46 protein-coding genes and 8 pseudogenes are annotated in these 50,595 nt (G+C 58.1%); 23 read left to right on the top strand and 31 right to left on the bottom strand.

Going from position 1 to position 50,595, the window contains the following annotated elements; translation table 11 throughout:
• Positions 1 to 98: 98 nt before the first annotated feature.
• From istB to AGR2A_RS15105, 4 genes and pseudogenes are all read right to left on the bottom strand, one after another.
• Complete coding sequence (istB, locus tag AGR2A_RS15120) at positions 99 to 1,004, bottom strand: IS21-like element helper ATPase IstB (protein WP_244667955.1); 906 nt, start codon at positions 1,002 to 1,004, stop codon at positions 99 to 101.
• A 1-nt stretch (position 1,005) separates the two neighbouring features.
• A pseudogene (locus AGR2A_RS15115) lies at positions 1,006 to 1,839 on the bottom strand (Mu transposase domain-containing protein); the annotation flags it as partial.
• An 84-nt stretch (positions 1,840 to 1,923) separates the two neighbouring features.
• Positions 1,924 to 3,432 carry a DDE-type integrase/transposase/recombinase gene (locus AGR2A_RS15110; protein WP_080823106.1) on the bottom strand — a complete coding sequence of 503 codons (1,509 nt, stop codon included), beginning with the start codon at positions 3,430 to 3,432 and terminating at the stop codon, positions 1,924 to 1,926.
• A 306-nt stretch (positions 3,433 to 3,738) separates the two neighbouring features.
• Positions 3,739 to 4,674, bottom strand: coding sequence for an NmrA family NAD(P)-binding protein (locus tag AGR2A_RS15105; protein ID WP_072493459.1), 936 nt, complete (start codon positions 4,672 to 4,674; stop codon positions 3,739 to 3,741).
• A 73-nt stretch (positions 4,675 to 4,747) separates the two neighbouring features.
• Between AGR2A_RS15105 and AGR2A_RS15100 the strand changes: the two genes are divergently transcribed.
• The gene (locus AGR2A_RS15100) at positions 4,748 to 5,572 is read left to right on the top strand and encodes an AraC family transcriptional regulator (protein ID WP_072493460.1); all 825 of its coding nucleotides are present in this window, start codon (positions 4,748 to 4,750) and stop codon (positions 5,570 to 5,572) included.
• Positions 5,573 to 5,714: 142 nt separating this feature from the next.
• Here the strand turns inward: AGR2A_RS15100 and AGR2A_RS15095 are convergent, their stop codons facing one another.
• Entirely contained in the window at positions 5,715 to 6,314 is a 600-nt protein-coding gene (locus AGR2A_RS15095; protein WP_072493461.1) for a TetR/AcrR family transcriptional regulator, read from the bottom strand.
• 90 nt (positions 6,315 to 6,404) lie between these two features.
• Between AGR2A_RS15095 and AGR2A_RS15090 the strand changes: the two genes are divergently transcribed.
• On the top strand, positions 6,405 to 7,415 hold the full coding sequence (locus tag AGR2A_RS15090; RefSeq protein WP_072493462.1) for an NADP-dependent oxidoreductase: 1,011 nt from the start codon (positions 6,405 to 6,407) through the stop codon (positions 7,413 to 7,415).
• A 63-nt stretch (positions 7,416 to 7,478) separates the two neighbouring features.
• Positions 7,479 to 8,239, top strand: a protein-coding gene (locus AGR2A_RS15085; protein ID WP_139786386.1) for an IS5 family transposase whose coding sequence is annotated in 2 segments (ribosomal slippage) — positions 7,479 to 7,803 and positions 7,803 to 8,239 — 762 coding nt in all. Because the reading frame shifts where the segments join, the coding sequence is not laid out codon by codon here.
• A gap of 479 nt (positions 8,240 to 8,718) precedes the next feature.
• Here AGR2A_RS15085 and AGR2A_RS15080 read toward each other — a convergent pair.
• Entirely contained in the window at positions 8,719 to 10,608 is a 1,890-nt protein-coding gene (locus AGR2A_RS15080; protein ID WP_072493463.1) for an FUSC family protein, read from the bottom strand.
• Positions 10,609 to 10,795: 187 nt separating this feature from the next.
• Here AGR2A_RS15080 and AGR2A_RS15075 point away from each other — a divergent pair, with 187 nt between their 5' ends.
• The 5 genes from AGR2A_RS15075 to AGR2A_RS15055 all read left to right on the top strand — a co-directional run bounded on the left by AGR2A_RS15075 (position 10,796) and on the right by AGR2A_RS15055 (position 15,794).
• The gene (locus AGR2A_RS15075; RefSeq protein WP_072493464.1) at positions 10,796 to 11,590 is read left to right on the top strand and encodes an FCD domain-containing protein; all 795 of its coding nucleotides are present in this window, start codon (positions 10,796 to 10,798) and stop codon (positions 11,588 to 11,590) included.
• On the top strand, positions 11,587 to 12,744 hold the full coding sequence (gene lldD, locus AGR2A_RS15070) for an FMN-dependent L-lactate dehydrogenase LldD (RefSeq protein WP_072493465.1): 1,158 nt from the start codon (positions 11,587 to 11,589) through the stop codon (positions 12,742 to 12,744). The genes AGR2A_RS15075 and lldD overlap by 4 nt, the downstream gene beginning before the upstream one ends.
• A gap of 1 nt (position 12,745) precedes the next feature.
• Positions 12,746 to 14,470 (top strand): ubiquinone-dependent pyruvate dehydrogenase, encoded by a 1,725-nt coding sequence (poxB, locus tag AGR2A_RS15065; protein WP_072493466.1) that lies wholly within the window; start codon positions 12,746 to 12,748, stop codon positions 14,468 to 14,470.
• A 2-nt stretch (positions 14,471 to 14,472) separates the two neighbouring features.
• A complete protein-coding gene (locus tag AGR2A_RS15060) occupies positions 14,473 to 14,700 on the top strand; it encodes an FUSC family protein (protein ID WP_072493467.1) in 228 nt (75 codons plus the stop codon).
• 80 nt (positions 14,701 to 14,780) lie between these two features.
• Positions 14,781 to 15,794, top strand: coding sequence for an IS110 family transposase (locus AGR2A_RS15055; protein WP_072528585.1), 1,014 nt, complete (start codon positions 14,781 to 14,783; stop codon positions 15,792 to 15,794).
• A 745-nt stretch (positions 15,795 to 16,539) separates the two neighbouring features.
• Here the strand turns inward: AGR2A_RS15055 and AGR2A_RS15040 are convergent.
• The 5 genes and pseudogenes from AGR2A_RS15040 to AGR2A_RS15020 all read right to left on the bottom strand — a co-directional run bounded on the left by AGR2A_RS15040 (position 16,540) and on the right by AGR2A_RS15020 (position 21,524).
• Positions 16,540 to 17,514: a DMT family transporter gene (locus AGR2A_RS15040; protein WP_072493468.1), complete on the bottom strand. Its 975-nt coding sequence runs from the start codon at positions 17,512 to 17,514 to the stop codon at positions 16,540 to 16,542.
• 62 nt (positions 17,515 to 17,576) lie between these two features.
• Positions 17,577 to 19,238 carry an acetolactate synthase large subunit gene (locus tag AGR2A_RS15035; RefSeq protein ID WP_072493469.1) on the bottom strand — a complete coding sequence of 554 codons (1,662 nt, stop codon included), beginning with the start codon at positions 19,236 to 19,238 and terminating at the stop codon, positions 17,577 to 17,579.
• 28 nt (positions 19,239 to 19,266) lie between these two features.
• Positions 19,267 to 20,226 (bottom strand): AEC family transporter, encoded by a 960-nt coding sequence (locus AGR2A_RS15030; RefSeq protein ID WP_072493470.1) that lies wholly within the window; start codon positions 20,224 to 20,226, stop codon positions 19,267 to 19,269.
• A gap of 216 nt (positions 20,227 to 20,442) precedes the next feature.
• Positions 20,443 to 21,133, bottom strand: a pseudogene (locus tag AGR2A_RS15025) (LrgB family protein).
• On the bottom strand, positions 21,126 to 21,524 hold the full coding sequence (locus AGR2A_RS15020) for a CidA/LrgA family protein (RefSeq protein WP_072493473.1): 399 nt from the start codon (positions 21,522 to 21,524) through the stop codon (positions 21,126 to 21,128). The pseudogene AGR2A_RS15025 and the gene AGR2A_RS15020 overlap by 8 nt, the downstream one beginning before the upstream one ends.
• Before the next feature lie 89 nt (positions 21,525 to 21,613).
• Between AGR2A_RS15020 and AGR2A_RS15015 the strand changes: the two are divergent.
• From AGR2A_RS15015 to AGR2A_RS30340, 3 genes and pseudogenes are all read left to right on the top strand, one after another.
• A pseudogene (locus AGR2A_RS15015) lies at positions 21,614 to 22,521 on the top strand (LysR family transcriptional regulator).
• 187 nt (positions 22,522 to 22,708) lie between these two features.
• A complete protein-coding gene (locus AGR2A_RS15010) occupies positions 22,709 to 23,218 on the top strand; it encodes a VIT1/CCC1 transporter family protein (RefSeq protein ID WP_072493471.1) in 510 nt (169 codons plus the stop codon).
• A gap of 9 nt (positions 23,219 to 23,227) precedes the next feature.
• Positions 23,228 to 23,509, top strand: a complete 282-nt coding sequence (locus tag AGR2A_RS30340) for an aldo/keto reductase (protein WP_348529868.1) — start codon at positions 23,228 to 23,230, stop codon at positions 23,507 to 23,509.
• Here the strand turns inward: AGR2A_RS30340 and AGR2A_RS15000 are convergent.
• From AGR2A_RS15000 to traA, 3 genes and pseudogenes are all read right to left on the bottom strand, one after another.
• A pseudogene (locus AGR2A_RS15000) lies at positions 23,502 to 24,413 on the bottom strand (IS256 family transposase); the annotation flags it as partial. The gene AGR2A_RS30340 and the pseudogene AGR2A_RS15000 sit on opposite strands and share 8 nt — an antisense overlap.
• Positions 24,414 to 24,461: 48 nt before the next feature.
• Positions 24,462 to 24,767, bottom strand: a complete 306-nt coding sequence (locus AGR2A_RS30335; protein ID WP_353615849.1) for a DUF6538 domain-containing protein — start codon at positions 24,765 to 24,767, stop codon at positions 24,462 to 24,464.
• Between the two features lie 385 nt (positions 24,768 to 25,152).
• Positions 25,153 to 28,935 (bottom strand): Ti-type conjugative transfer relaxase TraA, encoded by a 3,783-nt coding sequence (gene traA, locus AGR2A_RS14995; RefSeq protein ID WP_080823105.1) that lies wholly within the window; start codon positions 28,933 to 28,935, stop codon positions 25,153 to 25,155.
• Between the two features lie 343 nt (positions 28,936 to 29,278).
• On the opposite strand from traA, the gene AGR2A_RS29600 reads away from it, so the two are divergent.
• From AGR2A_RS29600 to AGR2A_RS14980, 4 genes and pseudogenes are all read left to right on the top strand, one after another.
• Positions 29,279 to 29,488, top strand: a complete 210-nt coding sequence (locus AGR2A_RS29600) for a hypothetical protein (RefSeq protein ID WP_167378213.1) — start codon at positions 29,279 to 29,281, stop codon at positions 29,486 to 29,488.
• 114 nt (positions 29,489 to 29,602) lie between these two features.
• The gene (locus AGR2A_RS14990; RefSeq protein ID WP_072495407.1) at positions 29,603 to 29,911 is read left to right on the top strand and encodes a mobilization protein; all 309 of its coding nucleotides are present in this window, start codon (positions 29,603 to 29,605) and stop codon (positions 29,909 to 29,911) included.
• A gap of 158 nt (positions 29,912 to 30,069) precedes the next feature.
• A pseudogene (locus AGR2A_RS14985) lies at positions 30,070 to 30,390 on the top strand (type IV secretory system conjugative DNA transfer family protein); the annotation flags it as partial.
• A 607-nt stretch (positions 30,391 to 30,997) separates the two neighbouring features.
• Positions 30,998 to 31,951: a nucleotidyltransferase and HEPN domain-containing protein gene (locus AGR2A_RS14980; protein WP_072495406.1), complete on the top strand. Its 954-nt coding sequence runs from the start codon at positions 30,998 to 31,000 to the stop codon at positions 31,949 to 31,951.
• 131 nt (positions 31,952 to 32,082) lie between these two features.
• On the opposite strand, the gene AGR2A_RS14975 is transcribed toward AGR2A_RS14980, so the two are convergent.
• The 6 genes from AGR2A_RS14975 to AGR2A_RS14950 all read right to left on the bottom strand — a co-directional run bounded on the left by AGR2A_RS14975 (position 32,083) and on the right by AGR2A_RS14950 (position 38,944).
• Positions 32,083 to 33,315, bottom strand: coding sequence for a type II toxin-antitoxin system HipA family toxin (locus tag AGR2A_RS14975; RefSeq protein WP_072495405.1), 1,233 nt, complete (start codon positions 33,313 to 33,315; stop codon positions 32,083 to 32,085).
• A 61-nt stretch (positions 33,316 to 33,376) separates the two neighbouring features.
• On the bottom strand, positions 33,377 to 33,904 hold the full coding sequence (locus tag AGR2A_RS14970) for a helix-turn-helix domain-containing protein (RefSeq protein ID WP_080823103.1): 528 nt from the start codon (positions 33,902 to 33,904) through the stop codon (positions 33,377 to 33,379).
• 596 nt (positions 33,905 to 34,500) lie between these two features.
• Positions 34,501 to 35,160 (bottom strand): outer membrane protein, encoded by a 660-nt coding sequence (locus AGR2A_RS14965; protein WP_072495404.1) that lies wholly within the window; start codon positions 35,158 to 35,160, stop codon positions 34,501 to 34,503.
• A gap of 435 nt (positions 35,161 to 35,595) precedes the next feature.
• Positions 35,596 to 36,384: a formate/nitrite transporter family protein gene (locus AGR2A_RS14960; protein ID WP_072495403.1), complete on the bottom strand. Its 789-nt coding sequence runs from the start codon at positions 36,382 to 36,384 to the stop codon at positions 35,596 to 35,598.
• The gene (locus AGR2A_RS14955; protein ID WP_072495402.1) at positions 36,381 to 38,663 is read right to left on the bottom strand and encodes an FdhF/YdeP family oxidoreductase; all 2,283 of its coding nucleotides are present in this window, start codon (positions 38,661 to 38,663) and stop codon (positions 36,381 to 36,383) included. Before AGR2A_RS14955 ends, AGR2A_RS14960 begins: the two co-directional genes overlap by 4 nt.
• Positions 38,664 to 38,686: 23 nt before the next feature.
• Positions 38,687 to 38,944, bottom strand: a complete 258-nt coding sequence (locus tag AGR2A_RS14950) for a hypothetical protein (RefSeq protein WP_072495401.1) — start codon at positions 38,942 to 38,944, stop codon at positions 38,687 to 38,689.
• Between the two features lie 147 nt (positions 38,945 to 39,091).
• Here AGR2A_RS14950 and AGR2A_RS30095 point away from each other — a divergent pair.
• Positions 39,092 to 39,533 (top strand): annotated as a pseudogene (locus AGR2A_RS30095) (plasmid maintenance toxin (PemK-like)).
• Between the two features lie 170 nt (positions 39,534 to 39,703).
• Here the strand turns inward: AGR2A_RS30095 and AGR2A_RS14940 are convergent.
• From AGR2A_RS14940 to AGR2A_RS30090, 4 genes are all read right to left on the bottom strand, one after another.
• A complete protein-coding gene (locus AGR2A_RS14940; RefSeq protein WP_072495409.1) occupies positions 39,704 to 40,087 on the bottom strand; it encodes an ester cyclase in 384 nt (127 codons plus the stop codon).
• Between the two features lie 66 nt (positions 40,088 to 40,153).
• Positions 40,154 to 40,747: a histidine phosphatase family protein gene (locus tag AGR2A_RS14935; protein WP_435653673.1), complete on the bottom strand. Its 594-nt coding sequence runs from the start codon at positions 40,745 to 40,747 to the stop codon at positions 40,154 to 40,156.
• Entirely contained in the window at positions 40,737 to 41,309 is a 573-nt protein-coding gene (locus tag AGR2A_RS14930) for an AAA family ATPase (RefSeq protein ID WP_072495399.1), read from the bottom strand. The genes AGR2A_RS14935 and AGR2A_RS14930 overlap by 11 nt, the downstream gene beginning before the upstream one ends.
• Positions 41,310 to 41,423: 114 nt before the next feature.
• Complete coding sequence (locus AGR2A_RS30090) at positions 41,424 to 41,552, bottom strand: hypothetical protein (RefSeq protein ID WP_267900252.1); 129 nt, start codon at positions 41,550 to 41,552, stop codon at positions 41,424 to 41,426.
• 183 nt (positions 41,553 to 41,735) lie between these two features.
• Between AGR2A_RS30090 and AGR2A_RS14925 the strand changes: the two genes are divergently transcribed.
• Entirely contained in the window at positions 41,736 to 41,969 is a 234-nt protein-coding gene (locus AGR2A_RS14925) for an AbrB/MazE/SpoVT family DNA-binding domain-containing protein (RefSeq protein ID WP_006700634.1), read from the top strand.
• A complete protein-coding gene (locus AGR2A_RS14920; RefSeq protein WP_072495398.1) occupies positions 41,966 to 42,370 on the top strand; it encodes a type II toxin-antitoxin system VapC family toxin in 405 nt (134 codons plus the stop codon). The genes AGR2A_RS14925 and AGR2A_RS14920 overlap by 4 nt, the downstream gene beginning before the upstream one ends.
• A 90-nt stretch (positions 42,371 to 42,460) precedes the next feature.
• On the opposite strand, the gene AGR2A_RS29120 is transcribed toward AGR2A_RS14920, so the two are convergent.
• Positions 42,461 to 42,781 (bottom strand): hypothetical protein, encoded by a 321-nt coding sequence (locus AGR2A_RS29120; RefSeq protein ID WP_072495397.1) that lies wholly within the window; start codon positions 42,779 to 42,781, stop codon positions 42,461 to 42,463.
• Positions 42,782 to 43,067: 286 nt separating this feature from the next.
• On the opposite strand from AGR2A_RS29120, the pseudogene AGR2A_RS14910 reads away from it, so the two are divergent.
• The 4 genes and pseudogenes from AGR2A_RS14910 to AGR2A_RS30075 all read left to right on the top strand — a co-directional run.
• Positions 43,068 to 43,341, top strand: a pseudogene (locus AGR2A_RS14910) (helix-turn-helix domain-containing protein).
• The gene (locus AGR2A_RS30085; RefSeq protein WP_022563974.1) at positions 43,338 to 43,541 is read left to right on the top strand and encodes a HipA N-terminal domain-containing protein; all 204 of its coding nucleotides are present in this window, start codon (positions 43,338 to 43,340) and stop codon (positions 43,539 to 43,541) included. The pseudogene AGR2A_RS14910 and the gene AGR2A_RS30085 overlap by 4 nt, the downstream one beginning before the upstream one ends.
• 201 nt (positions 43,542 to 43,742) lie before the next feature.
• Positions 43,743 to 44,048, top strand: a complete 306-nt coding sequence (locus AGR2A_RS30080; RefSeq protein ID WP_139786383.1) for a HipA domain-containing protein — start codon at positions 43,743 to 43,745, stop codon at positions 44,046 to 44,048.
• Between the two features lie 32 nt (positions 44,049 to 44,080).
• Positions 44,081 to 44,398, top strand: a pseudogene (locus AGR2A_RS30075) (HipA domain-containing protein); the annotation flags it as partial.
• Between the two features lie 1,587 nt (positions 44,399 to 45,985).
• Here AGR2A_RS30075 and AGR2A_RS14900 read toward each other — a convergent pair.
• The 3 genes from AGR2A_RS14900 to AGR2A_RS14890 all read right to left on the bottom strand — a co-directional run bounded on the left by AGR2A_RS14900 (position 45,986) and on the right by AGR2A_RS14890 (position 47,542).
• A complete protein-coding gene (locus tag AGR2A_RS14900; RefSeq protein WP_072495396.1) occupies positions 45,986 to 46,228 on the bottom strand; it encodes a hypothetical protein in 243 nt (80 codons plus the stop codon).
• A 349-nt stretch (positions 46,229 to 46,577) separates the two neighbouring features.
• Positions 46,578 to 46,829, bottom strand: coding sequence for a hypothetical protein (locus AGR2A_RS14895; RefSeq protein ID WP_072495395.1), 252 nt, complete (start codon positions 46,827 to 46,829; stop codon positions 46,578 to 46,580).
• Positions 46,830 to 47,086: 257 nt separating this feature from the next.
• Positions 47,087 to 47,542, bottom strand: coding sequence for a pyridoxamine 5'-phosphate oxidase family protein (locus AGR2A_RS14890; RefSeq protein WP_072495394.1), 456 nt, complete (start codon positions 47,540 to 47,542; stop codon positions 47,087 to 47,089).
• Positions 47,543 to 47,809: 267 nt separating this feature from the next.
• Between AGR2A_RS14890 and AGR2A_RS29090 the strand changes: the two genes are divergently transcribed.
• Positions 47,810 to 48,064 (top strand): transposase, encoded by a 255-nt coding sequence (locus tag AGR2A_RS29090; protein WP_107327451.1) that lies wholly within the window; start codon positions 47,810 to 47,812, stop codon positions 48,062 to 48,064.
• Positions 48,065 to 48,835: 771 nt separating this feature from the next.
• Here the strand turns inward: AGR2A_RS29090 and AGR2A_RS14875 are convergent.
• The 3 genes from AGR2A_RS14875 to AGR2A_RS30070 form a co-directional block, all read right to left on the bottom strand.
• Entirely contained in the window at positions 48,836 to 49,333 is a 498-nt protein-coding gene (locus tag AGR2A_RS14875; RefSeq protein ID WP_072495390.1) for an RES family NAD+ phosphorylase, read from the bottom strand.
• A gap of 6 nt (positions 49,334 to 49,339) precedes the next feature.
• Positions 49,340 to 49,690, bottom strand: a complete 351-nt coding sequence (locus tag AGR2A_RS14870) for an MbcA/ParS/Xre antitoxin family protein (RefSeq protein WP_022563984.1) — start codon at positions 49,688 to 49,690, stop codon at positions 49,340 to 49,342.
• 189 nt (positions 49,691 to 49,879) lie between these two features.
• Positions 49,880 to 50,137: an AAA family ATPase gene (locus tag AGR2A_RS30070; protein WP_234797455.1), complete on the bottom strand. Its 258-nt coding sequence runs from the start codon at positions 50,135 to 50,137 to the stop codon at positions 49,880 to 49,882.
• Positions 50,138 to 50,595 lie beyond the last annotated feature (458 nt).

Below are 50,595 nucleotides of genomic sequence, written 5' to 3'. Positions count from 1 at the left end.
GCCTGATCACTCCTGGCGGATCCAGGTGAGCGAACCGCCTCGAAGTCGGGCTTCAAATGCCGCGCTTTAGATTGGTCCCGTTCTCCTGAGCCTTGCCGCTACGCAAGCGGGATAATGGTGCTGCCGGACAAAACGGCGACCGTATGTGAGTTTGAACCGGTGAAGGAAACGTGCCGCGTCAAGCAAGGTGGCTCAGACCATGGGTTCGATACGAAATCGAAGGGGCACGCTATGAAACGATGATTGCTCTTGACGACGAAATCCTCATGTGAGCTTTGAGAGCGGTTCTTGAAGCGCCAGGACTCGTTTCCGGTTTCCACGATCTCACAGTGATGGGTCAGGCGGTCTGGGAGAGCCGTCGTCATCTTTGCATCGCCGAACACCGACGGCCATTCTCCGAAAGCGAGGTTGGTGGTGACGATGATCGAGGTGCGCTCGTAGAGCCTGCTGATCAGGTGGAAGAGGAGCTGGCCGCCGGCCTGAGCGAATGGGAGGTAGCCGAGTTCGTCCATGATGACGAAGTCGAGCCTGGTGATGAAGTCGGCCAGCCGCCCCTGCTTTCCGCTACGTGCCTCCGTCTCAAGCCGATTGACGAGGTCGACGACGTTGAAGAAGCGGCCGCGTGCTCCGTTGCGGATCAGAGCACGAGCAAGGACGATGGACAAGTGGGACTTCCCCGTGCCGGTTCCGCCGACCAGAACGATATTGTGCTGCTCGGCGAGGAAGGCTCCTGTCGCAAGCTGGCGCACGAGCCCTTCGTTGACCGGCGTGTCGGTGAAGTCGAAGTCGTCGATGTCCTTTTCCAGCGGCAGCTTGGCGACGGTGATCTGGTATTTGATGGAGCGTGCTTGCTTCTCGGCGATCTCCGACTGTAGCAGGTCACCCACGATGCGCGGCGGTTCGTGCTGCCGCTTGATGCCGGAGGCCATGATCTCGTCATAAGCGCTGCGCATGCCGAACAGCTTCAGCGTGCCCATCATGTCGAGGATTTGGGATCGTTCCATATCAGCTTGCCCTCCTGAGGCTGTCGTAACGCGCGCAATCGGCCAGAGGCTCGTGGGTCAGGCGAAGCGCATCGGGAATGGAAAGGACGGCGGCCGGCTGCGGATCACGCTTGCGGGCCAGGATGTTGATGATGACGGCAGCCGAGAACACGCCCTGATCGAGCGCCTCCTGGCAGGCCGCTTCGACGGCGGGGAGCCCGTCCAGGCCCACACATTCGAGGATCGACACCATCTGCCGGTCGCCGTCATGCATGGACTTCAGCCGGCGGCGCACCTTCTCCATGGCGGCGGGCAAAACCCAGTCGTGGAATGGCGCACCGTTGCGCAGTGCTCCCGGCTTGCGGGTCAGGACCGGCACGTAATGCCAGGGATTATAGATCGTCTCGCCACGGCCGAAGCAGCGATCGTGTTGGCCGATCTCCACGCCATCCTGCCGGATGACGATGCGATCTGCATAGGCATGTATATCGGCCGGGCGGCCGACTGCCGTGGATAGCACCGAGTATTTGTTGTTGTCGAAACGCACGAGGCAGGTCTTGCCGATCGAGGCCTGCACCGCGTGGAAGCCGTCGAACTTGCCGGGATAGCCGACCAGGTGCGGCCGTTCCCCATCGAACACCTCCCAGATCGTGCGCTCCGTTTGATCGACATGCTTATGGGCGCGGGCATAGCTGATGCACTTGTCCAGCAACCAGCCATTCAGTTCATCGTAGGACTTGAAGCGCAGCCGTGGCGTGAAGAAGCGTTCCCGCACCAGGTTGACCTGGTTCTCGACCTGGCCCTTCTCCCACCCCGACGCCGGCGTGCAGGCCACCGGCTCGATCAGGTAATGTGCATAGCGGCAATCAAGGTGAGATTCGTATTGCCTCATCGAAGAATGCTCCCGAACGGATAGCATATTGCCTCACCAGAATGCTCCCTATGCCCTGCTGAGCTCTGGTTGTTGTTCATCTTCGCCAGGCTCGTTTCCGAATATCATTCTATGCGCGCGATCGCGACGCCAACCTTTCACCCGTCGTTGCACCGTACGGATTAGTCCATCAGGATACTCGCCGGGATAAATGCTTTGAAGTCGCTCTAGTAGCTCGCGGCCGGTTCTCCATGGCTCTGCTTCAAACCAACTGTAAAGATCATTCGTGACGTTAACCAGCGGGTCAGGCCGCCGTCGCTCGCGTTTTAGTTTTGGCTTTGCTTTCGCGGTCGGACGAACTTCGCCCTCCGTCCACGCGATACGCAGGCTTCGTAAAAAGCTCTCGATATCAGGAACTTCGCTTAAGGGTGTTCCCTGATGCACAATGTCGGCAAGCCGCTGTTGTCCTGCACGAATGTTTCGGAGAAGCGTTACAGGATCGAGTTGTTCGCTCATGCGCACCAAGCGGTCGCGTACCTCCAGTCCCGTCCTTGCATCCGACAAAATCCGTTGATGTGGCGTCGCGGGAGAAGAGTAGAGCTTCTTGACCATCGCTCCGTTTCGCTGCTTTTCGAGCAACTTAAACGACGGCTGAAAGAAGTTCACGAACAAGCGCACCGAACGATAAAGCTCTGCAAGTGTTGCCGCAGCTTCAACTCCCTCATACCGATGATAGCCAACAATGCGGCGGACGACCGATCCGTTTTTCTGCTCCACATAAGCCTGATCATTTTTACGATATGGCCTACAGCGAGTGAATTCTATATCTGAATCAATACAGTAGTCCCTGATTGTCTCGTTGATGAATACGCTATCATTGTCCGTATCAAAGCCAAGCAACGGGAAGGGCATTACGCGGCGAAGCTCGGTCAAAACTTCCGTCAAAAGCTTCTGTTCGCGAACAAGCAGAGGGGCGCATTCGGTCCAACCGGTCGCAATATCTGTAAGGACAAGAGTTTGAATAAAGCTGCCGCGTGCGTTGGGACCGGAGTGCGACACCAGATCGGCCTCGATGAAGCCAGGTGCGGGATCACCCCAGTCGGAGAATTTTCGAATTGGGATACTCCGCTTCAATGCTGATGAAGCAACGGAACGTCGGCGTCGACGGCCGCCTGCTGTTTCTCGCACGCTTTTCAATGCACGGTCGATGGTAGCCGCACTCATCTGTAGCAGAAGTGTGCGGACCTGATCGTCTAACCTCAAATGGCTATGTTGTTCCATCGATGAGATCAAAATTGGCAGCAAGGGCTTCAATCGCTTGCCACAGATGCGGTCGGAGGCTTCCCACAAAACAATAAGAGCCTGTCGGGTCGCCTCGTCATAAATCTGCGCCCGCGTTCGCGATTGCGGTTGCTTATCCGCCCCCCGCAATAAACGCATCGCGTGTTTGCGATGCATCCCACTAATCGAAACGAACTGATCGAGGATCCGCGATTTTTCCTCCCGCTTTCCGGCCGCATAGCGCTTTGCCAGAGCAGCAACCAATTCCTTCTTCGTCGTCACGCTGATCAGCCTCATCTGATTTGCTCCGCACCCACAAATGCTGGGAGCAAATCAGATGAGGCAACGGCCAACAATCAGGGACATTTCTAGTGAGGCAATGCGGCGTCTCATCCTAATCGCCGCGCTATAGGTCGCGCTTCTCTGCGTCCTCGCCTACAATCTCGCCGTCTATACGGGCCGCAGGATGTGAGAGGCGGCCGTTAAGCCGCCTCCTGCATCTGTTGCTGACGGAAGGCTCGCAGGTAGTCGGCAGCCTCGGCCGCCTGGGCTCGCGGCGATGACGAACGCCTTTCACATTCGCCATTCCTGAGCTGCTGCATTTTATCTTTGCGAACTCCACGTCAGGAAGGTCTCTGGTTTTACGCCATCCGTCCGGGCCTTCTCGATCAGCGGCTTGAGGGTGTCTCTGGTGAAAGCGTCAATTGTCGTGGGGAGTGCCGGACGATCATCGCGAAATTTGACCCTCCCATCGTTAAGAGCCGCTGCGGTGTTCTTGTCATAGACCCACCGATCGAGCGTTCCGAACCTCTCCCGGAATACCGTTTCGACCTCGCGATCGCGCATGTCGACGAAGCGATAGTCTACCTCTCGTCCGACTGCCCGGCCGATGATCGCGGCGATTTCGGCCATCGTGTAATCGATGCCCAGTTGCTTCACCGACCGGTGCTCGCCCGTTGGCGCGTCGAACTCGTTCGCCGCGAAATCCGCGATGTCCTGAATGGAAACCCAAGGCGCTTTGACGTCCGGCGCAAGCGTCCAGCCGATCCTATTGTGCCGCACGATAGCGTCGCTCCGCCTCGCCAGGTCCTGCATGAACCATCCGCCCTGCAGATGCACCAGATTGATGTCGCGTAACCGGTTGAGGATCTGATCCAGCATATGGAAACCCTGGAAATGGCCGGTGTTTCCGCTGAGCTCGGACCCCATTGCGGTCAGGCTCACGGCCAGTTTCACCGGAGAGTCCCGAAGAGCGTCGAAGAACCGAAGCGCGACCGCAGGGTAGTGCCCATGAAAGTCCTCCGCCGCCCAAAGAGTTTTGACCATCAGGAACGCAGCGTCAGCGTCGTCGAAGAACCTGCCGAGCTCACCATCCCCTGTGTCAAAGCTGCCAAAGAATGGTTCTGCGCCTTTTGCGACAAGTGCATTGAGGGCAGGCCCTCCTCTTGAAAGAGCTTTGACGGAATGGCCTTTGGCCAAGAGGTTCTCGGTCAGTCTGGCGCCGATCCTGCCGGTCGCACCAACCACGGCGATACGCATGGCTCATCTCCTACAGTTTGCTGAGCCGATTCTTAATGGATTGCTTGATGGGCGAAAGTGGAGATAATGCCATATGATCTCGAAATCAGGCCAACCTTTGATGAAGCCAGCCTGCAGCACCGCCATAGATCTTAGCTTCTCGCATGGGCCGGCGATGGCGTTCAAAGTGGACTTCGCTGACTATGAAGCCGAGCGGCACCAGCATCAGCACCCGCAGGGTCAACTGATCCTCGCGCTCCACGGCGCGGTGACGTGCACCGCGGAAAGCGGGGTCTGGATCGTTCCGCCGGACTGCGGACTCTGGGTTCCCGGCGGCGTTCTTCACAGCAATCAGGTCACGCCCAATGCTCGTCTGACATACCTGTTTGTTGAGCCCGGCGCGGCTGAGCTTCCGGCTGAATGCTGCACGCTTTCGGTATCGCCGATGCTTCGGGAGATGATCCATCGGTTAGCGGACCTACCAGAACGGGATGGGCGCGACGCTCATGTTGGTCGCCTCATGCGGGTCATGCTCGATGAGCTCGCGCTGATGCCGCGTGAAAGGCTGGAGCTGCCAGTCTCTGATCATCCAAAGATCGCCGTGATTGCTGCGGCTCTTTTGGCAGACCCAAGCGACCGGCGTACTCTCGGCCAATGGGCTGAGCATGTAGCAGTCAGTGAACGAACATTGAAGAGGCTTATGATCCAGGAGACCGGATTGAGTTTCGGTCGTTGGCGACGCCAGCTCCATCTCGTCATCGCGTTGCGGGAACTTGCCGGCGGTGCGACGGTCCAACAGGTGGCAGGCGACTTAGGGTATGAATCCACGACCGCCTTCATCGTCATGTTCAGGAAAGCGCTTGGCACCACGCCATCACGCTACTTTGCCGATCGGCTGTTGAGGGCTGGGCAGGCGTGAGACATCGCCATCCGAGGTGTCAGCGGCAGACAATCCTAAGGCTGCCCGAAACCTGAAGACGCCACCCGGTAGAATGTCAGCAACGGCTTGCGGCTGTCGCCAATAGGCGTTGACCGAAGCGGAAGCTGACATTGAGCACTAGCTAGCCATCTACTGGACTCGACGGCTCGGACGGCATGACACCTGGGTTTCGGAGGTCCCGCATCAAGATTGCTTCAACGATGATACCCGCCAGACGGTCGGTACGCGGCGCAAGCGCGGGTTGGTCCGCGAGCCACGCCAGCGCGCCCACAAACGCGAACAGGTCGGTCCCGTCGATATCGTTCCGTGCCAATCCCGCGGCTTGCGCCTGTGCGAGTAGCCGGGCGCCAGCACTGCGCATCGCAACGCAAGATCCATGCAGTGCCGACCTGGGGTCTTCGATGGCGGCGATCATGGACGCCGTAACGCCGCGATAGGCGTGGGCCGCTGCAATCGTCTCGCGCAGCCAGGTCACGAGCGCCTCATCGGGCGCGCTAGATGCCTCCAAATCATCCGCCCGTGCCGCCATGGCATCAAACCCGGTGCGAAGCAGAGCCTCCAGCAAAGCCTCGCGGGTTGGAAAATGGCGGTACATGGTCCCGAAACCGACACCCGCCTGACGGGCGATGTCGCGCATCGACGCGCCTGCCCCATCGCGGGCCACGATCTCGCGCGCGGCGGCGAGAAGCTGATCGTAGTTCTTCCGAGCGTCAGCTCGCATACATCTGCCTTGCTAAACGGGGTGGTGCTCCATATAATCGGAGCGTCAACCCGCTTATAGTAGCGTATCTAGCCCTGAGGAGATAGCGCAATGTCGACCGCGATGATGAAGGCAATTCGACTGCACGAGTTCGGCGGCCCCGATGTGCTGCGATACGAGGATGCGCCGAAGCCTACGCCCAAGGCCGGCGAGGTGCTTATCCGGGTGCATGCGGTTGGCATCAATCCGCCCGACTGGTACCTGCGAGACGGAATGGAGGCTCTTCCTGCGGAGTGGCGGCCTTCCATTCCGCTGCCCGCCATCCCTGGAACCGACGTATCAGGCGTGGTGGAGGCGGTTGGCCCTAGCGAGGAGCCCTTCGCTGTCGGCGACGAAGTCTACAGCATGGTTCGCTTCCCGAGCTTCGGGGAGAGCGCCGCTTATGCCCAATACGTGACCGCACCTGCATCAGAGGTCGCGCGCAAGCCTGTTCGCCTCGATCATGTGCAGGCTGCGGCGGTTCCCATGTCAGCGCTTACTGCGTGGCAGTTCCTGATCGATCGCGGTCACGACGAGCCTAATCCCCTTCAGCCCGAACTTCACCGTCCCGTTCCGCTCCGGGACAAGAAGGTGCTCGTCAATGGCGCTGCCGGCGGGGTCGGGCACTTCGCCGTACAACTGGCCAAGTGGAAGGGGGCATATGTGATCGCGGTCGCTTCGAGCAGGCACGAGGCGTTCGTGCGTGGACTCGGGGCCGATGAGTTTATCGACTACACCAGGACGCCTGCGGAAGAGGTCGTTCGGGATCTCGATCTCGTCGTCGATACACTTGGTGGCCCGTCAACGGGCCGGTTCCTGCGCACCCTGAAGCGCGGTGGTGCGCTGTTTCCAGTGTTTCTGGGCTTCTCGGATCACGAAGAGGCGGCAAGGCTCGGTGTCACCGTATCGACCACCCAAGTCCGCTCCAACGGCGCACAGCTTGCCGAACTGGCACGGCTGTTCGATGCCGGGTCACTTCGCGTCGGGATCGACAGTACGTTTCCACTTCAAGATGCGAGCAAGGCCCACTCCCGGGCTGCGGAGGGGCACATTCAAGGCAAGATCGTCCTGACGGTAAGCTAGGGTCAGGACCCATTGATTTGAATTGACGGCTATGATTCAGACGGGCGGATAGGAGCCCGACTGATGAGTAATTTGTTCTGGCTGACGGAGGAGCAAATGGCCCGTCTTCAGCCCTATTTCCCCAAGAGCCATGGCCGCCAGCGTGTCGATGATCGGCGTGTCCTGAGCGGCATCATTTTCGTCAATCGCAACGGCCTCCGGTGGTGTGATGCGCCGAGGGAATATGGTCCGGCGAAGACCTTGTATAACCGCTGGAAACGCTGGAGCGACAAGGGCATCTTTATCCAGATGATGGAGGGCCTGGCTGTGCCTGAAGCTGCAGAGCGCATGAACATCATGATCGATGCGACCTATCTCAAGGCCCACCGCACAGCTTCCAGCCTGCGGGTAAAAAAGGGGGTGCGGGCCGCCTGATTGGACGCACGAAAGGCGGCATGAACACCAAGCTTCATGCCGTCACGGATGCGAATGGTCGCCCGGTCAGCTTCTTCATTACGGCCGGTCAGATCAGCGATTACACCGGTGCTGCCGCCTTGCTTGATGAACTTCCCAAGGCCAAATGGCTACTGGCCGACCGTGGCTATGATGCCGACTGGTATCGTGACGCTTTACAGGCGAAGGGGATCACCCCCTGCATTCCGGGGCGGAAGTCCCGCAACAAAACCATCAAATACGACAAACGCCGCTACAAACGGCGCAACCGGATCGAGATCATGTTCGGGCGTCTCAAAGACTGGCGGCGTGTCGCTACGCGCTACGACAGATGCCCAATGGTCTTCCTCTCCGCCATCGCTCTCGCTGCAACCGTTATCTTCTGGCTCTGATCAATGAGTCCTGACCCTAGAGACATCCCTATCGTCTATATGAGGTGCAAGCAGTAACGCAATTTCCGTTATCTAAACGTTCAAACTCATTGTGAGCATATAGTTTCCACAGCTTGATAACTTTTCTAATTTCAAGCAAGCCTCTTTGTTTCCACGCAGAACTGAGCCGGTTCGGCCCGATACCAATTCGCCGTCAAGCTACAGCGGCGAAGCGAGCCGGTAGATGGGGGCCACTGGCGTGGCTGCATGCCCAGTATCACGCCCTCAGCTCTGGAGGTAAACGGCACAAGGCGGCAGAGAACCGCAGGAAGGCTTCCGCCTCCTGCCGTTTTTGTTTTCCCAGCGCTGGACCGCGCTTTACCGACACTTCACGCCGCGACAACGCCAGAGGCGAAGCCTATCGGCTATTATTGTGCCGATTAGATGGGCGAGACCCGCGGTTATCCGGCTGAAGCCAGTGCGCCATCGCGGGCGCTGGATCAAGAGCATGACCGATCCTCGTTCAAGCAGACGCAGCCTGGTTCGCAGACCTTCTTTTCTTCTCTTATTGCGATGTGGCGATGCCAGGCGATAGCAGCCTGCCCAGCAACGTTTCGCATCTGGCGTAGGTCCGACGTATACACGTCAACAAACCAAATGCGACGCATAATACCGCCCAGATCGTGCAAAGCCGCTTCGGCCTCGACGCTCGATATACCGGCCTGCCGCCGCGCCGCCTCGATCTCCATAAAAGGTTTGCCGGCTTGCACCGCATCGAAATAGGCGCGATTGGCCTCGATCCCCTGAAGGACACGCTGCTTCACGGAGGCTCCAAAATCGGGCCAGAGCAGAAAGACAGCCAGTAGCGCTGCCGTGCTTCCGACGACATTGTCGAGCATGCGCGCCGAAGCGATGCCGACGCCGGGTTGGAGCATTTCGGTCACGATGACGAACAGCATGGTCAGGAAGACTACGAAAACTGTATAGTTGACCGAGCGTAAGGCGATGGCAACGGCTGCAAGCGCTATGGCTATGCCAGAGAGCGCGAGAGGATTGCTGATGGCGTAAAAAAGGGCGAGCGCGAGCGTTCCGCCAACAAGGCTGCCGAGGATGCGCTCCAGACAACGCGTCCAGGTGACGCGCGCACCGCCTTGCAAAACGACAACCACCGCCATAGCCGCCCAATATGGATAGCCAAGATGAAACACCACTGCCGCGTAATAGACCGCGATCAGGCCCGCCGCCTGGCGCAAAGCTTGCCGCAGCGCAAGTACTGGCAGCCGATGCGGCTGTCTTGCGGATTTTACCTGCGAAACAGCAGCATCCTCGAGTGGCGTCGACACGTCCTTTAGCGCCGCGCGCAGAACAATGGCGCAGCCGACGAAAACGTCGTCCGTCACGCTCTCCTGCAATCGCTGGGATCGTTTCATCGACCGTTTGATTGCGTCCATGCTTCCAGAGCGCAAGGCGGAATTCCACGAAACCAATGCTCTTTTGTATGCTCGCACCACCGCCAGCCGCTCAGCAGATGGCCCCACCCTGTCGATAAAGGCCTGATCGAGCGCTATCAATGCGCCAAACATCGCTTCCCCAGCTTTTAAAGCCCGCTCATAAGGCTCGATTGCGCGGGTTTCGGCGGCGTATCTAGCAAGTAGCCCGCGCAGGCGTTCGATTGCCATGCGTACCGACCGCCGGTGTTCCGCATGTTCGCTGTGCCAACGTTCATCGCGATGCGGTCTTTCACCCAGGGCAGCCAAACTTTCCGCCATGTCCAGCAAGCGCAGGACAACTGCGCCAGTTCCCCGGGACAGGGGTAATAATGGATCGATCCGCCACAGGGCATTTATCAGCAGATAAGCCCATGCAGAGCCCAGAAGAAAAGCCAGAGCCTGCATGAGGGCCTGATCCACGGGGCCGGGAAATCCGACTGCAACAACGGCGACCACTGCCAGCAATGTGCCCAGCGGGCCGCCATAGGCGACACGTCCAGCACCGATCACGCAGACGACAACAAGAAACGGTCCTGCCGCCATTCCGGCGGCTGGCGCCAATGAGGCTAGCCAAGAACCGGTCAACGCGACGACGGCACCGCAGATGACAAAAAATGCAAGGTTGCGGCGACGCAGTCGATCAGGCCCCGGTGCGTCGCACAAGCAAGTCCAGAATGCAGCAAAGACAGCCCAGCCCAGTTTGGCATTCCCCGTGGAAACTGCCAGGATAAGCGGAGCAGCCACCGCCACCGCGGCGCGATAACCCTCGGCAAGATTGAACTGTTCCGGAACAAGGCCGAAAGACCGCAACTCAAGACGGCGTGCCGCCCATCTCAGGAATGCTGTCGCCCGTCGAAGCAAAGGCAACCCCGACCTGAAAATGAAATTGGTCTTCGTCATAATCCTATCCCGCACGTGATGCCGGAGTGTCCAGCCTGGCTTCCTCTTCAGATTCTCGCATATTCGATTCCGAAGAGATTATTCTATTGGTCCTACCATTTATTATTGAACCAATCAACGATGTGTATTATTTGTCGTTAATCAACGGAAATTAGTTTATTGGTATGACCAATAACGGACAACACGAATGCGCAAACCTGAACTTTCCACTCCCGACCTGACTGCTCGGATCGAGGCGATGATCATAGCCGGAAGCCTCGCGCCCGGTGATCGCCTTCCTGCCGAACGGCAACTCGCCGCTGAAATGGGAGCGTCCCGCTCCAAGCTGAGAGAGGCGATTAAACAGTTGGCAAGCAGGGGGGTTGTCATCAGCCGACAGGGCGGTGGCACCTATGTCGCCGCGCCAGAGGAGGTTGAGCCCGTTCGCGCGGTCTTTCAATCTTTGGCGCCACTCGCCCGAAACGAGGCGGGCTATTGGCGGGATGTCATGGAAATCCGCAAATCACTGGAGGGCGATGTCGCTGCCTTTGCCGCCATGCGTGCCGACGCAGAGGATATTGCGCGAATATCGACCGCTTGCGATGCCGTTGGGAAGGCTTTGCTCGCGACGGACCCGCAGGATGCTCCTTTGACGCCTGCGAAACTCGACGTGCGGTTTCATATGGCGATCGCTCAGGCCGCGAAAAACGCCGTCCTCTATCAGATCATGACCGGCCTGGAAACGCTTCTTGCAAGCAGCATGGCCGACAGTCTAACGCACCTCTATCGTCTTCGCGCGGTACCAGCCCAACTCGATGCGCAGCATCGTCGGATCATGTCGGCCATAACGGCAGGGCAGTCCGACGCCGCACGGACAGCGGCCATCGAACATCTCCTTTTCGTCGAAAGCCAACTTGAGAACATCGAACGCGATGCCGCTCGGCAAAAGCGGTCTTCTCATGCGCTTCAACACATCAACCCCATGAAAGAAAAACAGTCATGATCATTTCCTCGACCACGGATTATCGCGAAGCCGCTCGGCGTCGCCTGCCACGCTTTCTGTTTGATTACATCGACGGCGGAGCTTATGCGGAACAAACGATGGGCCGAAACCAGCTGGATCTCCAGGCACTGTCTCTGCGCCAACGCGTGTTGAAGGAGGTCGGCGATGTCGATCTGTCGACGACAGTTTTCAACGAACCCTTCATCCTTCCGGTCGCCCTGGGGCCTGTGGGCCTTACGGGCATGTACGCCCGGCGGGGCGAGGTGCAGGCCGCCCGCGCAGCAGTCTCGCGCGGCATTGCCTTCACAATGTCTTCGGTCTCTGTTTGTCCGATCGAGGAGGTGCAGCCACAGGTCGATCGGCCAATCTGGTTTCAGCTCTATGTCCTGAAAGATCGAGGGTTCATGAAGAATGCTCTGGAACGAGCATGGGCGGCCGGTGTGCGAACGTTGGTTTTCACCGTCGATATGCCCGTGCCCGGCGCCCGCTATCGTGACAATCATTCGGGAATGTCAGGTCCGAATGCGGCGTTTCGGCGCTATCTGCAGGCGGCCATCCACCCATCCTGGGCTATTGAGGTCGGTCTTTTGGGACGCCCACATGATCTCGGCAACGTCTCGGCCTACCTCAAGAAAAAGACCAGTCTTGAAGACTATGTTGGCTGGCTCGGTGCGAACTTCGACCCCTCCATCGGCTGGCATGACCTGCAATGGGTCCGCGACTTCTGGAAGGGTTCGATGGTGCTGAAAGGCATTCTTGATCCTGAGGACGCCCGCGACGCCGTCCGCTTTGGTGCGGACGGGATTGTGGTGTCAAACCATGGTGGCCGCCAGCTTGATGGCGTATTGTCGACCGCGCGGGCGCTGCCGATCGTTGCCGATGCCGTGAAGGGCGACGTGACGCTGCTGGTCGATTCCGGCATCCGTTCCGGCCTTGATGTCGTGCGGATGATAGCGCAAGGCGCTGACGCCGTCCTGCTTGGTCGCGCTTATATTTACGCCCTGGCGGCGGCCGGCGAGAAAGGCGTCGCTCACCTGCTGGACCTTGTTGCAAGCGAGATGCGTGGAGCCATGACGCTCACCGGTGCGCGTTCGATCAAAGATATTTCAACCGACAGCCTGGTTTCTTCCGGCTTGGCTCCTAAGGAGATGTAACATGAGCATGACCATTGCCGATCTTCTGGCACAAACCCTTGCCAATGCAGGCGTTAAGCGCATCTGGGGCGTGACGGGTGACAGTCTTAACGGTCTCAACGATAGTTTGCGGCGGATCGGCAGCATCGACTGGATGCATGTGCGCCATGAGGAAACCGCGGCATTCGCGGCAGGCGCGGAAGCGGCGGTTACGGGTGAGCTTGCTGTTTGCGCGGGAAGCTGCGGCCCCGGAAATCTCCATCTGATCAACGGGCTTTTCGACTGCCACCGCAACCATGTGCCCGTGCTGGCCATTGCCGCGCACATCCCGTCCTCCGAAATCGGGCTGGGCTATTTTCAGGAAACCCATCCGCAGGAACTGTTCCGCGAGTGCAGCCACTTCGTTGAACTGGTCACCAATCCCTTGCAGATGCCGGAAGTGCTGCATAGAGCGATGCGCGCCGCGATCGGACAGCGGGGTGTGGCGGTCATCGTGCTGCCTGGAGACGTTGCGCTTCAACAGGCGCCGGAGAGCGCGAGCGCCGACTGGGCGCCGCTGGCAACCCCGCGTCTGCTTCCCGCCGCACCGGAGATCGAGCGTCTGGCAACACTTCTGAACCAATCGGAAAAGGTGACGATCCTTGCCGGCAGCGGGTGCGCAGGCGCCCATGACAGTGTCGTGGCGCTGGCGGAGCGATTGGCCGCGCCCGTCGTTCATGCCTTGCGCGGCAAGGAGCATGTCGAATGGGACAACCCTTATGACGTCGGAATGACGGGCCTGATCGGCTTTTCGTCCGGTTATCATGCCATGAACAACTGCGACACATTGCTGATGCTGGGCACCGACTTTCCCTACCGCAACTTCTATCCGGAACAGGCGCGGATCGCGCAGATCGACCGCGATCCCGCAGCGCTCGGCAAGCGGGCGCATCTGTCGCTGGGTGTCGTGGGCCATGTCGAGGATACGATCGACGCGCTGCTGCCGCTGATCAAGTCCGGTCGCAGCACTGCGTTTCTCGACTCGGCAAAAGCGCATTACGTCAAGGCGCGCCAGGGCCTGGACGATCTTGCCCAGCCTGCAAAGCCCGGCCAACCCATTCATCCGCAATATCTGACCCGTCTGGTCAGCGAGCTTGCAAACGACGATGCGATCTTCACCGCCGATGTCGGAACGCCGACGGTCTGGGCGGCGCGCTACCTGAAAATGAACGGCAAACGCCGGCTGCTCGGCTCGTTCAATCATGGCTCGATGGCCAATGCGCTCTTGCAGGCGATGGGCGCCCAGGCAGCCGCACCCGATCGTCAGGTTGTCTCGCTGTCGGGAGACGGCGGCTTCACCATGATGATGGGCGATTTCCTCTCGCTGGTTCAGCTCGGCCTGCCGGTGAAGGTCGTCATTTCCAACAACGGCTCGCTTGGCTTCGTTGCGATGGAAATGAAGGCGGGCGGCTATCTCGATACTGGCACGGATTTGAAGAACCCCGACTTCGCTGCGATGGCAGAGGCCATCGGCATAAAAGGTATTCGCGCTGAAAGTTCGGAGAACCTTCCGGGCGCCTTGCAAGAGGCGTTTGCCCATCCCGGCCCGGTTCTGGTCGACGTGCTGACCGCCAAGCAGGAACTGGTCATGCCGCCGAAGATCAAGATCGAACAGGCGAAGGGATTCAGCCTCTACATGCTGAAGGCGATCATCAACGGCCGCGGCAACGAGATCATCGAATTGGCACGGACCAATTTGGGGCGGTGACGATGACGTCAGCGATTACAGCGCGCGACATCGCCTTCGTATTGCGCTGTTCGGCTGCGGCTACCCTCAGTTATGCGTTGGCTTCGAGTTGCGGCCTCGTTCATCCCGTCTGGGCATCGATCTCCGGGATCATTGTGTCCCAGGATACGCTCGATCAGACAAAAAGTGCGGTTCTCTGGCGTTTTGTCGGCACGCTCGTCCGTATTGTCGTCGCTGTCGCTGTGAACTGATGGGGTGGACGCCCCCTCCGGTCGGCATCGGCGTATGATGCTTGCCTAGCGCCATGGTGGCGTTCACGGAGGAAGAGCAGATGACACAGGTGCATATTCTTGCGATCGACCTCGCGAAGCGGAGCTTCCAAGTCTGTGGAACGGATCGCGGCGGGGCGGTTCTATTTAACCGGGTTCTCACGCGAGCCCGGTTAATACAGCTTTTGAACGAGCAGTCGCCGTGCATCGTCGCGATGGAAGCTTGTGCCACCAGCCATTTCTGGGGCCGCTTCGCTCAAAGCTGTGGCCATAATGTGCGGCTAATTCCGCCGATCTATGTGAAGCGGTTCGTCAGACGGCAGAAGAACGACGCAGCCGATGCAGCGGCGATCGCAGAGGCTGCACAACGACCGAACATGCATTATGTCGAGGTCAAGAGCGCGGAACATCAAGCGCGTGCGGTGGCGTTTCGAACGCACCAGTGCTTCGTGCGCCAGCGTACCCAGCTCATCAATGCGTTGCGTGGGCATCTTGGCGAATTCGGGATCATGGTTGCTCAGGGACCCGCCAATCTCACTGCGGTAGTCGGCATTCTCGCCGATGAGACAAATGATCTTCCTGCTGGAGTTAGAGAGATTGGCCAACTTTACCTGGACCAGATTAGTCTGCTGACCGAGAAAATCGACGGGCTGATGCTGAAGCTTCGAGAAGCAACCAAGGCGAATGAAGATATGCGCCGACTTTGCACCGTTCCCGGCGTCGGACCCGTGACCGCCGGAGCGATCCTCGCATTTGCTCCCGATCTTCGCGCATTTAAGAGTGACCGGAATTTTGCTGCCTGGCTCGGCCTTGTACCCCGCCAACATTCGACCGGAGGAAAGACCCGGCTGGGAGGCGTGAGCAAAATGGGGCAAACGGATATCCGTAAATTGCTCATCGTCGGGGCCATGAGCTTGATCCGCTGGATCGTGCGCAAGGGTGTGTTGCCGGACAATTGGCTGGGAGGCGTTCTGGGACGAAAGCCACGAATGGTGGCGGCTGTGGCACTCGCAAACAAGATGGCCCGCATCATTTGGGCGATGATGACGAGGGAGCAGAATTACAGAATGGCATGATCCGCTGTTCTTCTCGAAGACCAAGGCGGTGAATGCTTGGGGCCAAAAGCCCCGGTGGGAAGATCGACTGACGGAACGATGCGGAAAGGACTTCAATGTTCAGAACGGGGTAAACCAGTCCCGGCGCTCGAGCACAAAGCTCTCTGAACCGATGTGGCCTCTGTTCTTCGAACTGCATCCCGGCCCGTGGCTAATCAGGCCACATCAAGAGGCCTGACACACGACCGATAGAATTCCTCGTTCGCAGACTACCGTCAAAAAATCTTCTTGCCAAACCGGGGGCATCCACACACGCCCCGCCGCGATCCGTTCCACAGACTTGGAAGCTCCGCTTCGCGAGGTCGATCGCAAGAATATGCACCTGTGCCATCTGCTCTTCCTCCGTGAACGCCACCATGGCGCTAGGCAAGCATCATACGCCGATGCCGACCGGAGGGGCATCCACCCCATCAGTTCAGTTTGCGCGTGTCGAACCTATTGGAAGTCCGGCCGTAGAAATCGTCGTCAACGATGTTGTGGTGCGCGTGACAGGCGATATTGAGCCGGATCATCTGACCAGTATTCTGCGGACGGTGCGCATCGCCACCATGGAACAAATACAACGCCCTCGGCACCGCCGACATCACCGCCGTTCGCTGAACGCAGAGCGGGAAAGAGTCAGCTCTGGCTGCTGCCGACTAACACAACAACGCCTCTCCGGATGACCGTGTTTTTCCGACTAGGTCAGGACGACGGGCTGGCCGCGTTACCGAGATTTGCCGCGAGGCTGGGCCCGAGGCGATGTTGCGGGATTTCGGGAAGCTTCGTGAACGAGGATAGCCGCGGCGGATCGTTCCCCTCCGATGGGAGCGCCCCAGTGACGTCCAAGACTGTGTTCCCGCATGATGGTCAATGCGCCAGATCCAATGATGAACATCAGGCCGATCATCATCGATATGTCCGGGCGCAGGCCGAAGAGCATATCGTCGAGGATGATCGCCCAGACCATCTGACCGTATTGCGTGGCGCCGACAAGCGTTGCAGGGGCCAAGATCGACGCTCTAGTCGTCAGCAGGTTGGCCAGAGCGGCTAGCAAGCCATAGCCGGCCAACAGAAGAATCTGCTCGCCGTCGGGCATGACGAAGTCGCTGATGCTGAGTGCGCCGCAGATCACGATGGCCCCCATCAGGCCGGCTCCGACAAGAGAGATCTTTTTCTCGCGAACTCCGAGCGCGCGAAACACCACGATCGAGACCGCGCCCCCGAAGCCTGCGAAGATTGCCCCGAGATGTCCTATGGACAACTCGCGAAATCCCGGACGCAGCACGATCAGCACACCGACAAAACCGATCGCGATGGCCAGCCAGCGCTGCATCCCGACTCGTTCCTTCAGGAACAGGATCGACATCATGGTCACGAAGCTCGGTTGCAGGAACATCAGCACCATCGCTTCGGACATCGATAGATGTGTGAAGGCGGTGATCGACCCGATGACGCCCGCCGGATAGGCGAAAAACCGCACGAGCCAGAGCCTGCGATCAACAGTGCTGAAAACATCGTGCAATCTGTCGCCGGGCGACAGGAGGAATGGCAGCACGAGGCAACCGAAAATCGCGCCGATAAAGGCCGATTGCATCGGCGGAATCGCTCCTGCGATCAGCTTTACGCTCGCGTCGCTGAGCGAGAAGATGGCAAACGCGGCGAACCCGAGCGCCACACCGGAAGTCGTCTTGTCAATCATGTGCCCTGTTTCCTTCCCAGAATCGGGGCGGTCCGCCCCGATCCGGTTTCACGCGATCCCGATCAGATGGGATCGGTCAGTTCGCCGAGCCTGTCGGTCAGCTTCATGTTCTCCGCGTAACCCACCGGACAGCAGATGACCGAAACGCCATCCTCGGCGAGAGCTTTCTGCAGTGTGGGCAACAGATCTGCCGCTTGCTCGATGCGATACCCCTTGGCCCCGAAGCTTTCAGCGTATTTCACAAAATCCGGGTTGCCGAAGTCGACGTCGCGATGATGGCCCAGTTCAAGGTCCATTTTCCACTTGATCAGGCCATAGGCCTTGTCTTCCCAGATCAGCACCTTCAGCGGGATCTTTTCCCGCACGGCCGTTTCGATTTCTTGCGAGTTCATCATGAAGCTGCCGTCGCCCATCGCGGCAAGAACCTTGCGCTCAGGCCTTGCCAGCTTGGCCCCGATCGCGCCGGGCAGCGAGAAGGCCATCGTCGACAGCCCGTTCGAAATGATGCAGCTGAGCGGGGAGTAGGCCGGATAGAGCCGTGCCATCCACATCTTGATGGCCCCGGTATCAACCAGTACGATGTCGTCGTCCGCTATGGCCTTGCGGATGTCGCAGATGACGCGCTGCGGCTTCAGCGGATAGCTGTCGTCGTCTGCATGGCTGTTCAGCTCATCGTCGCGAAGGGCCCGGATGGGGGCGTCCATGCGGGCAGCGTTCAGGGGGCTGCGCCGGAACTCGCCCAGCAGGGCGTCGAGGCTGCGGGAAATGTCGGCCTCGACCGCGACCGAGATCGGATAGCAGGCATCCGTATCCTCGGCGAAGCAATGGATGTGGATGACCTTCTTGTCCTTGTGGGGATTGACCCGGACGGGGGCGAACTCCTGAAGCTCGTAGCCGATGGCAAGGATGACATCGGCATGGTCGAAGGCGAAATTTTCATAGTCGTGACGCATGAAGCCCACGACGCCAAGCGCGTTCGGGTTGCGATCGGACACGACGCCCTTTCCCATGAAGGTCGTGGCGACGGGAATCCCGAGCAGATCGACCAGCTCGGTCAGCTTATCGCTCGCCCCCGCACGCGCCACGCCGTGACCGGCAAGGATGATCGGGCTTTTGGCTGCACGCAACAGCGAGACGGCCAGCGCGAGCTGTTCGGGGTCGGGACCAGCCGCATGTTTCGGCCGCGATGGCAGCGGAACGGCATCAGCGGGAACCTCGGCCCCCTCGATATCCTGCGGGATCGCCAGATAAACCGCGCCGGGCCGCTCCGACTGCGCCATGTCGAAGGCCTTGCGCATCATTTCCGGTGCCGCCGCGGGGGTCAGCATGGTCGAGGCCCATTTCGTCACCGGGCGAAACATTGCTTCCAGGTCGATGATCTGGTGCGATTCCTTGTAGATCCGGTTCAGTCCCACCTGAGCCGAGATCGCGACGAGAGGGGTAGAGTCGGTCTGCGCGTCGGCCACCCCAAGCAGCAGATTGATCGCCCCTGGCCCGAGCGTCGCGGTGCAGACCCCCGCCTTGCCGGTTAGGCGCCCGTAAATGTCGGCCATGAAGGCCGCGCCCTGCTCGTGCCGGGTAAGGATGAAGCGAACCTTCGAACCGGCAGTGGCGTCGACAAGCTGGATGTTTTCCTCGCCGGGAATGCCGAACATGTAGTCCACGCCTTCGGCTTCGAGGCAGCTGACAACCAGCTGGGCCACCGTTTTTCTTTCTTGTCCCATTTCCAACTCCTTTGGTTGATGTTCGGGATCAGTTGGTCAGCCAGATGAACATGCCCATGGTGAACACGGACAGGATCGTGCTGAAGAACAGGATCGAGGCCATTTCCTGCTCTGCCGTCTGATATTGAACGGCAAGAATGACCGCGATGGAGGCGGTGGGAATGGCCAGCGTCAGGACGGATTCGCGTGTTAGGTCGGGTGCGGCCCCCAGCAGCATCAGGCCGGCCAGCATCATGCCCGGAATGACGAGGTTGCGCGCCGCGACCGCCAGAACCACCGGGAGACTGATGGAGACCCTGCGCGAGAACAGCACGATGCCCGAAGCGAACAGCGCGACGCCCCCCGTCGCCCGGCCCAGAAGGTTCAGCGAATCCGCGATCTCGGCGGGAAACCTGATGTTCATGGCGATCAGCGCGAGCGCCAGCAGCGGCGCCCAGACCACGGGTTCCTTCAGGGCATGCACGATGTGGTCTCCAAGACCTTGGGACGCGGTGCCCGTCGTGCCTCCGACTGCGGCGGCGCGGGTGCTGGCCATCCCATAGGAAAGCAACATTAGCGTCAGCGGCACCTGGATCAGGTTCATCACAAGGCTCGCGACCGAAATCGGCACCGCGCTTTGTGTGCCGAACAGGTGGCCGAGCACCGTGACGCCGACAAAGGGCACCGCAGGCCCGGAAATCGCCAGCGCCAGCAGCGCCGCCGTCATCGTATCGCGGTGAAAGACATAGCGGCACAGCAGATTGACGATGCCGTAAGCACCTGCCATGCCGACAAGGATCGAGAGAGCCAGCGGTCCCTGCGACAGAATCTGAGTGCGGTCCATTCCGACCATCCCGGCAAAGAGGCTGAGCGGCAGGGCGTAAAGCATGACCATCCGATTCAGGATCGTCGCCTGCTTTGCATCGAAATCGTGGTGCCAGCCGGCCAAGAAGCCCACGGCTAAGGTCACGACGATGGGCAACAGCGCCCCGATAACGGTCTCTATCATTTTGTCATCCTCTTTCCATTCGATCCGGGCAATCCTGCTTCTTCACCACCCATGGGTAGAAGACGCGCAGGGTGCGGGGAAGACGGAAAACAACTGTGGCTTTCCTCTGCGCTCGCGCTCGCGAGCAGGCGGTTCTAAAGGTATCTGCATTATGTGTTGCCCGTTGTTAGCTAAGCGAATGACAGTCATGGACAGACGAATGGCGGGTTTCAAAGCTCATCCGGGCAAAAGCGCGATCAGAGGGGCTGCCAGCACATTCAGAAGCCCGACAGAACCGTGACAAGCCCGGCGACGGCGCCTCGGTTGTGCCGATCGGATGAGCGCGGGCCGTTCCCGCACCATGCGCACCCAACCCGAACAGAGAACCGCGCGCCGGTGCAGTGGCAACGCGGAATCTCGCGAGGATCAGGTCGCCCAGCACCGCACCGGCAATACCTGTAATGACGACGAAGACTGCAGTCAGATTTGGAATGCCGCCGATCTCGTCCGAGACCTCCATCGCGAATGGGGTGCTGACCGACGGTGGAAGCAGGCTGAGACGAATCGCCCCGTCGAGCCCGACTAAAGTTGCGAGCCCCCGACTCGACAGGATCGACACGAGGCTTCCCACCAGCATACCGGCCAGAAGCACGGGCCAATAGCGTAGGATCAAGGCGCGCTGCTCATAGATCGGGACGGCGAAGGCCACAGTCGCCGGACCCAGCAACAGGATCAGCCAATGCGTACCCTCAATATAGTCGCGATAGGTTTCGTTAAACGACACCAACACGAGCATCAGCAAAAGCGAAGTGATTGCGAGGGGCATCAACCACCAGCGGGACCAGCGTCGGTAGATACGTTTTGTCAGCCAGTAAAACCCTATGGTCAAGCTCGACCAGAGCAAGATATGCAAAAGGGCCTCAGACACGGTCCTCGTTCCCCTCGAGGTCCAGATATTTCCAGCAGCGATCGACGATGGCGAGCATCACCAGCACGGTGCTGAGAAGGATTACAAACAGGATTTTCACCTCGGTCAGGCCGAACAGTTCGGGGTGATCCAGCACCGCCAGAACCGCCGGAACAAAGAACAACAGCATATCCGAGGGAAACCATCCTGCGCCGCGCCGCATGCTGAGGGTGCTGACGCGCCGCATGGCCAGCAGCAGAAGCAGCAGGCCAAGCCCAATAATCCCGCCCGGCAGAGGGATGCTGCCAACGCGCGTGGCCGCCTCGCCCAGAAGCCAGAAGCCGAAGACGACCAGCGTCTGTGCGGCGGGGTGGTGGTGCAGAAATCGGGCGGTGCGGTGGCGTGATGTCATGGCGATATCCTTTGCAGCGAGGATAGGGTAGAACTTTCCATTCATAAAATGAATTGATCGAATAAAGTGTATTCCAATGGGGACTTATGATGGATTTTCGGCCGTTGCGTGCTTTTGTCGAGGTTGTGCGCCAAGGGGGTTTTTCCAGCGCTGCGAAGGCGGTTTTCGCCACCCAGTCCACCGTCAGCAAGGCGGTGAAGCAGTTGGAGGACGAGATCGGTCTGCCACTACTGGACCGTATTGGCCATCGCAGCGTGATGACCCCGGCGGGTGAGGTGGTCTATCGCCGGGGGTTGAAACTGCTGGCAGATCGCGACGATCTGTTGGCCGAACTCGACGAGATCCGGGGTGTGCGACGTGGTTCGCTGCGCCTCGGGCTGCCGCCGGTAGGCAGCAGCACGGTCTTTGCGCCACTTTTCGCTATTTATCGCCAGCGTTATCCCGGGATCGAGGTGCGGTTGACCGAATATGGCAGCGATCAACTTGGATCGGTGTTGCGCGCGGGCGAGATCGATTTTGCCGGGGCGCTCCTGCCGGTTTCCGAGGAATTTGAGTTCCAGCCGGTACGTCGCGAACCTATTGTTTTGTTGCCCTTCTGCCGCCGCGGCATCCGCTGGAGGGGAGTGCTTCCGTCTCTATGTTGGACCTGAAGGAAACACCCTTCATCCTGTTCGACTCTGGCTTTGCGCTGCATCGGATGGTTCTGGACGCCTGCAAACGGGCGGGGTTCGACCCCGACGTGGTGGCCCGGAGCGGACAGACAGATTTCATGGTGGAGCTTGTGAGCGCGGGAGTGGGCGTCGCTTTTCTGCCCCGGATGATCGCCGCCCAGCATCAGCTGCGGGGGCTGCATTACGTCGCTCTTGGGGAGCCAGACGCCGAATGGAACATGGCGATGGTCTGGCGACGCGGAGCCTGGCTGCCGCCCGCGGCACAGGCCTGGCTGAATCTGGTACGCGAGATTCACGGTGGCGCTCCCATCTCTGAGCAGTCATGATTGGAATAGAAAGAAGTCAATCAATTCATTTTTGAAATTGATTTCGAAGGCGTAAGATGCGCAACGACACAAACGCGGATCGGATATGAAGGAATTTTCCCGCGTTTGGCGAAGGGATCTGGTGCCATACACTGCATCGGGAACGTGCATTGAGCCGGCGAAAGCCCGCTTCTGGGAGACGCGAGAGATGAGCGGACCGAATTACAGAGCCACGTCGGCAGCCGACCGGAAGAGGGTCTTGCAGGAGGTGCAGCCCGGGCTTCTCGGATTGATGGATGGCTCGGTCTCGACGCTCGCCCCGATTTTCGCGGCGGCGGGAGCGACGGGCAAGCCATTCAGCGCCTTTCTGGTGGGACTTGCGGCATCGCTCGGCGCAGCGATCAGCATGGGACTGGCCGAGGCGCTGTCGGATGACGGCGCAATTTCGGGGCGCGGCAGTCCGGTCAGGCGCGGTATGATTACCGGCCTGTCCACGGGGATCGGCGGGATGCTGCATACATTGCCGTTCCTGATCCCTGATATGACTACCGCGCTGCGACTGGCCTATCTGGTCGTGGCCGTCGAGCTGATCGCCATCGCCTGGATCCGCTACCGTTTCATGGGCGGCAGGCTCGTCCAGACGATCGTTCAGGTGGTGATCGGCGGTGCCATCGTCTTCGGCATCGGCGTCGCTCTGGGCAAGATCGGGGCCAGTTGATCCGACCATATGTTCGCGAGGAACGGATTTCGGGAAATCAAGGAGCATGACATGGCAAAAATCCCCGAGCTGCGTCTGGCCGACGGTATCGGGCTGCCGGCAGTGGGTTTCGGAGCATGGAGCCTGAATGGTGAAAGCGGTGTCGGGGCGATGGTATCCGCGATCCGGCAGGGCTACCGGCTGATCGATTCTGCCTTTAACTACGAGAATGAAGGGGCCGTGGGCGAGGCGATTCGTCGCGCCGGCGTGCCGCGCGAAAGCCTGCGTGTCACATCGAAGCTGCCAGGGTAGCGAGTTTCGGCACTTTCTGCCTGATCTGGTCGGCGACATTACGCCATTGGGTGCTTGCAGCCGCCGGAGTATCCTGGGCAAACGCCGTGGCGATGAAGGCAGAGACGACACGGCGTCCGCTCTTCCCGGCATGGGCAAGCGCATTGCGCATAAAGTGGACCCGGCACCTCTGCCATGTGGCGGACAGCACCTTCGACACCGCTGCCTTGATGCCCTCATGCGCATCGGAGACAGCAAGCTTCACGCCGCGCAGGCCTCGCCTGGTCAGCTTGCGCAGGAACTCAGTCCAGATCGCTTCTGCTTCTGAAGTGCCGATCTCCATGCCGAGCACCTCGCGTCGACCGTCGGTGTTGACGCCGACAGCGATGATGACAGCGACAGAGACGATGCGTCCGCCGCGACGAACCTTCAGATAGGTGGCATCGATCCAGAGGTATGGCCACTCGCCCTCGATAGGACGGTCGAGGAAGGCCTTCACCTTCTCGTCGATCTCCTCGCAGAGCCGCGATACCTGGCTCTTGGAGATGCCGCTCATGCCCATGGCCTTGACGAGATCATCTACGGATCGGGTCGAAACGCCTTGGATGTAAGCCTCCTGAATGACCGCCGTCAGAGCCTTCTCCGCCATCCGGCGCGGCTCCAGGAAACTCGGGAAGTAGCTGCCTGTGCGAAGCTTGGGAATGCGCAGCTCGACGGTCCCTGCTCGTGTCTCCCAGTCTCGATCGCGGTAGCCGTTGCGCTGGGCAAGTCGAAAGCCGTTCTTCTCGCCATATCCCGCGCCAGTCTTCGCCCCGACTTCCAGTGCCATCAACTTCTCGGCAGCAAAGCCGATCATATCCCGGAGCAAATCGGCGTCGGCACTCTTCTCAACGAGTGAGCGCAGGTTCATCATATCGTCGGTCATCGGTGGTGTCCTTCAGGTTGGATCTAAGCAACCCGACCCTACCGGAAATCACCGATGGCTATGAAATCCAGCTACACCACGCGCTGGGACACGATCTGTCGGGACGCTCAGCCAGTACGTCACAGCAGCCTTAATGTCTTCGTCGGAGAGTACCTCGTCATCATCCTCTTCGGCCATGCGGAAAAGTCCTTCAGTTGCAAGATAAAGATGCGCCGCTCGAGCCCTGGCTGTTCTTCGCACGGTGGTTTTTAAAGATCGGTATATCTCCTTCAGACCGATGCGCTTTTGTAGCGCGGAAGGAACGCGCCTCCGGAACACGAATGAATCCGCTTCCCGCCGCAGGTGGTTTGACATCGCCAGCGCCCTTTGTGGGGGTGCAATGTGGGGTAATTCCGCACACTGGCGAGAGGAGGTAACTAATCGAATTACAAGGAGGAAAGTGGCTGTGGAGCCTGGATTCGACCCACGAGACCCTTGCAGGTATGCTGCATTCCGGTGCGTTTTTCACCTCTCGGCAGGAATGGACTGCGAGGCTTGCGCAGGCGTTTTTAACAAGGGGGAAGCAGCGTGACATTTCCATGCTGCCGACTATTGCCGACGTGCAGCATCAGGGTTCCACATTTGCGATAACTGCACTTTGCACCCTGACTTTCGCGTCGATGACCCCCTGAGCTCACATTGCAGTCATACGCTCCAAAGCTGCCGGGATTGTTGCAGCGATGAGGTTCTTAGATAATCGTTATCGGCTCAATCCAAGCCCCTGTGACCGGTTCATTTGCTGTTTCAGCGTATGGTCATAGCTCATCTCGGCCATATGCGTTCGGTTCACAATACGGGCGATCGTCTTGATCTGCTCGGCGTGCTTCGCGAGCTCCGGACGTGCCTCCAGCTCCTCGGCGAACCTGCGAGGATCGGAACTACCAAACCGCCGCGTGAGCGCTTCGGCCACCAGCTTTGCCTCATCAAGCGCGGCCCGGCCCTCAGGCGACGATCGCAGCTCTTTGATGAACTTGCTTCGCCTCTCGACCGGCATCTTCTCCACCTGGGCAATGATTTCGGCGCTACGCGAGGTGAGGCCGGGAACCTCGATCACATCACGCTGTTCACGCTGCCATTGTTCGCTCTGACGTTCTTCGCCAAGCCTGCGCTCCCATGCCTCGGAGACATAGCCGATATGGGCAGAGAGTGACCTTGCATATTGCAACGCCTCCTTCCGTTCCTTGCTGTTGCCGAACAGACCTGACTTGCCGCGCAGCTCCCCGAACCGCTCTGGTTGCTCTGCCATGGCCTTCGCCATGATCTTGCCGCTGCCTTCCTTCTCGGTCATCGCGGTGCGCAGTCTTGCGGCAACTTCTGCCGGATCACGGAACACGTGCCGCACGAGAGATTCGACTACATCGAATTGCTGATCGATGACGGACATCGCCCTTTGCTGCGCCACCTCTTCGATGCTGCGTTGGTATCGGGTGATGGCTGGCACAAGCGGCGCTGGCTTACCGGGTTCCAGAGACCTTTGCTGGCCTCCAGCTTCTGTTGGGGCAGGGAGGGTCCTGTCTTGCGACATGAGGTCGGACCACCGGATGCGGCGATATCCTTTATTCTCGTCTGTCCGCTCGTCGCGCCGTCCGTCATCGATATTTCGGGCGAACGGATTACGAGGATCTTCGCGACGAACAGGAGCGGCCAGATCGCCGGCAGGTTCCTCGTAAACCTGCTGACGCTCTGATGGCCGGCCCTGCTGCTCCCGCTGCAGATGGGCCGCACGGGACAAAACGTCTTGACGCGCATTTTGGCCGGAAGCAAGTTCGATCTCGCTCCTGACCCCAAACTCTTGCCCGATCCCTTGGTCGCTTGCGATCCCGCGCCGCTCGGCAAAGTCCCTGACATAGTCCAGCGTGGTTTCCTTCGCGCCGGAACGCGACAGGCGGCTTGTCAGCTTCTGATAGGCCAGTTCATCACCCTTGACGACACGCCATGCATTGCGCTCGGCCTTTGTGCCGTCCGGAAGCGAGACAGGCGTGGCGCCTTCATGCTGGAGGAAAATCCTGTCTCCGATTTTTGGCGATACCTCTCGCATGGCCCGCTTGAGATCGACGCCCCACGCCGTGCGCTGATCGCCCTTGTCATTCTCCAGCGTCACAAAATAGCTGTCGCGTGATTGCGGATTATGCTCGTAGGGCGCAACGCCGTGATCAACCAGCCGGCCCGCATTACTGAACTCCGTGATGTCGGCATAGAGCTGCACGCTGTCGCGATGCCTGGTCATGGCGACATAGGCCAGATGCCGGTCCATGGTGCTGGACGCCAGCACAAAGGCGCGATCGACCGTCGCTCCCTGGTTTTTATGGATCGTCGTCGCATAACCGTGGTCGATCGCCTGGTAGCTATCCGTGGCAATGCTGACACTGTCGCCGCCTCGACCATCGAGCCGGGCGATGATCTTATTCGGCTCGACATGCTCGACCGTGCCAAGCATGCCGTTTTTGACGCCGAGGTCGCGGTTGTTTTCGAGGAAGATGATCCGATCGCCGGCGGCGAAGGCGCGTTTGCCGGTACTGGTCTGGAAGGTGAGTTCTCCAACATTCTCACTGTTCCTACGGTCCTCAACATCCCCACGGTCTCCACGATCCGCACCGGCATTCTGCCCGTGGCCGCGCTCGAGCCTTTGTCGGTTTTGAAGCTCGGAACGGATGGCGGCATTGAGGGTGCGCACATCGGCGCGGCGATGCGCCATGGCAACCCGGCTGCCATCGGCACGCCGCTCACTATCGGCAACATAATCACGCACGATCTGCACCATCGCCGCGTTGCGGCTTTCTGCAAAGTGGATGTTGCCGTGATCGCGATAGGCAGCCAAGCCCTCGGCCGTCTTGTGGGTTGCAAAGGCAACCGATGCTTCTCGCTGCCAATCATGGCGCTGGCGGCGAATGCCGGAAAGCTCGACGTGACCGATCTGCTCGGCGATCGCCCTGAAGGGTGCACCGGCCCCGATTGCCTGCAGTTGCTCATGGTCGCCGACAAGAACAATCTTTGCACCGCGCGCTTCGGCCTCGCCGATAAAGCGGGCAAGCTGGCGGCTGCCAGCCATGCCAGCCTCGTCGATGACGAACACGTCGCTGCTGCCGATCAGATCCCGGCCATGGTCCCAACTGTAAGACCATGACGCCAGAGTGCGGCTCTCGATACCGGAACTTTCCTCAAGCCCCTCGGCCGCCTTTCCGGCAAGCGCCGCGCCATGGACCTGATAGCCGTGAGCCTCCCAGGCCTCGCGCGCGGCTGCGAGCATGGTGGACTTTCCCGCACCTGCAAACCCGACCACGGCCGCAATGCGTTCTCGCCCGGTAATATGCTCGATCGCCTGACGCTGTTCGGCCGACAATCCCGCAGACGGATCGCTCGCAGCCGACGGTCCGCCAGAACTTCTCCGAAGAGAGCGATCCTGCCTCTCCATGGCGCGCTCGACATGGCGCGGATCGACATCGTGGGACTGCGCCTGATGCAGCCGCTCCGCCGATCGCGCCATGGCGAGTTCGAGATCGATCATCTCCCGCGTCGAATAGCGCGCATTGGAGACGTCGCCTGTCTCTGGATCGATGCGCTCAGCCTGGAGTTCCACCAGCGCTGGTGATGCCATCACAGCGGCAAAGGCGTTCCGGAACATTTGGGCGTCATCGTTGATATAGCGATGCAAGGTTTTGGCAATATCGTGCCGGTCGAATACGCTCTTCTCGTTGCTGATCAGCGTCAGAACCTGTTCCGGTTTTTGCCGGATCAGTTCGGCATTTCGCCGTGCTGCCTCGTCATCCAGCCGGCCGCGCTCGACCGTCAATCCTTGCTGCTGCATCTGCGAGGCATGCACGCCCATATGTTCCGTCGGCGACAACTCAAGACCACGCTCCATGTGTGAGCGATGATCGATGCGAACGTCCAGGCCTTCGCGCTGAAGCTGACGGTTGGCAATGCCTTCCCATGCCTGCCGGATATCGCGAAGCTGCATGTCGGTTGTCGCCATACCATTTGCCAGCAGCCGTGCGTTCTTGTGCTCAAGATAAGTTTTCTCGCCAAGGCCGGTTCTGCCAACCTGCCGCGTCGTCATCAATACATGCGCATGGTGGTTCCTGATATCGCCATGCTCGCTTGGCGAATGGATGGCAAAATCCACGGCCGCGCCATAGCGGTTTGCCAGATCCTGGGCGAAGGCGCGTGCAGCGTTCAGCCGCCCTTCCGGCGACAGCTCATGCGGAAGCGCGATTTCGAATTCGCGGGCGACGCGGGCATCTTTTCGCTTTTCTGCAAACTCGGCAGCGTTCCACAAAGCCGAACGATCCAGAGCCCAATCGGCAGAAAGATCGTCCGGCAGCACGATCTCGATATGCTCGACACCCTCTTTGCGGGTGAAGTCATGCACAAGGCCATCGCGGTGATTGGTGAGGAGAACCGCACAACGATAGGCGGCGGATGCGACGGCACTGCGACCGGATGAGCGTGAGACAGGTTTGGTGCTGAGATGATAAATCGCCAACCGAAATCTCCGATCCGCAAACGGGGAAATTCAGCGCTCTGATGCGCGGCAAGTCGTAAGTGCGCCCTTGTCTGTTTACCGGTGGCGACGCTAGCAACATCGAACAGGCATTTCGACTGCTAAAAGTGGTCAGCAAAATTCAACCTGAGATAATGAACCCTTCAATGTTCGCTATTGAGGACGGCCGGTATTCCAATACCATTGGCATCAATCAGAGATGGCTGGGCAAGATCGGATGTGCATTGTCCGGGAAGACAGGCATTTGCCTGGCGGCTATCAAAACCGGAGTTCGAGCGAGCTCTGGTTTCGCCCATACGGGACACCGTGGATCAGCGGAGCAGACATGAAGACCAGATTTGAGTTTTGCCGGACCGTAAGCAACGCGAGCCTGTCCGCATCGCCGGAATTATTCAGAAAAAATTTGCTGATCTGGTGGCGCGCTCGGCGTCTGACGCCAGGCCGGATGGGCGGATTTTCAAAATCATTCTGTTCGGTCTTGGGTGAAAATCTCATCTGCCCGGGTGACGGCGGCATCATGAACCATATGGTTTGAACTCCTCTCACAATCGCTATGTCGATCTCCCCGTAGAAACTGGTCTGTCTTCCAGGAGCAAAGCCGTGGTCAACAGCGGCAGTTCCGGTGCGACCGCAATCGAAAGGAATAATCGTGGCAAGGAAAACAATCGAACAGCGCCTGGCTGAACTGGAGGCTCAACGGTCTGCGCTGAAGGCCCGTCTTTCAAAAACCGAACGCAACAACGATATGCGCCGCAAGGTCCTGATCGGCTCGCTCGTTCTGCATCATATGGAGACCTCGGAAGATCCGATTTTCAGCAAACAACTCGGTGAATGGCTGCGCCGCGAACTGCCGGGCTTTCTGACACGCGACAATGACAAGGCGCTGTTTGCCGATCTGATCGGACCAGGACTGCCAGGCACGGGAGAGGGTGGCGACAGCGGGCAGGGTGCTCCATGAACCGGTTGCGGCTTTCTTGGGACGCGTTCAAGAACATGATGCGAGCCGTCGCGCGTGATCCGCTTTGGGCATTTCTGGCTTTAATCACCATGCCGTTCCGGATCTGGAAACGGCTTCTTGGATTTATGTTCATCCTGTTCAACGTCACCTTTGTGATCGGCATGGGTGGCGGTCATTTCCTTGAGCAAATGGGTTTTGGTTACGTCGTCAACGGTCATGACAGCGCCCGCCTCATCTCTGATTTGCTCGGGCAGGAAACGGTCTTATTCCAGACGATGGCGGGAGCGATCGATTCCGATAAGACTGGGATCTCCTACAGCCAACAACATACCGGCCGGCTGCTACTCACCCCTGATGAGGTGCGTAATCTGCCGGCAAAAGGACAATTGCTGTTCCTTGCCGGACAACGGCCAATTTTTGCAGAGAAACTTGCCTATTTTAGCGATCCGGAGTTTACGGGCATGTTCGACCCGGTCTGACGGGGGCGGTGACAAAACGGCCGTCTGGATTTTGCATCTCAGCCTTGCATTGGAGGCCCCTGGATCTCTTCGGCTGGGACTTTCAATTATCATAACTGATAATTCCAATCGTCAAGAAGTTGGAAACGGGCCGGCATGAACGTCCGCAGCAATCGACGCGGTGATCCAGCCTGTCCTGACGGGAACGCGCTACCAAATTGCGCCGAAGTGAGCGGCAGGACAGGCCTGCCTCTTGTTGCGAAGGCGCGAATGGGAACCGGTCTGGATGCGATCGAAGGCGCGTTACACCGGCGACGAAGCGAAAGTCGCCGGGAGGACGGCAGACGGCTTGCCGCGGATCTGAAATAGAGGCCATTCAGCCTTTGCGATCGAGCTGGTCGCGGCTGTTGCCGGCAGACCGGAACGCACACTTCATGTCGTCTTCGGGACGTTTCCCCTGTTGCCCCATAGTGCAATTCATGGTTTTGGCCGCCAGCCGTTTATCTGCCTCGAAAAATCGACGGGCACTTTTGCCATTTGATGAATGTGGCGAAGCGTATAAGGTCCATGGATACCACAAGCGCGATCAGACCGGCGCGACAATCGGAAGCCAGCCAGACCCTGTTCCATGATGAGATCCTCCCTTGATCATATCCCGCACAGAAAGCAACAGGAGCTTGCCCGTGCGCTGGAGATCCTGCACGAGGAGTTCGAGGATGCCCTCGGGGAGGGCACCGCTGATTTCAAAAAGCGCGGGCGCATTCTCAAAATCGTCCTGTTCGGTTCCTACGCCCGCGGCACCTTTGTCGACGAGCCGCATACGATGAAGGGCTATCGTTCGGATTTCGATTTGCTGGTGATCGTCAACAATCGCAAGCTGACGGATCATGCGACCTTCTGGTACAAGGCGGCCGACCGGATCATCCGCGACAGCTTCATCGAAACACCGACGCAGTTCATCGTGCATTCTCTGCGCGAGGTGAACACGGAGCTTAAGAAAGGCCACTATTTCTTCTCGGATATCCGCAAGGAAGGCATCGTTGTCTATGAGCTTGATGGCGAGCCGCTCGCTGAGCCGAAACTTTTGACGGCTGAAGAGCGTTTGGAGGTGGCGAGGGGCCATTTTAAACAGCGCTACGCAGAGGCTGTTGCTTTCCATGTGACCGCCGGCATCCAAGCCAACATGGTCAATTCAGGCGACAATGTATGGAGGAACCTCGCGGCTTTCAGTTTGCACCAAGCGCTCGAGCAATCATACTCTTGTGTATTGTTAACCCTTACGAACTACGGGCCTGCCTCCCACAACATAAAGTTCCTCCGCTCTCTTGCCGAGGAGCAGGACCTTCGGCTGGTCGACGCGTTTCCGCGAGATCAACATCGTCAACGAGCGTGGTTTAACACGGTCAATGAAGCCTATGTGAAGGCTCGATATTCGAAACATTTCGAGATTAGCGAAGAGGCGCTTGTCTGGCTCGGTGAGCGCACCGCGCATCTGCTTGAGCTGGTAAAGGCCGTTTGCGATGAACATATCGAAAAGCTCGAACGTGACGTTCGAATGGGCCGGGGTGAAAGCGGCCACTGAACCTTGTAACAGCTTCCAGTCAGCTTCCGCCTCGTCACCGCAGCTTCCAAAGCCTCTGAGGCTACCGATTGGCTGATGTCGCTGGCTTAAAATCATCGTGACATGGCGGATGCGGCTTAGGCCGCATCCTTTTACCCTTTGCCAGTGACAATCGGTAAAGTCGTAAGATGCCTGTCGATGGCCTCGACAACATCATTGTGCATGGGAAGATTGGTCTTTTCGGTCTCCCATCTCTCCATAAATAGAGCGACGGTTTCCTTGGCTGTGTCGAGGACGAGCCTCTTGGGCAGGTTGGCTTTCGCGGATAGGTGCGCCAGCTCGTCCGTTGTGAAACCGTTAAAATCCTTCGTCCTGCTGAAGGTCAGCGCGGACTTGTCACTGGCGATATGCGGGATTGTGGACACGAAATCATAGGCTGGAGCGAGGCGGGCGTTGCGGCGATCAGGGTAGATTAGTGACCAGTTTTTCAGATGCATGTCGCCATTGCCAATCAGAACATTGAATGGCAGGCGGCGGATGAATTCGGCCATATCATCCTGATCGGATTCGGATGCGATCACCGATACCAGATTGCGGTAGCTGGCTTTCTTGTACTTGTCCTCAGGGTAGACGTTAAAAACCTGCGCGAAATCTTCGATATGGGTGATGCTGCCGTCCTCATTGCGATCGAAGCGCTCAATGACGAAGGCCTGTTGCCCGATCTTCTCAATCCCCTCAGGCAGGTTTCCGATTGATCGCACATCGATCAGCCCGATCGCTGGCACGTTGATCCCGACCATTCTGGCAAGGCTCATCATCGAGAATTCGTTTTCCGGGACGTTGGCAAACTCGCGAGAGGGGAGTTTGACGATCCAGCTGCCGCCGACGCCGCTTGTGGGAATGGTGAGGCTGTTTTCACTTTGTACCGCCGAGAATTTGAGCTGCACACCTGCCAATGAAAACCGCATGGCATCTTCGGCAGCTTCCCTGGCGGCTTCGCCTTCAAGGACGTTATGCGCGTCACTCGGCCATTCTTCTCCGTCTACCGGGACGACGGTGACAGCGCCAGGAAGGTCCTGGCCGAGAACCCATAAGAGGAAGAACTCGCGCTCGATATGGATGTCTGCCTTCTCAGCCAGGTACCGGCGCAGATGCCCCTCAGGCAGAAGGTTTGAGAAGTAAGGCATCAGCTTGATTTTGTATGGCTGGAAATCCGTGATCAGTTCGCCGAAACCATCCTTGAACTGCAGGCCGAGCATCGGTCTATTTGGGTTTTCGGCATAGGCGTCGTTGAAGGCGAACAGCGTCTTTTCGGCTCCGACATAGGTGATCGTACCGATCTCTTCACCATAGAGGCGCACACTCAGTACGGATATATCAGGCATCGTCATCCTTCTCATCTAACGAGTAGGCTGGACGGTTGGCATTCCGTTGTTCGCTCGTCGGCTAGAAATGGGCGATCTGGTTGCGAAGCGCCCTCATGCTGTTGGTCGCGTTCAATATGCCCGTCCGGTGCTCAGTCAGTTTGGCATGATCAATCGTTTGGCGCAGGGAGCGGAGATTGTCTAAGAACCGCGTGTCGATCTGCATACGCTGGAGTGATGCCATGGCTTTGCGCAGCTCATCCAGCTCCGGTAAGGTCGGGGCCTCGATCTGAAGGGTGCGGATTGCCTTTTGCAGCCGATGCATTTCCTTGCCGATCGCGGGCGCCTGAATCACCGTGCGATCAGTCGTTTGGCGGGTGATCGATTTGATCGCAGGCACCGCCTTACGCGGTAGCAGGGCAATCTCCAGATCCAATGCGCTGGCGATCGCGACGAGGCTCGAAAGGCGCAGATCAACACTGTTGGACTCGATCCGCGAAATCTGCGCTTGCGGGACGCCAGCCAGCCGGCTCAACTCGCGTTGGCTGAGCTGTTTGGCCTCTCTGGCTTCACGTAAGCGGTCCGCGATCTCTTGAGTTTCGTATCTCATTGATATTTATATCTGCATCATTTTTCGTGTTTTGATGTCTTTTACGATATCAGATTTATGGCGTGACCGCAATTTGATGTCGTAAAATATATAATGTTGCAGGTTTGATGTTTTATTCGATATCAAGTACAGGTCGCCCATCACACCTAGCCTGCCGGGCTGGCTGTCAACCGCTGTCTGGTCATGCTGCAGGAGCCTTATTAGGCTGCTTGGGCTGACCGCGCAGGAACGGCAACAGGTGCTGCTGAACATGCTGCTTGGCACAAAAAAGCGGCGGACGGATGCGCAGATGCTTTGGGACTTGCTGCGGCGTCAGCTGCCGCGGATGGCGCTGTGTGGTGCCGATCGTCAACTGCTTGAGGATTCGCTCAAAGGGAGATCATGGATGAGACCGGCTGAGCGTCTGCTGGCGGAAGAAGGAATGTGTCCGACCGCGTCCGGTCCTAGTCGGCATGTTCAGTCGTTGTGCTGCGAATACGCGTGACGAACAGGTTGCCCGCGCTTGCCGACCCCGGCTTCTCGCTGCCGCCTTTTGAAAAGGCACAGGAAAAAGCCCGGCACAATGGCCGGGCTTATGCTGTTGCTGTCCGGGTGGATCAGAACTTTACGCCGAGGCCGACGCGGATTGCATGCTGGTCGACATCCGCGTTGATTGCAGCGCCACCGAAGTTGAAATCCTTGTCGCCGAAGTCGGTGTAACGGTACTCAACGCGTCCGAACACCATGTCGGTAAACGCATAGTCGAGACCAACGCCGACGGTGTAGCCGTTGAAGGTTTCCTTCACGTCGGCAATGCCCGGGACTTCCGCATAGCCGCGAGCATAGGCCCAGCCTGCGGTACCGTATACCAGGGCACGGTCAAATGCGTAGCCGACGCGGCCACGAACCGAACCCTGCCAGTCGAACCCGTAGTCAAAGCCCGTGCCGAGAATGGTGGCGGAATCATCGCCCCAGTTCTTTTCGAAGTCAGCCTCGAGGCCGACGACCCAGCTGTTGCCAAGGTCATAGTTGAAGCCGACGAAACCACCGGCAAGAGCGCCGTCGAAGTCTGCGGACGTTTCGCCGGGAAGGCCGACGATCGAAGCGTCATTGTTGTTCCAGCCGTAACCGGCCTGGACACCGGCGGTAAATCCGGTCCAGCTGAACAGCGGCGCAACCTCTGCAACCGGGGCTGCAGGAACTTCTGATACGGCATCGGCCGCCATTGCAGTCGATGCCGCAAGCACGAATGCGATAGTCGATACGAATTTCTTCATAGTCTCTGAACTCCCTTACATGAGAGATCATTCATATGCCTTTTGCCTGAAAAATGATGTAACCTTTGTGCAACGCCTGCGATCTGCGCAGCAGTCTGCATAAATTCGAGGCTGCCCGGGCGCGGCCGGAAGCCCAGTGCAATCGCGCTCGTCATTTTGACTTTTTCGGAGCGCGCGGCGCCGATGTCTTCGCAAGGCCAAGGCCGTCAGCCAAGCTGACGGTCGATTGTAGCCTTGTCGATGACCGACCAGACCCTGCGGATTTTTGCCTGTTCGAACTCAAAATGCTGTGGCATAACGCTTCGCCCAACGGGAGCCAAAGGAGCAGCTAGAAATCGTCCGCACGATGCTCAGAAAAACACCAGTTGCGCGCTTGGCATTATTGTGAGCCACGGACAACAGATCGGCAGCGTTGGGAAGAAAGCTGTCGGATAGTCATTTCTGAACGTCTTTCTCGGCAATGGATGCATAGGCCAGTGCGAGCCCGCCGCCGCCGAGGAGATTTCCGATCGTCGAAGCAGTGACGTTGGCGATAACGGCATGTCCGGTGATGGCAGAAGATGTGTCCGAAACGAGATAGGCGTAGGGCATCAAAAACATATTGGCGACGGAATGCTCGAGCCCGAGAGCCACGAAAGCTGCGACAGGTAGCGAAAGTCCCGCCAGTTTTTCCACCGTCGTTTTGCCGCTGGCTGCCAGCCAGACGGCAAGGCATACGAGGAAGTTGGCGAGGATGCCGCTTACAACAGTGGCGAAGAAGCTTTTATAGACCTTGACCGTTCCCAGTTCCACCAGTGCCGCCCCCACCTTCCCATCGCCGGAACTATGAAGGTCCGCACAAAGCGCGACCACAACCAGTAGTAGGGAGCCGAAAAGATTGCCGACATAGGCGAGCGCGAGCGCGCCTGTCGCCTCCTTCAATGGAACACGGCCCAATGCGCACGGGCCGATTATGAGTGTGTTGCCCGTGAATAATTCTGCTCCAGCTAATTGAACAGCAGCCAGGCCGATCGTGAACACCGCGCCCGCAAGGAGTTGGGCCACGCCGAAGGGCAGAACGGAGGCTCCGGCAAGAACGGTGATTGAAAAAAGCCCTGCGAACCCGATGTAGACACCGGCAAGGACGCCGAGCGTGAGTATTGTTCTCGCTGGCATACTAGCCTTGTCACGCATGGTCTCAAAGACGTCGTCTGTCAGCTCGGCGGGCGTCGGGAAGGATGTCATGGGCCGAGGACCCTTACCGGAATTGATTTCGCCGCCGGGGTCTTGGCGTTCTTTTCATGATGGGAGAGCGGAATGAGGACGTTACATTCCGGAAAGTAGGAAGCGCACGTTCCCGACGGAATGTCGTAGTCGATCACCTGAAGATTATGGATCTTCCTTGCAATTCCATCATCCGCCACTGTTTCCAGCCCGATAAACGCGTTCTCCTGGACGCCTAGTCGGATACGGTCGTCACGGTTCATCATCACGATCATCCGCGACTTGTGTATGCCCCGAAGCCGGTCATCATATCCGTAGACCGTTGTGTTGAACTGATCGTTGGAGCGCAGGGTTATCAAGCGAAGAACGTCGTTATCCTCATCTCCAGGGAAACCCGCGAACAGCGCATGGGGCAGCTTGAAATTGGCTTTCCCGGTGTCGGTTTCCCATTCACGATGACGCGCGGCGACAGGACGCGGAAATCCGCCCGGCGTATCCAGCCTGTGGTTGAAATCCCTGAACATGTCGGGATAGGTCGCCTCTATCGCGTCTCTGACCAGAGCATAGTTCCCGGCCCATTCATCCCACGGAACGGCGGGGTTTGGCGTGAGCGAATGCTTGGCAATTTCCGCAACAATGCGAGGTTCTGAAAGAAGTGTATTGGCAGCCGGTTTGTATTTGCCGCGCGATGCATGGATGCAGGTGGTTGAATCCTCCATCGTCACGATTTGCGGGCCACATGTCTGTTCATCGATTTCAGACCGTACCAATGTCGGTAGAATATAGGTCGTGCCAGCAGTGACGATATGCGAGCGATTGAGCTTTGTTGCGATCTGCACGGAAAGATCGAGCCCTCGCCATTTTTCTTCCATCAGGCCGCGTTCAGGAATTGCGCGAACGAAGTTCCCGCCCAGGCCGATAAAGGCGTTGATATTTCCGGCAATGATCTCCTCACATGCTTCTACCGTGTTCAGCCCGTCCTCGCGCGGTGGGTCGAAACCGTAGAGTTCAGCAAGCCGGTCAAGCGGTACGAGGGCGGCTTTTTCGGCGATGCCGACCGTTCGCTGCCCCTGCACGTTCGAGTGGCCGCGCACTGGACAGATGCCGCTGCCCTGGCGTCCGATATTGCCGCGCATCAACAGCAGATTGACCAGCATCTGCACGTTGGAAACGCCGTAGCGGTGCTGAGTGAGCCCCATCCCGTAAATGGCGATGGCGGATTTTGCCTTTGCATATGTCCGAGCGGCCGCCTCAATTGCATTTTTTGGCTGGCCGGAAATCCGGGTGATGTCCTCCCACGGCGTGGAGCGGACCATCGCCGCAAAGGCGTCGAAGCCGGATGTGTGGGATGAGATGAAGTCTATATCGAGCACCCGCGCTCGGCCCGCCATCTCAGCGTCGGCATCCCACTCCAGCAGGAACTTTGCCATACCCATCATTACGGCAATATCGCCCCCTGCGCTTACCTGGTAATATTGCGTGGCGATCTGTGTTGGTTTGCCCGCCAGCATCTGGGACGGCCGTTGCGGATTGGTGAACTCCTCCCAGCCCCTTTCTCGCAAAGGGTTGAACACGATGACAGGAACATCGCGTTCGCGTACCGCCTGAAGGGAATGCAGCAGGCGGGGGGCATTCGTCCCAACATTCTGCCCGAAGGACAGGATGCAGTCGGTGTGATCGTAATCTTCAAGTAGCACGGTTCCGACCGGCGTCCCGATACTCTCCGGCAATGCCACTGACGTCGTCTCGTGGCACATGTTCGAACTGTCGGGCAGGTTGTTGTTGCCATACATCCGTGCAAGGAGCTGATACATGTAGGATGTTTCAAGCGACGCGCGCCCTGAGGCGTAAAAGACCACAGACTTGCGGTCATAGACCTTCAGTCTCGACCCGATGTCGGCAAAGGCCTCCTCCCAGCTGACGGGCAGGAAACGGTCGCTAGCGGCGTCATAGCGCATAGGATGCGTGAGGCGTCCGGCGTTTTCGAGGTCGAAGTCGGGCCATTCCAGCAACTCCGTCAAGGTGTGTCTCGCGAAGAACTCCGGATCGGCGCGCTTGGAGGTCAAATCCCAGAAGGTGGCCTTGGCGCCGTTTTCGCAGAACTCGCCAAAATGAGGTTTCCCCGGCTTTGCCCATGCGCAACTTGTGCACATATAGCCACCAGTTTTGTTGTGGTCGGTCATAAGGCCCGGCACGGTTTTTATCGCATGTTGGGGTAAGGCGTTTTTGACCAGCGACCCTACGGAGCCCCAGCCACCCGTTGGCGCGTCATATTTATGGTAACGAACTGTCTGCTTCACGATAATCTCCCTGATGTTCGGGATTACTTTTTGCGCGCCAGATTGAGAAACGCTTCGGAAGCCCTCACCAGATCTTGCTGGGGAACGTCGGCGCGGACGATTTTGCCCCGCTCGATGCCGCCCTTTTCACCATCTTCCGGTGTATGGCCAGCGTTTTTTTCGGCGGTATCATCGTAGGTCTCGACTTCTATAATGCGGCGATCCACCCCGATTTCCTGCAGGTATGCGATAGCGCGTCTTGCGCCTTCCTCATGTTGGAAGAGGCCAGTAACGATTGGCATCGTGTCGTCCTTTCTCGGTTCCCGGTCCCATGGTCAACCACGTGTGCGCCGCATCGTTCCTTCACATCGGGGATCACGAGTTGTTGATTCGAATGTGAGTGAGCGGAGGAACGCATCAAGCGGAGCTAGGCCCTTGACTTGATTGACATGGCGGGCCTGACTGCGAGCTTTTATGTGCAACGCGCTCTTGTGCGAAAGGATGACGATCGTTTTTGTCTGCAGAAGATCGTCCGCTTTGCCTACGTAAAAATTCTGTCACCCGTCCCCTTCATAGCGGTTGTTGCTTCCCTGGAAGATGGCGCCGGCGGTGCGGGTTTTACCTGTCACGCATTCGCCGCGATCTGATCCGCAAGATGCTGTTGAAATCCCGGCGGCCACCAAGCGGCGCCTGCGACTTGAAGACGAGCGAGCGTGGATTGTCCTGACCGAGAGCAATCGTTTTGTCTGGCCGGGACCGGACGTCAGGGCAATCGAAAACGAAAGCGGCTATTATGGAGCGATGCCACCAGCTCTGTTCGAAGAAGTCATGCGCCGGTTTGTCGAACAGGCTCGAGCGCAACTTCACCGAGCGATGGCTCGAAGCGAGTAGCCGGTGCGTGGCGGTGGGCATGTCGTTGCCACTGGATTTTGTTCCCGCCATTTCCCGTTCGTTCGGTCGTTGCGATCGTGATTTGGCCCAACTTTGACCTGAGTGCATCGCGTTGGTTTACCGTACCGCACAAGGGTGACCCTCAGGGCGGAAATCGCCGATGGCGGCATTCAGGCAATCTGACGTTCGATCGCAGCCTTGTCGATGACCGACCAGACCCTGCGGATTTTTGCCTGTTCGAACTCGTAGAAAACGTGTTCGCAGAACTCAACCTTCCTGCCGTCGACAGGGAGGCCCATGAAGGTTGCCCTGGGCGTGCAATCGAACGTAAGCCGGGCGGCAATCCGGGTCGCGTCGCTGACAAGGATCTCTGCCTCAAAACGCAGATCGGGAATATCGGCAAAGTCCGTGACCAGCATGTCGCGATATCCCGACAGCCCGAGCGGCCGGCCATTGTGTTCGACATTGTCGGCGACGAAGGTGCCGAGTTCATCGAAGGCCTGGCGGTTGAGGCAGTCGAGGTAAGCGAGATAGATGTCGTTGAGTGTTTGCAAGTTGTCTTCCTCTACCGGCATGATGCGTACGGCAGTTTTCGACTTGGCGGATCATAACGGCGCTGGTCAAGTTGTGATGAGCTCGCACCTGCCATCATCTAGCCGGTAAAACCCATCCTGCGGAACGGGCAGTTCGAGAATCTCTGCCTTCGAAAGTCCGAGAAAAACACCGCGAAGGATCCGCCCAAACAGACCATGGGAAATGGCAATGGCCGGATGCCGGACATCTAATCTCCACGACATCGCGCGCTTGCAGGCGTTATCGAAACTTTCGCCGTCCGGCGCCCTGAAATACCAGCCGAATGAGTCGGACCCGTCAAGGTGGCCGGGAAATTCGCTATCGATCTCAAAATGTGTCATGCCGTCCCAGGAGCCGGTCGTGACCGCCACGAGCCGTTCGTCGTCGACAGACGGCAGCGGTACCATTGCCTGTACCCGCTCTGCGGTCTGGCGCACGCCCCCGAGCGGACTGATCTGAATCTGGAACAACTGGTCATCGTTGCATAGCGCGTCGCGGAGTAGGCGAGCCACCTGCTCGATGCCACGTGGCGTCAACGGTGAACCCAGTTGCCTCTGAAACCGGCCAAGAGAGTTCCAGACAGTCTCGCCGTGACGAAGGAGGTAAATAGTCGGTAGAACCACGCTCGTTTCATCCCGCACGTTCGTTATCGATTGCTTCACCCGAACCAATATGGAAGCTGCCCGATCGCAGCGCATTGATGACCGATTGCAAAGCTTGACCCTTGTCCATGCCTGACATTGACAGGACATGGTGCTCGAAGGCGCCGAGATCGGCAAACTGGGCGTGAAGGCCGGCGACGACGTCAGGATCGCTGAGGCTGTCGCCACCGCGGGCCTGACAGCGATCGATTGCCTCTGCCGCTGTTGTGCGCAGCACGATGTAATGTAGCGGGCACGCAAGCGCCAGGAAGGCAGGCAGCCAGTCCGGTCGCACGACGCCGTCGAGGATGACGAAGTAGCCGTCTTTGGCGTAACGACCGGCAACGCCGGCGGCGATCTGCATGATCATCCGGTTCTGCTGATGGGATTGCGGCAGCCAGGGATCGATGCGGCCATGCTTGATATATCCCCACAGATCATCGCTATGGAAATGCACCTTTGGCACGCCGGGCAAGTGCGCCAGCGTTCCGGCGATTGTCGACTTGCCAGAGCCGGGATGGCCGGAGAGAAGCAGGATATGGCCGCCAAGATCGTCCGTCATGTTCCATTACTGACCTTTGGCAGGCATAAAGCGGATGATGATGTGATCATTGTGCTATCGATGTTGCCAATCTGGCGTATTCTATATTGGCCGGCACGCAGGCAATGAACCGCCCTAGCTGGCAAGGCTTGTCACGAGATAAGCTGACGCCAGAAGCAGGGTGATTATTGTGAAGAATATCAGTCCTGCCGCCAGTTCGTCGAACCGGCCGTCGCGTTCATTGCGGTCCCAGTCGTAAGCCATAGCCAACCTCCATCGTTGCTAACCTAAGAGTGGTCCGGCATGGTTAATGTAATCCTAACGGCGATAGGCTGAATGTTGTCGGGTATGATTTGGTGGCTGGGCGTTGGTGACCATCGCGAGATTGGTTGAAACAGAGGCACAGAAGTAATACCATCTTCTACGCCGGTATTACGGGAGTTTGAGATGGCAACAACGGTAACGGCCAAAGGGCAGGTCACCATTCCAAAAGCCGTACGTGAGCTTTTAGGGATTTCGCCAGGAAGCTCGGTCGATTTTGTTCGGGCCCCCGATGGAAGGATAGTTCTCGTCAGGGCAGACAAGAAACAGCCACTCACGCGTTTCGCCAAGCTGCGCGGACATGCTGGTGAAGGCCTGGGTACCGACGCGATCATGGCGCTGACCCGTGGTGACGAGTGACGCTTGTCGATACAAATGTCCTGCTTGATCTTGTGACGGACGACCCGGTTTGGGCCGACTGGTCGATTGAGCAGCTCGAACTGGCGAGCGTTTCGGGTCCGCTGTTCAGCAATGACGTTGTCTACGCGGAACTGTCTGTTCGATATGAGCGGATAGAAGAACTTGATGCTTTTGTTGATCAGGCGGGGTTGAAGTTCAGCCCTTTCCATCGCGCGGCGTTATTTCTGGCGGGAAAGGCCTTTACCAGATATCGCCGCGGTGGCGGTACCCGTAACGGTGTTTTGCCTGACTTTTTTATAGGCGCCCACGCGGCAATACAAAACCTTCCCTTGTTGACGCGAGATGTGGCTCGTTATCGATCGTATTTTCCAACGGTCGCTCTGATCTCGCCTGAAGCGTAGGAATGCGCGAGCCTTAGCATTTGTGATTACTCACCGGTTTCAGGGGCGGTTTCGGCTCTGGTGCCGCCGGTCAGGCGAGCTGCAACGCTTTCAACCGGCAGGTTTGACAAGGCTGATTTCGGTTTTGCTGTCGAGGACGATATGCAGGTCGCGGATCATGCCGGCTGCCTGCAGCAGAGCGTTTCGCACTTCCTCATCGCTGCGCCATCCACGTTCTACCGAGAGTGCAACGGTGTGGAGGTCAACGAGACTGTCACGGCCGGCGACGGATGGAATACCGATTGTTTCGCGCATGTCGCGAATTGTTGTGAGCGCGCGTTCGAGCATACGGCGCTTCTGATAGCCGTCGAGATGGTCGAGCAGGTTGGCATCACGGATGAGCTCGGCAATGAGACAGTTGGTCTGGGTCATGGTATGAGGTTGCCGGGACGGCGGGCTGGCGTCAACAGAAGTCCTGCAGCGCTGCCTTGGACTGCGGCTTTGGGGCTTTACTGTGATGCCAGTCCCAAAGGGCGGAACGCGGGGTGAACAGGGTTATCCGCTATAATCATAATAGATTATGGATGGAATATTATGTATTTATGCGATATTTCTAATGTATATAATTAAGGTTACTGTAAGTGCCGGTGTAGTAATTTATCTGGCAACGTTGGAGAAAACAATAGCTGTACGGTAAGATAAGAGATAGAGGTTCACGATGTTCAGGTCCGCACGCGATTTCGGCGATGCTATCAAGGAGAAACGCAAATCTCTTGGCTGGACGCAAACCGGGCTTGCTGCCCGTTCCGGAACGGGTGAACGACTTCATCGTCGAGCTTGAATCGGGCAAGCCGAGTTGCCAGCTCGAAAATGCCCTGATCGTCGCGCGCACCGTCGGCATTGAGATCGGCGATCTCAAGACGGTCCAGGCTGTGCCAGCCGCGCCGGACGATGACCTTGGCTTTTTGCCGATGTTTGGTGCTGATCGATGACAACCATCTACTACGAGACCTTGCCTGTCGCCCATCTGACTTTTGATGGCGAATGGACGTTGGACTATGATCCGGGCTGGGAAGCGCGCCGCACGGCCTTTCCGGTGTCGCTCACCATGCCGCTGCGCTCCGGGCCCGTGGGTACTGCCAAGCTGCTGCCCTGGCTTGCCAATCTGCTTCCAGAAACACATCTTGCCTAGATCGGACAACGCCTCAAGGTTTCTCCACAGGACATTGTCGGTGCTTGGTCATATCGGACGTGACACGGCGGGAGCGCTGTCGATCGGCGAACCGCGTAAAGCGGGTGTCAACCTCCAGCCCGTGCCGGATGAGCAGGCGCTGGAGCGTATTCTCGGTGAACTTCCTGCCAAACTTTTCTGGTCGGAGAGCGCGGTGTTTCCATGTCGCTTGCGGGCGTCCAGGAGAAACTGCCGGTGTTTGTCGACGGGCACGGCCATATTTCAGTTCCGGTTGATGGGACGCCATCAACGCATATTCTCAAGCCGGATACGAAACGCCTTGCGGGGAGCGTGGAGAACGAAGCCTTTTGCCTGTCGCTTGCGCGTGCCTACGGTCTGGAGGCTGCCGAGGCGACAATCGGAGTAGCTGGCAAGCGACGTTATCTTCTCGTGAAACGCTATGATCGCTTTACCGACTTTCAAGGGGAGATCCGCAGGTTGCGCATCAGGAGGATCTTTGCCAGTTAACGGGACATTTCCCGTCGCAGAAATACGAGCGATCCTCGACCGGCCGCGGCGTGACCATGAAGATGATGTTTGACGCCGTCAGCGATATTGTTTCACCTGGCGAGCGGTTGAAACTTCTCGACGCGGTGATCTTGAATGTCCTGATCTGCAATTCGGATTCGCATGCGAAAAATTACTCGATCCTGATCGGTGCCGGTGGGTCCGCGAAGATGGCTCCTCTCTATGACCTTATGTGCGCAGCCGCTTATCGGCAGGTCGATCAAAGTCTGCCTCAGGGGATTTCTGGCCGGTTCCATGCGCCTGACCTGCGACGTGCCGATTGGCAGGCACTGCTGATGACGTTGGACTGAGCGGTGCATCAAACGTTGACGGGTGGAGGAGCTCGCAGAACTGGTCAGCGTCGGATGCGATGCGGTGGCACAGGAGGTTTCTGGTTCGGCCAGCGATCCGACGAGAGGGGTCGAGCGGCTTACGCATAGCGTTCGAAAGCGGTGTCGAAGAATCCAGGATCGATTAGGTGGTCGATGAGCTGGAGCCCGACCCGAGCCCATTCGCTCGTTTTCTGAGTGCATAGCGATATGGTCCGTCTACCGAAAAGTTCCTCTCTGGTCACGCATGAAAAAGCCCGCCCTTCTTGGTCCTTCGCGTTGGCGCGTACGGACGACTTCTTTCAAGACGGTTTCGGAACCGCATGAACGACCGATTTGGAGGCGCGACGACGCTGCTTCTCGTCCGGCCATCGCGGTAGTCGAGCGCGTTGGGCCCACGCGTCGAAGCAGGCATGGCCGTTGTGCAGAAAGCAGGCTTTGGTGATAAATCCTAACTCGACAAGATTGGGTAGGCGAATGCCTCGGACATCCGGCGACGCAGTCCTGTTCTACGGCCACTAGAGTGTCAGTTGCTCCAACCAGTCTGAAACCGGTCAAATCGGACTTCACTGATGGGCTGTCCCGACGGGTCGAGTCTAATCGAGCGAAGCACGAGGTTCAGGTTGGGAGAGTAACCCTCAACGACATCACGACTCTCGCGCTTCCATGTTTGCGATTTGCTCCAACGCCTGTCGCGGGGAGGTTTGTCTTTTCGTCGACCGCTGGCCGATCACGTCGGCTCGCTCCCTCAGCCCGCGCCGTTCGGAAAAAGTACCGGTAGTCCAGCGTGGGATCCTTGAGCCTGGAGCGGTCGAGGCTGCCGTGATGACCGGAATTCGGGTTCTTTGCTTTCTCAAAGTTTGTTCCAAACGCTACTTGCCTAATCACCTGTCCGCCCGTTGACTTGTTCTCTTGTTCTCTTGTTCTCTTGTTCTCTTGTTCTCTTGTTCTCTTGTTCTCTTGTTCTCTTGTTCTCTTGTTCTCCTGTTCTCCTGTTCTCCAGTCCGCCTAATCGCCTGTTCTCCCACTCTTTTATTTTGCGCGGTAACATGTCGAGCAATGCTTTGGGAGCAGCGGTTATCGGGGCGGAAAGAGAGACCGTTCCACACGCTGCGGATGTATGCATGATGGCTCATCTTCATATGCTGAGAGGAGTCAGGACGGTCCCCCATTGATGTCGGGTTCGTACATAAGTTGGCGCCCGGTCCGGGCGGTATACCAATAGCCTATCCTGCCATATTAAACGGCGAACGCCATTCTGGTCGAAATGCGTGCGCATCAATGGTACGTTATGCCGCCACACGTCTGCAATCCTGGATGGGTCACTACATTCCAAAGTTGAACTGCAGGTGCGGGTAGTGTTCGGAGAAGGCAAACATCAGGGCAAGGCAATCTGGTAATTGTTTTCTGGATGGTAACAAAGTCGAAGGTCGACGGGGTGTCGGATTTTGTTCCGCCGTTTGATCTCCGTGAAAGGCTCGTCATAGCGCGCGGGTGGTGACCTTATGTCAGTTCGATAAACCAGTCCCGGCAGACTGACTTGGGAAGAGGCGGAACTTCAACCTTTCCCTATTTGCTGAGCCTTACCCCGGGTGCACCATACGGTATGGGATCTTCGCCGAAGAAAACGATCCCTCGCTCTTCGTAGTCGCGGTTGATCGCTTCGATGGTGACGGGTTGCGCGCCTTGAGCGCCCGCTTCGTCTTGCTCTACACGGCTGACGGTATTCAGTGTGACTTTAGCCAGCATAGCGACCTTCCGTACCCCTGCTTCTAAAATCGCTGTCGCCGCCCGTACCTGAAAAGCGTTCATGCATCCACCGTGTTACGCCGGCGGATGTCCGGCACCGATGCAGAGCGCCCGACGGAATGACAAAGGGCGGTCACCGACAAAGGGCATGCGACCATTCCGGCCGCCGCACGGGAACTTCGCAGGGTTGTGCGGGAGGGTCTGCCGGTTTTGTTCGCGGTCTGCGCGACGGTTCAGGCTGGCGAGAGCGTGCAGCAAACGGCAGCGTTCTGGCAGACTGCGCAGCCATGCTGGTGACGGCCTTGACACGGGGATCATGGCGATGACGCGTCGCTGACGAAGCAGGGCAAGTCTGGGAGCAAGGGGATATTCAATCGGCAGGTTTGACGAGGCTGATTTCGGTTTTGCTGGATCACGGCGGTTGCAGCAGTGCGTTCCGAATTTCTTCATCGCCGCGCCATCCGCGTTCGATGGAGAGGGCAACGGTGTGGAGGTCGACGAGACTGTCACGGCCGGGGCCGGATGGCATACCGATTGTTTCCCGCATGTCGCGAATTGTCATGGCGGCCCGTTCGAGCATACGACGCTTCTGCCAGCTGTCGAGGTGATCGAGCCTGTTGGCGTCGCGGACTAGTTCGGCAATGAAACTGTCCGTCGCGGTCATTGTGTGAGGTTGCCGGGTCGGCTGACGGGCGTCAACGGAAGACCCTGAAGGTGAGCTTTTGGCCCCAAAGTTGGCACCAGGATGTGACGCCGATGCATCACGGCGCGTGGACCCGCATGCTCGGGAAAGCTCCTCGGACCCGGATCTGGATGCCCAGAAAGTTGGCGGACAGGCTATATTAGTCGTAGACAGGCTCTAACCCAACTGAGGACGTTCAGTTACCGAGATCCCGGGTCGAGCTCGACAAGCTGCGTCACTCATATCGCACCTCTCATGGCGGCATCGCTTGCCAGTTCGATTTTTCCATTTTCCTCGCCATCCCAGAACTCGATCGTGCGAGCCGACACCTTAATCAGGACTATACGTGGTGTGTCGGCGCCCTGCGGAAACCACCTGTCCAGTCCACTAGTCCAATGGGCGTCGAACTCGGGCCTTTCTCTGATCAGGCTCGCCTGACCGTTGACAGAAACAAATATTCCAGGTTTGCCAAGAATACCGGGCGGAGCAGTGAACGTCAGTGTAACCGATGAGTCTTTGACTATATCCTGGACTTTCTTCGTGTCTTCATAGGAGAAGAACCATGAGTCACCATCATATTCCACATCGCCGTTGTTGCTCATTGGTCGACTATTGATCTGCCCGGCGGGATCGTGTGTGTTGAACATGCAGAAGTCGATCTTGCTGAGTTTTCTGGAGAGCTCGCTTATTTTCATTGGTCAATCCTTTTCTTACATCACGAATTCAACCATTTTTGAGGTCTGAGGTTCCGCCGATCGCAGCGCGTGACCGTGATACGTGAGAAATACGGGCTGTTCGCGAGCCACTGCTCGCCTTCGGGAAGCCAAGGCTTGCATATCTCGACCGTAAGCGGCGAGCTGACCCCATCTGGCGTCAGTGGCGCTAGCACAGCTATTGCGTAATGACTATCCGCCAGCTGTGAGCTTCTATCTGCGCCTATCTCTGGAACTAGAAACTTTCATATGATCGAGGCCGTTCCGAAACGTTTCGAGGGCGCGCCGCGGCAGTTTCGGCGGCGTTGGTCCGATGATTTCAAGGAGCGAGCGGTGGCTGAGGCGATGGAGCCTGGAGCGAGTGTCTCGGCAATGGCGCGTCGCATCGGTATATCACTGAAAAATCGGCCTGCGGCGGAAGAACATATTCTTCCCTCGTGCGCAGCGGCACAGTCGAACCTAAGAGGCAGGTCAGGGCTTTATTCGACTATTGGACAGATCTGAATTTCGAGATCGCCTGAACAGCTGGCTGCGCAAGTTCGAGGTTAAGACCCCGGTAATCCCGGCATGTGCGCTCGGTTCAACGGTTGACGCGGTTCGCGGTGTCAACGCATACGCTGCGCGCCGCAGCATTCTCTTTTGGCGAAGATGCCCGGGACACATCGAGGTCGGTGACGGGAATACCCGCATGCTCCGTGTGAAAGAGCCATTGGCCGCAGACGGAGACCCAATCCAGCGGGGTTCTGACCTGCGTGCCCTGGACGATTGAAGTGCGACGACGGCGGGCCGGTGGGGAAATGATAGCGAGAACTGAACGTGAAGACCGCGAAATTCTCGCCTAACTCGCTCACTTACCGGCGCGGCATGATGAGCTCGATGCCGAAGGTGAGCGGATACTGCGAACGTAGTGCTCCGCATTTCGGGTCCTATATCGGCGTAGCCTTAAAACACAACGTGAGCGTGGACTCCTCAAAGAACGATTACCGCTGCCGTGACAAGCGGCTAAGGTATTACGAGTTTCCTGAGTTATTGAATTTGAAGTCTTGATAGAACGGGGTAAGGCGGCGCCAGACTCGTTTCCGCGCCGTCATCTTCGCTCCTGTCATTGGATGCAGTGGCGAGCCGGACTAGATGTCCGCCGTCGCGCAGCATGAGCGTCAGCCTGCGTATATTGGCCCATTTCAGTGGGTCATTTACGGCGGATTTTCAATTAATTGACCCATTATAATGGGTGTTTTAGACCATTCTTGCCGCCCGCGGAGATTTCACAGCGGTTCAGCGTGACAAGCGCTGCTCATCATCAATCAGGATCAACTGATGTGGGACGGTGTCTCCCCACGTCCAAAGGACGACGTTGAGGTCGATATCAGTCGCCCCCGGAGCAAAGCTCCTGACGATCAAACCGCAAAAGCCCTCGTTTTTCAGAGACCGGGCAAGTCGTTGTGTGGGGGCTTCACCGAACACATTCATGTCGTCTCGCCAAGTCGGGGTGCTGAGAGTTTGAGCGTCAATACCATGATCATGAAGCAGGGCGCCATCGCGAGTATCAAACAGCGGTGTGATGGCCGCATCGTAGGAGACGAGAGTTGTGGGCTGTAAGCTGCCTGCCTGATTTGCTTCCTTCAATGCCGTGGTGACTGTCACTGACGTGTAGAGTGCAGGCATGCCTTTTGGATTGAATCTGCCGCCATAAAGCTCGGCACCTCGTCCGGAGAGCGGCTCACGAGCGTAAACCGGATTAAGGGCTCGGTAGAGCTTGCCCTGGTACTTCATCAAGGGTCAGGCATGTACGCCAGCGTCGATCGCGTCGATGTATTCGAGTACTTCGTGAGCGCGCCCGTCTCGAACAAGCTGCATTGCTGTGTGGCCAGAAAAGCCTGAGAGAGGCTCTGAACGATACCAGGCATATGCCATGAGCGCAGAACCGAAACGGGCCTCAACCTTGTTGATGACTTCGATCATTTCGCGCAGTCGCCGTTGGGTTTTGTCCGACTTGATGCGTTCTTTGCGCTGTACCGCATCTTTGCCCAACCCGGCACTGCGCGCGATATCGTCGCTTGTTGTATGAAGAACGTCGGCGATTTTTCCCGGCGCGAACAGCCCGTTGTCAGCATATTGTGCGAGAGCCATGTTCGCCTCCTCAAATTTGCCAAAGATACTGACGCAATATAGCGTCAAAATTACAGGCATTCAAGGTGTCCCTTATGGCTGCAAGTCGCTATATCTTCATGCTGGATGCCGTCGCCATGAACGTTCGTGCAGCGGTTGCCTCCAAGTAGGGCACCGGGACGCAAACCGTGTTCCGCAGCCGGCTGCATTTCAAGATATGCTATGCGGCCAGCCAGTGTTTCTCCAGATTGTTTGAGGAGATCGATGGAAGCCGAGCCGAGTAGCAGGAACTGGCCGGTGCGCCGTCCGGCGGCGATTGCGATCGATCAAGCCCCGCAGAGTCTGGAACACGTTAGGCAGACGATGAACTTCGTCGAGGATGACGAGTTTGTCACCATGACTTGCAAGATAGAGCGCCGGTTCCGATAGTTTGGCGCGGTCCGCTTCTGATTCTAGATCAAGATAGATCGAGGACCGGGTTTCTCCAATATTGAGTGCAAGTATTGTTGCCGACTTGGCGGGGGCCCAACAATGTAATCGCAGGACTTAAGTCCACGAAATGTCGGAGTTCGGTTTCAATTCTTCGCTCAATCGTCCTTGCATTCATGGAGTTTTATTCCGTAATTGCAAAGATAAAACTGGATCGCGTTAGGAACCTGGCTGCTCGACGGCTTCGCCGCGACGCGTTGGGCACTTGCGGACATTTCGTAAGACGCGACTAAGCGATCGCCTCGGAACCATCCTACGGCATGGGCGAAAAGCTCGCCTCCTACGGAAACCCTCGCCGGATGCGCCGACCATCCTTGCCAAAAACAGTCGATACTTGAAGAGGTGCGTGCTACCGGGAACGGGTTCCCGCACGTTCCACACGACAATCGTATCATCTGGCAAGACAGTTTTCGAACATTCCACAAGTACCGCGGCAA

The sequence above is a fragment of the Agrobacterium genomosp. 2 str. CFBP 5494 genome, assembly GCF_900013495.1.
In the GTDB taxonomy this organism is placed as follows: Bacteria; Pseudomonadota; Alphaproteobacteria; order Rhizobiales; family Rhizobiaceae; genus Agrobacterium; species Agrobacterium pusense.
Note: the sequence above shows the minus strand (reverse complement) of the source record. Positions and strands in the feature narration are given on the sequence as shown.

Coding starts and splice junctions, on each gene's coding strand:
- AGR2A_RS15100 (WP_072493460.1), top strand. CDS start 4,748: ATGATCTCGAAATCAGGCCAACCTTTGATGAAGCCAGCCTGCAGCACC.
- AGR2A_RS14925 (WP_006700634.1), top strand. CDS start 41,736: ATGGCAACAACGGTAACGGCCAAAGGGCAGGTCACCATTCCAAAAGCC.
- AGR2A_RS14975 (WP_072495405.1), bottom strand. CDS start 33,315: ATGCCTGATATATCCGTACTGAGTGTGCGCCTCTATGGTGAAGAGATC.
- AGR2A_RS30080 (WP_139786383.1), top strand. CDS start 43,743: ATGTCGCTTGCGGGCGTCCAGGAGAAACTGCCGGTGTTTGTCGACGGG.
- istB (WP_244667955.1), bottom strand. CDS start 1,004: ATGGAACGATCCCAAATCCTCGACATGATGGGCACGCTGAAGCTGTTC.
- AGR2A_RS14870 (WP_022563984.1), bottom strand. CDS start 49,690: ATGGCTCTCGCACAATATGCTGACAACGGGCTGTTCGCGCCGGGAAAA.
- AGR2A_RS15055 (WP_072528585.1), top strand. CDS start 14,781: ATGACACAGGTGCATATTCTTGCGATCGACCTCGCGAAGCGGAGCTTC.
- AGR2A_RS14980 (WP_072495406.1), top strand. CDS start 30,998: ATGATGAGATCCTCCCTTGATCATATCCCGCACAGAAAGCAACAGGAG.
- poxB (WP_072493466.1), top strand. CDS start 12,746: ATGAGCATGACCATTGCCGATCTTCTGGCACAAACCCTTGCCAATGCA.
- AGR2A_RS14970 (WP_080823103.1), bottom strand. CDS start 33,904: ATGAGATACGAAACTCAAGAGATCGCGGACCGCTTACGTGAAGCCAGA.
- AGR2A_RS15030 (WP_072493470.1), bottom strand. CDS start 20,226: ATGATAGAGACCGTTATCGGGGCGCTGTTGCCCATCGTCGTGACCTTA.
- AGR2A_RS29090 (WP_107327451.1), top strand. CDS start 47,810: ATGATCGAGGCCGTTCCGAAACGTTTCGAGGGCGCGCCGCGGCAGTTT.
- AGR2A_RS30335 (WP_353615849.1), bottom strand. CDS start 24,767: ATGTCAAACCACCTGCGGCGGGAAGCGGATTCATTCGTGTTCCGGAGG.
- AGR2A_RS30340 (WP_348529868.1), top strand. CDS start 23,228: ATGTTCGCGAGGAACGGATTTCGGGAAATCAAGGAGCATGACATGGCA.
- AGR2A_RS15075 (WP_072493464.1), top strand. CDS start 10,796: ATGCGCAAACCTGAACTTTCCACTCCCGACCTGACTGCTCGGATCGAG.
- AGR2A_RS14900 (WP_072495396.1), bottom strand. CDS start 46,228: ATGAACGCTTTTCAGGTACGGGCGGCGACAGCGATTTTAGAAGCAGGG.
- AGR2A_RS15010 (WP_072493471.1), top strand. CDS start 22,709: ATGAGCGGACCGAATTACAGAGCCACGTCGGCAGCCGACCGGAAGAGG.
- AGR2A_RS15105 (WP_072493459.1), bottom strand. CDS start 4,674: ATGCGTATCGCCGTGGTTGGTGCGACCGGCAGGATCGGCGCCAGACTG.
- AGR2A_RS30090 (WP_267900252.1), bottom strand. CDS start 41,552: ATGGCTTACGACTGGGACCGCAATGAACGCGACGGCCGGTTCGACGAA.
- AGR2A_RS15060 (WP_072493467.1), top strand. CDS start 14,473: ATGACGTCAGCGATTACAGCGCGCGACATCGCCTTCGTATTGCGCTGT.
- AGR2A_RS14965 (WP_072495404.1), bottom strand. CDS start 35,160: ATGAAGAAATTCGTATCGACTATCGCATTCGTGCTTGCGGCATCGACT.
- AGR2A_RS14960 (WP_072495403.1), bottom strand. CDS start 36,384: ATGACATCCTTCCCGACGCCCGCCGAGCTGACAGACGACGTCTTTGAG.
- AGR2A_RS29600 (WP_167378213.1), top strand. CDS start 29,279: ATGAAGACCAGATTTGAGTTTTGCCGGACCGTAAGCAACGCGAGCCTG.
- AGR2A_RS15095 (WP_072493461.1), bottom strand. CDS start 6,314: ATGCGAGCTGACGCTCGGAAGAACTACGATCAGCTTCTCGCCGCCGCG.
- AGR2A_RS29120 (WP_072495397.1), bottom strand. CDS start 42,781: ATGACCCAGACCAACTGTCTCATTGCCGAGCTCATCCGTGATGCCAAC.
- AGR2A_RS14950 (WP_072495401.1), bottom strand. CDS start 38,944: ATGCCAATCGTTACTGGCCTCTTCCAACATGAGGAAGGCGCAAGACGC.
- AGR2A_RS14875 (WP_072495390.1), bottom strand. CDS start 49,333: ATGAAGTACCAGGGCAAGCTCTACCGAGCCCTTAATCCGGTTTACGCT.
- AGR2A_RS14890 (WP_072495394.1), bottom strand. CDS start 47,542: ATGAAAATAAGCGAGCTCTCCAGAAAACTCAGCAAGATCGACTTCTGC.
- AGR2A_RS15090 (WP_072493462.1), top strand. CDS start 6,405: ATGTCGACCGCGATGATGAAGGCAATTCGACTGCACGAGTTCGGCGGC.
- AGR2A_RS14930 (WP_072495399.1), bottom strand. CDS start 41,309: ATGACGGACGATCTTGGCGGCCATATCCTGCTTCTCTCCGGCCATCCC.
- AGR2A_RS15020 (WP_072493473.1), bottom strand. CDS start 21,524: ATGACATCACGCCACCGCACCGCCCGATTTCTGCACCACCACCCCGCC.
- lldD (WP_072493465.1), top strand. CDS start 11,587: ATGATCATTTCCTCGACCACGGATTATCGCGAAGCCGCTCGGCGTCGC.
- AGR2A_RS15040 (WP_072493468.1), bottom strand. CDS start 17,514: ATGATTGACAAGACGACTTCCGGTGTGGCGCTCGGGTTCGCCGCGTTT.
- AGR2A_RS15110 (WP_080823106.1), bottom strand. CDS start 3,432: ATGAGGCTGATCAGCGTGACGACGAAGAAGGAATTGGTTGCTGCTCTG.
- AGR2A_RS14895 (WP_072495395.1), bottom strand. CDS start 46,829: ATGACCGCGACGGACAGTTTCATTGCCGAACTAGTCCGCGACGCCAAC.
- AGR2A_RS30085 (WP_022563974.1), top strand. CDS start 43,338: ATGACAACCATCTACTACGAGACCTTGCCTGTCGCCCATCTGACTTTT.
- AGR2A_RS15080 (WP_072493463.1), bottom strand. CDS start 10,608: ATGACGAAGACCAATTTCATTTTCAGGTCGGGGTTGCCTTTGCTTCGA.
- AGR2A_RS15035 (WP_072493469.1), bottom strand. CDS start 19,238: ATGGGACAAGAAAGAAAAACGGTGGCCCAGCTGGTTGTCAGCTGCCTC.